This is a genomic window from Rhizomicrobium sp. (genome assembly GCA_037200385.1).
GTDB lineage: Bacteria > Pseudomonadota > Alphaproteobacteria > Micropepsales > Micropepsaceae > Rhizomicrobium.
This window is the reverse complement of the sequence record JBBCGL010000001.1, coordinates 2,155,956-2,209,866: the sequence shown is the minus strand read 5'-3', so window position 1 is coordinate 2,209,866 and position 53,911 is coordinate 2,155,956. Positions and strand designations below refer to the sequence as shown.

General features: G+C 67.1%; 63 protein-coding genes and 1 other RNA gene (2 of these 64 only partly in view). 44 read left to right on the top strand and 20 right to left on the bottom strand.

The genetic code is table 11. From position 1 onward, the window contains the following. Positions 1 to 209 carry the 5' portion of a PqqD family peptide modification chaperone gene (locus tag WDM91_10520; protein ID MEI9995018.1) on the bottom strand. The gene continues 67 nt to the left of window position 1, outside the view, so only the first 209 of its 276 coding nucleotides appear in the window; the start codon lies at positions 207 to 209; its stop codon lies beyond the left edge, outside the window. 119 nt (positions 210 to 328) lie between these two features. On the opposite strand from WDM91_10520, the gene WDM91_10515 reads away from it, so the two are divergent. After that, entirely contained in the window at positions 329 to 901 is a 573-nt protein-coding gene (locus WDM91_10515) for a 2'-5' RNA ligase family protein (GenBank protein ID MEI9995017.1), read from the top strand. Positions 902 to 955: 54 nt separating this feature from the next. On the opposite strand, the gene WDM91_10510 is transcribed toward WDM91_10515, so the two are convergent. Further along, entirely contained in the window at positions 956 to 1,519 is a 564-nt protein-coding gene (locus WDM91_10510) for a dihydrofolate reductase family protein (GenBank protein MEI9995016.1), read from the bottom strand. An 88-nt stretch (positions 1,520 to 1,607) separates the two neighbouring features. Here WDM91_10510 and thpR point away from each other — a divergent pair, with 88 nt between their 5' ends. From thpR to WDM91_10495, 3 genes are all read left to right on the top strand, one after another. Beyond that, complete coding sequence (thpR, locus tag WDM91_10505; protein ID MEI9995015.1) at positions 1,608 to 2,174, top strand: RNA 2',3'-cyclic phosphodiesterase; 567 nt, start codon at positions 1,608 to 1,610, stop codon at positions 2,172 to 2,174. Between the two features lie 7 nt (positions 2,175 to 2,181). Next, positions 2,182 to 2,538 carry an ArsC family reductase gene (locus tag WDM91_10500; protein ID MEI9995014.1) on the top strand — a complete coding sequence of 119 codons (357 nt, stop codon included), beginning with the start codon at positions 2,182 to 2,184 and terminating at the stop codon, positions 2,536 to 2,538. A gap of 139 nt (positions 2,539 to 2,677) precedes the next feature. After that, complete coding sequence (locus WDM91_10495; GenBank protein ID MEI9995013.1) at positions 2,678 to 4,120, top strand: replicative DNA helicase; 1,443 nt, start codon at positions 2,678 to 2,680, stop codon at positions 4,118 to 4,120. A 164-nt stretch (positions 4,121 to 4,284) separates the two neighbouring features. On the opposite strand, the gene WDM91_10490 is transcribed toward WDM91_10495, so the two are convergent. Both WDM91_10490 and WDM91_10485 read right to left on the bottom strand, forming a co-directional pair. Continuing rightward, positions 4,285 to 4,779 (bottom strand): hypothetical protein, encoded by a 495-nt coding sequence (locus WDM91_10490; protein ID MEI9995012.1) that lies wholly within the window; start codon positions 4,777 to 4,779, stop codon positions 4,285 to 4,287. A 97-nt stretch (positions 4,780 to 4,876) separates the two neighbouring features. Next, complete coding sequence (locus tag WDM91_10485; protein MEI9995011.1) at positions 4,877 to 5,671, bottom strand: glycosyltransferase family 25 protein; 795 nt, start codon at positions 5,669 to 5,671, stop codon at positions 4,877 to 4,879. Between the two features lie 309 nt (positions 5,672 to 5,980). Here WDM91_10485 and WDM91_10480 point away from each other — a divergent pair, with 309 nt between their 5' ends. The 8 genes from WDM91_10480 (at position 5,981) to WDM91_10445 (ending at position 12,460) form a co-directional block, all read left to right on the top strand. Beyond that, a complete protein-coding gene (locus WDM91_10480) occupies positions 5,981 to 6,949 on the top strand; it encodes a hypothetical protein (GenBank protein MEI9995010.1) in 969 nt (322 codons plus the stop codon). A 28-nt stretch (positions 6,950 to 6,977) separates the two neighbouring features. Beyond that, positions 6,978 to 7,634, top strand: coding sequence for a hypothetical protein (locus WDM91_10475; GenBank protein ID MEI9995009.1), 657 nt, complete (start codon positions 6,978 to 6,980; stop codon positions 7,632 to 7,634). Between the two features lie 44 nt (positions 7,635 to 7,678). After that, a complete protein-coding gene (gene alr, locus WDM91_10470; GenBank protein ID MEI9995008.1) occupies positions 7,679 to 8,785 on the top strand; it encodes an alanine racemase in 1,107 nt (368 codons plus the stop codon). Next, positions 8,782 to 9,552 carry an ABC transporter permease gene (locus tag WDM91_10465; protein ID MEI9995007.1) on the top strand — a complete coding sequence of 257 codons (771 nt, stop codon included), beginning with the start codon at positions 8,782 to 8,784 and terminating at the stop codon, positions 9,550 to 9,552. The genes alr and WDM91_10465 overlap by 4 nt, the downstream gene beginning before the upstream one ends. Before the next feature lie 5 nt (positions 9,553 to 9,557). After that, complete coding sequence (locus WDM91_10460) at positions 9,558 to 10,328, top strand: ATP-binding cassette domain-containing protein (protein ID MEI9995006.1); 771 nt, start codon at positions 9,558 to 9,560, stop codon at positions 10,326 to 10,328. Positions 10,329 to 10,350: 22 nt separating this feature from the next. Beyond that, positions 10,351 to 10,761 (top strand): hypothetical protein, encoded by a 411-nt coding sequence (locus tag WDM91_10455; GenBank protein ID MEI9995005.1) that lies wholly within the window; start codon positions 10,351 to 10,353, stop codon positions 10,759 to 10,761. A 278-nt stretch (positions 10,762 to 11,039) separates the two neighbouring features. Next, positions 11,040 to 12,149: an IS5 family transposase gene (locus tag WDM91_10450; protein MEI9995004.1), complete on the top strand. Its 1,110-nt coding sequence runs from the start codon at positions 11,040 to 11,042 to the stop codon at positions 12,147 to 12,149. Continuing rightward, the gene (locus tag WDM91_10445) at positions 12,146 to 12,460 is read left to right on the top strand and encodes a hypothetical protein (GenBank protein ID MEI9995003.1); all 315 of its coding nucleotides are present in this window, start codon (positions 12,146 to 12,148) and stop codon (positions 12,458 to 12,460) included. The genes WDM91_10450 and WDM91_10445 overlap by 4 nt, the downstream gene beginning before the upstream one ends. Before the next feature lie 62 nt (positions 12,461 to 12,522). Here the strand turns inward: WDM91_10445 and WDM91_10440 are convergent, their stop codons facing one another. Beyond that, positions 12,523 to 13,383, bottom strand: coding sequence for an SMP-30/gluconolactonase/LRE family protein (locus tag WDM91_10440; protein ID MEI9995002.1), 861 nt, complete (start codon positions 13,381 to 13,383; stop codon positions 12,523 to 12,525). Positions 13,384 to 13,479: 96 nt separating this feature from the next. Here WDM91_10440 and ppa point away from each other — a divergent pair, with 96 nt between their 5' ends. Next, entirely contained in the window at positions 13,480 to 14,034 is a 555-nt protein-coding gene (gene ppa / locus WDM91_10435; GenBank protein MEI9995001.1) for an inorganic diphosphatase, read from the top strand. A gap of 154 nt (positions 14,035 to 14,188) precedes the next feature. Further along, the gene (locus WDM91_10430) at positions 14,189 to 14,512 is read left to right on the top strand and encodes an HU family DNA-binding protein (GenBank protein ID MEI9995000.1); all 324 of its coding nucleotides are present in this window, start codon (positions 14,189 to 14,191) and stop codon (positions 14,510 to 14,512) included. A gap of 69 nt (positions 14,513 to 14,581) precedes the next feature. Here the strand turns inward: WDM91_10430 and WDM91_10425 are convergent, their stop codons facing one another. Both WDM91_10425 and WDM91_10420 read right to left on the bottom strand, forming a co-directional pair. Beyond that, on the bottom strand, positions 14,582 to 16,891 hold the full coding sequence (locus WDM91_10425; GenBank protein MEI9994999.1) for a heavy metal translocating P-type ATPase: 2,310 nt from the start codon (positions 16,889 to 16,891) through the stop codon (positions 14,582 to 14,584). Further along, entirely contained in the window at positions 16,881 to 17,180 is a 300-nt protein-coding gene (locus tag WDM91_10420) for a metal-sensitive transcriptional regulator (protein MEI9994998.1), read from the bottom strand. Before WDM91_10420 ends, WDM91_10425 begins: the two co-directional genes overlap by 11 nt. Before the next feature lie 76 nt (positions 17,181 to 17,256). On the opposite strand from WDM91_10420, the gene WDM91_10415 reads away from it, so the two are divergent. The 4 genes from WDM91_10415 (at position 17,257) to WDM91_10400 (ending at position 21,369) form a co-directional block, all read left to right on the top strand. Continuing rightward, a complete protein-coding gene (locus WDM91_10415) occupies positions 17,257 to 18,534 on the top strand; it encodes a hypothetical protein (protein ID MEI9994997.1) in 1,278 nt (425 codons plus the stop codon). Positions 18,535 to 18,544: 10 nt separating this feature from the next. Beyond that, entirely contained in the window at positions 18,545 to 19,705 is a 1,161-nt protein-coding gene (locus WDM91_10410) for an acyltransferase (GenBank protein MEI9994996.1), read from the top strand. A gap of 96 nt (positions 19,706 to 19,801) precedes the next feature. Continuing rightward, a complete protein-coding gene (gene mdh / locus WDM91_10405; GenBank protein MEI9994995.1) occupies positions 19,802 to 20,764 on the top strand; it encodes a malate dehydrogenase in 963 nt (320 codons plus the stop codon). Positions 20,765 to 20,841: 77 nt separating this feature from the next. Continuing rightward, entirely contained in the window at positions 20,842 to 21,369 is a 528-nt protein-coding gene (locus tag WDM91_10400) for a DUF2141 domain-containing protein (protein ID MEI9994994.1), read from the top strand. 59 nt (positions 21,370 to 21,428) lie between these two features. Here the strand turns inward: WDM91_10400 and WDM91_10395 are convergent, their stop codons facing one another. Beyond that, entirely contained in the window at positions 21,429 to 21,707 is a 279-nt protein-coding gene (locus tag WDM91_10395; GenBank protein MEI9994993.1) for a hypothetical protein, read from the bottom strand. Positions 21,708 to 21,886: 179 nt separating this feature from the next. On the opposite strand from WDM91_10395, the gene WDM91_10390 reads away from it, so the two are divergent. The 3 genes from WDM91_10390 to WDM91_10380 all read left to right on the top strand — a co-directional run bounded on the left by WDM91_10390 (position 21,887) and on the right by WDM91_10380 (position 25,027). Continuing rightward, positions 21,887 to 22,426 carry a GNAT family N-acetyltransferase gene (locus WDM91_10390; GenBank protein MEI9994992.1) on the top strand — a complete coding sequence of 180 codons (540 nt, stop codon included), beginning with the start codon at positions 21,887 to 21,889 and terminating at the stop codon, positions 22,424 to 22,426. Positions 22,427 to 22,460: 34 nt separating this feature from the next. Further along, a complete protein-coding gene (locus tag WDM91_10385; GenBank protein ID MEI9994991.1) occupies positions 22,461 to 23,705 on the top strand; it encodes an MFS transporter in 1,245 nt (414 codons plus the stop codon). A 92-nt stretch (positions 23,706 to 23,797) separates the two neighbouring features. Further along, positions 23,798 to 25,027 (top strand): MFS transporter, encoded by a 1,230-nt coding sequence (locus WDM91_10380; protein MEI9994990.1) that lies wholly within the window; start codon positions 23,798 to 23,800, stop codon positions 25,025 to 25,027. Here WDM91_10380 and WDM91_10375 read toward each other — a convergent pair. The 9 genes from WDM91_10375 to tkt form a co-directional block, all read right to left on the bottom strand. Further along, positions 25,024 to 26,019 carry a hypothetical protein gene (locus tag WDM91_10375; protein ID MEI9994989.1) on the bottom strand — a complete coding sequence of 332 codons (996 nt, stop codon included), beginning with the start codon at positions 26,017 to 26,019 and terminating at the stop codon, positions 25,024 to 25,026. The two genes, WDM91_10380 and WDM91_10375, sit on opposite strands and share 4 nt — an antisense overlap. Before the next feature lie 5 nt (positions 26,020 to 26,024). Then, positions 26,025 to 26,834, bottom strand: a complete 810-nt coding sequence (locus WDM91_10370; protein ID MEI9994988.1) for an inositol monophosphatase family protein — start codon at positions 26,832 to 26,834, stop codon at positions 26,025 to 26,027. Further along, complete coding sequence (gene efp / locus WDM91_10365; protein MEI9994987.1) at positions 26,834 to 27,400, bottom strand: elongation factor P; 567 nt, start codon at positions 27,398 to 27,400, stop codon at positions 26,834 to 26,836. The genes WDM91_10370 and efp overlap by 1 nt, the downstream gene beginning before the upstream one ends. A 94-nt stretch (positions 27,401 to 27,494) precedes the next feature. Then, positions 27,495 to 27,833: a hypothetical protein gene (locus tag WDM91_10360; GenBank protein MEI9994986.1), complete on the bottom strand. Its 339-nt coding sequence runs from the start codon at positions 27,831 to 27,833 to the stop codon at positions 27,495 to 27,497. Between the two features lie 25 nt (positions 27,834 to 27,858). Beyond that, positions 27,859 to 28,476, bottom strand: a complete 618-nt coding sequence (thiE, locus tag WDM91_10355; protein MEI9994985.1) for a thiamine phosphate synthase — start codon at positions 28,474 to 28,476, stop codon at positions 27,859 to 27,861. Further along, complete coding sequence (locus tag WDM91_10350) at positions 28,473 to 29,498, bottom strand: class I fructose-bisphosphate aldolase (GenBank protein ID MEI9994984.1); 1,026 nt, start codon at positions 29,496 to 29,498, stop codon at positions 28,473 to 28,475. The genes thiE and WDM91_10350 overlap by 4 nt, the downstream gene beginning before the upstream one ends. A gap of 1 nt (position 29,499) precedes the next feature. After that, positions 29,500 to 30,699 (bottom strand): phosphoglycerate kinase, encoded by a 1,200-nt coding sequence (locus WDM91_10345; GenBank protein ID MEI9994983.1) that lies wholly within the window; start codon positions 30,697 to 30,699, stop codon positions 29,500 to 29,502. Then, positions 30,699 to 31,706, bottom strand: a complete 1,008-nt coding sequence (gap, locus tag WDM91_10340) for a type I glyceraldehyde-3-phosphate dehydrogenase (GenBank protein ID MEI9994982.1) — start codon at positions 31,704 to 31,706, stop codon at positions 30,699 to 30,701. Before gap ends, WDM91_10345 begins: the two co-directional genes overlap by 1 nt. 163 nt (positions 31,707 to 31,869) lie before the next feature. After that, on the bottom strand, positions 31,870 to 33,873 hold the full coding sequence (gene tkt, locus WDM91_10335) for a transketolase (GenBank protein ID MEI9994981.1): 2,004 nt from the start codon (positions 33,871 to 33,873) through the stop codon (positions 31,870 to 31,872). 202 nt (positions 33,874 to 34,075) lie between these two features. Here tkt and WDM91_10330 point away from each other — a divergent pair, with 202 nt between their 5' ends. From WDM91_10330 to WDM91_10305, 6 genes are all read left to right on the top strand, one after another. Then, positions 34,076 to 34,339 (top strand): DUF4164 family protein, encoded by a 264-nt coding sequence (locus WDM91_10330; protein ID MEI9994980.1) that lies wholly within the window; start codon positions 34,076 to 34,078, stop codon positions 34,337 to 34,339. Between the two features lie 9 nt (positions 34,340 to 34,348). Beyond that, positions 34,349 to 34,708: a cell division protein ZapA gene (gene zapA, locus WDM91_10325; GenBank protein ID MEI9994979.1), complete on the top strand. Its 360-nt coding sequence runs from the start codon at positions 34,349 to 34,351 to the stop codon at positions 34,706 to 34,708. 51 nt (positions 34,709 to 34,759) lie between these two features. Then, positions 34,760 to 34,917, top strand: a non-coding RNA gene (ssrS, locus tag WDM91_10320) — 6S RNA. A 182-nt stretch (positions 34,918 to 35,099) separates the two neighbouring features. Further along, on the top strand, positions 35,100 to 35,654 hold the full coding sequence (locus WDM91_10315) for a 5-formyltetrahydrofolate cyclo-ligase (GenBank protein MEI9994978.1): 555 nt from the start codon (positions 35,100 to 35,102) through the stop codon (positions 35,652 to 35,654). A 65-nt stretch (positions 35,655 to 35,719) separates the two neighbouring features. Continuing rightward, the gene (locus WDM91_10310) at positions 35,720 to 36,532 is read left to right on the top strand and encodes a TIGR00282 family metallophosphoesterase (GenBank protein MEI9994977.1); all 813 of its coding nucleotides are present in this window, start codon (positions 35,720 to 35,722) and stop codon (positions 36,530 to 36,532) included. A gap of 81 nt (positions 36,533 to 36,613) precedes the next feature. Further along, entirely contained in the window at positions 36,614 to 37,642 is a 1,029-nt protein-coding gene (locus WDM91_10305) for an aldo/keto reductase (GenBank protein MEI9994976.1), read from the top strand. A gap of 28 nt (positions 37,643 to 37,670) precedes the next feature. On the opposite strand, the gene WDM91_10300 is transcribed toward WDM91_10305, so the two are convergent. From WDM91_10300 to WDM91_10290, 3 genes are all read right to left on the bottom strand, one after another. Next, on the bottom strand, positions 37,671 to 38,222 hold the full coding sequence (locus tag WDM91_10300) for a carboxymuconolactone decarboxylase family protein (protein ID MEI9994975.1): 552 nt from the start codon (positions 38,220 to 38,222) through the stop codon (positions 37,671 to 37,673). A gap of 142 nt (positions 38,223 to 38,364) precedes the next feature. Beyond that, positions 38,365 to 38,904 carry a peroxiredoxin gene (locus WDM91_10295; GenBank protein MEI9994974.1) on the bottom strand — a complete coding sequence of 180 codons (540 nt, stop codon included), beginning with the start codon at positions 38,902 to 38,904 and terminating at the stop codon, positions 38,365 to 38,367. A 296-nt stretch (positions 38,905 to 39,200) separates the two neighbouring features. Further along, positions 39,201 to 39,566, bottom strand: coding sequence for a YciI family protein (locus WDM91_10290; protein MEI9994973.1), 366 nt, complete (start codon positions 39,564 to 39,566; stop codon positions 39,201 to 39,203). A 158-nt stretch (positions 39,567 to 39,724) separates the two neighbouring features. On the opposite strand from WDM91_10290, the gene WDM91_10285 reads away from it, so the two are divergent. The 17 genes from WDM91_10285 to glmM form a co-directional block, all read left to right on the top strand. Beyond that, entirely contained in the window at positions 39,725 to 40,471 is a 747-nt protein-coding gene (locus tag WDM91_10285; protein MEI9994972.1) for a YebC/PmpR family DNA-binding transcriptional regulator, read from the top strand. Between the two features lie 79 nt (positions 40,472 to 40,550). Next, positions 40,551 to 41,066: a crossover junction endodeoxyribonuclease RuvC gene (gene ruvC, locus WDM91_10280; protein ID MEI9994971.1), complete on the top strand. Its 516-nt coding sequence runs from the start codon at positions 40,551 to 40,553 to the stop codon at positions 41,064 to 41,066. Then, positions 41,063 to 41,668: a Holliday junction branch migration protein RuvA gene (ruvA, locus tag WDM91_10275; GenBank protein ID MEI9994970.1), complete on the top strand. Its 606-nt coding sequence runs from the start codon at positions 41,063 to 41,065 to the stop codon at positions 41,666 to 41,668. The genes ruvC and ruvA overlap by 4 nt, the downstream gene beginning before the upstream one ends. Positions 41,669 to 41,706: 38 nt before the next feature. Then, complete coding sequence (locus WDM91_10270; GenBank protein MEI9994969.1) at positions 41,707 to 41,952, top strand: type II toxin-antitoxin system prevent-host-death family antitoxin; 246 nt, start codon at positions 41,707 to 41,709, stop codon at positions 41,950 to 41,952. After that, positions 41,952 to 42,356, top strand: a complete 405-nt coding sequence (locus WDM91_10265) for a type II toxin-antitoxin system VapC family toxin (protein MEI9994968.1) — start codon at positions 41,952 to 41,954, stop codon at positions 42,354 to 42,356. The genes WDM91_10270 and WDM91_10265 overlap by 1 nt, the downstream gene beginning before the upstream one ends. Continuing rightward, positions 42,356 to 43,417, top strand: a complete 1,062-nt coding sequence (gene ruvB, locus WDM91_10260) for a Holliday junction branch migration DNA helicase RuvB (protein MEI9994967.1) — start codon at positions 42,356 to 42,358, stop codon at positions 43,415 to 43,417. The genes WDM91_10265 and ruvB overlap by 1 nt, the downstream gene beginning before the upstream one ends. Further along, positions 43,414 to 43,866, top strand: a complete 453-nt coding sequence (locus WDM91_10255; GenBank protein MEI9994966.1) for a YbgC/FadM family acyl-CoA thioesterase — start codon at positions 43,414 to 43,416, stop codon at positions 43,864 to 43,866. Before ruvB ends, WDM91_10255 begins: the two co-directional genes overlap by 4 nt. Before the next feature lie 111 nt (positions 43,867 to 43,977). Beyond that, positions 43,978 to 44,856: a protein TolQ gene (gene tolQ, locus WDM91_10250; protein ID MEI9994965.1), complete on the top strand. Its 879-nt coding sequence runs from the start codon at positions 43,978 to 43,980 to the stop codon at positions 44,854 to 44,856. Then, positions 44,857 to 45,306: a protein TolR gene (tolR, locus tag WDM91_10245; GenBank protein MEI9994964.1), complete on the top strand. Its 450-nt coding sequence runs from the start codon at positions 44,857 to 44,859 to the stop codon at positions 45,304 to 45,306. Next, the gene (locus WDM91_10240) at positions 45,275 to 46,147 is read left to right on the top strand and encodes a hypothetical protein (protein ID MEI9994963.1); all 873 of its coding nucleotides are present in this window, start codon (positions 45,275 to 45,277) and stop codon (positions 46,145 to 46,147) included. Before tolR ends, WDM91_10240 begins: the two co-directional genes overlap by 32 nt. Positions 46,148 to 46,161: 14 nt before the next feature. Then, a complete protein-coding gene (gene tolB / locus WDM91_10235) occupies positions 46,162 to 47,460 on the top strand; it encodes a Tol-Pal system beta propeller repeat protein TolB (GenBank protein MEI9994962.1) in 1,299 nt (432 codons plus the stop codon). A 140-nt stretch (positions 47,461 to 47,600) separates the two neighbouring features. After that, on the top strand, positions 47,601 to 48,116 hold the full coding sequence (pal, locus tag WDM91_10230) for a peptidoglycan-associated lipoprotein Pal (protein MEI9994961.1): 516 nt from the start codon (positions 47,601 to 47,603) through the stop codon (positions 48,114 to 48,116). 134 nt (positions 48,117 to 48,250) lie between these two features. After that, a complete protein-coding gene (gene ybgF / locus WDM91_10225; GenBank protein ID MEI9994960.1) occupies positions 48,251 to 49,237 on the top strand; it encodes a tol-pal system protein YbgF in 987 nt (328 codons plus the stop codon). A 19-nt stretch (positions 49,238 to 49,256) separates the two neighbouring features. Beyond that, positions 49,257 to 50,291, top strand: coding sequence for a tRNA lysidine(34) synthetase TilS (gene tilS / locus WDM91_10220; protein ID MEI9994959.1), 1,035 nt, complete (start codon positions 49,257 to 49,259; stop codon positions 50,289 to 50,291). A gap of 148 nt (positions 50,292 to 50,439) precedes the next feature. Next, positions 50,440 to 52,356, top strand: a complete 1,917-nt coding sequence (ftsH, locus tag WDM91_10215; GenBank protein ID MEI9994958.1) for an ATP-dependent zinc metalloprotease FtsH — start codon at positions 50,440 to 50,442, stop codon at positions 52,354 to 52,356. A gap of 110 nt (positions 52,357 to 52,466) precedes the next feature. After that, complete coding sequence (folP, locus tag WDM91_10210; protein ID MEI9994957.1) at positions 52,467 to 53,264, top strand: dihydropteroate synthase; 798 nt, start codon at positions 52,467 to 52,469, stop codon at positions 53,262 to 53,264. An 86-nt stretch (positions 53,265 to 53,350) separates the two neighbouring features. After that, positions 53,351 to 53,911 carry the 5' portion of a phosphoglucosamine mutase gene (gene glmM / locus WDM91_10205; GenBank protein ID MEI9994956.1) on the top strand. Its footprint extends 786 nt past the window's final position, so 561 of the gene's 1,347 nt are visible here — the first part of the coding sequence; the start codon lies at positions 53,351 to 53,353; its stop codon lies off the right edge, out of view.

Sequence of the window (53,911 nt, the reverse complement as noted above, 5' to 3'; positions counted from 1 at the left end):
ACCTCGGCACGGCAGATCTCCGGCGGGACATCGTATTCGGCCTGCAGCCGCTGGCAGAGCGCCGCGACATCCATCGGGGTCTCGAGCATCTCCCAGATGCGCGCGCCCACCTCGCTGAGACCGAGATAATTGCCTTTGTTCACGCTCATCATGACCAGCTCCTCGCCGATCTTGGCGGTCATCCAGTCGCCCTGCTTGCTCGCGATCATCGGGTCCCCCTCAGGCCCTTTGTGCCGGGCAAGCGCGCGGCTGCGCAAGGGCGGATTCGGCGTCCCACCGTCGCATTGCAGCGCTGGGCGGCTGCAACCGTTTCGCGCTATGTTCGCCCATGGCCGCCCGCTCGCCACGCAGGAAATTCGGGGCTTCGCAGAAGAGCCGCGTCTTCTTCGCCCTCCTGCCGGATGCCGCCACCGCCGCCCGCATCCACGCCCTGGCAACGGCGCTGAAGCACGCGAACGGCTTCGAGGGCACGCTGATCCTGCCGGAGCATCTGCACGTCACGCTGTTCCATCTCGGCGACTGGCATGCCTTGCCCGAGGAGATCGTCGCCATCGCCGGCAGGGCCGCCGCCGAAATCGTCGCGCCGCCCTTCGACGTCACGCTGGTGCGCGCCGAGAGCTTCCGCAATCGCACCGGCGTCTGCCCTTTCGTCCTGCTGGCGGCGCCGGGCGCGACGCCGCTGCACGCCTTCCATGGGCTGCTGGGCGCCGCGCTCAAGCGCAACGGACTGGGCGGCGCGACCCAGGGCGAGTTCAAGCCGCATGTCACGCTGCTGCGCGACACGAAGCGGGCCAAGCCGTCCGCCATCGAACCGCTCGCCTGGACGGCCCGTGATTTCGTGCTGGTGCACAGCCTGCTGGGCAAGACCACGCACATCCATCTGGGACGCTGGCCGCTTTAGGGACCGGACTCGATTTCGAAGCCACGTCTTGGTTTGTCATGGCCCGCAAGATGTTCAGCCCGCCGGCGAATAGCTCAGGAGCACCTTGCCGTTCGCGAAGGCGCGCGATCCGGTGAGCGTCAGGCCCAGGCGGCGCCCGACGCCCTCGAACATCGTGCGGCCCGCGCCCAGGACGACCGGGTTGACCACCGCCTGGAACGCGTCGATCAGGCCGGCTGCCGCGAGCTGCGCCACGATGCTGCCGCTGCCCAGGATCGCGATGTCGGGCCCGTCTTCGCGTTTCAGCGCGGCCACTTCGCCGGCGAGATCGCCGATCACGGCCGTGTTCGCCCAGGACGCGAGCGTCAGCGAGCGCGAGACGACATATTTCCGCATCGCGTTCATCCGCTCGGCCACCGCTGGGCTGCGCTCCCGCGCCAATGCCGAAGGCCAATAACCGGCCATCATGTCGTAGGTGACGCGCCCGAACAGCAGCGCACCGCTGCCCCGCGCATTGCCGGCGGTGAAGGCCGCGAATTCCGGATCGTCGCCGCCCGCATGCGCCCAGCCCATGTCGCCGCCCGCATCGGTGAAATAGCCGTCGAGCGAAATATTGTTGAACGCCGTCAGCCTGCGCATCGCCGGTCTCCCGCCGCCTAGGCAAAGACTTCGCGGTGGCCGCGTCAACCGGTTGCCAGAGACGTATGTTCATGATATGTTCTCATCCATGCTCGACGCGCAACCCATCACCCGCAGCAAGGCGGACCGGCTGTTCTTCGCGCTGCTGCCCGATGCGGAGACGGCGGCGCGTATCGCCCGGCTGGCCGAGGCGCTCAAGCAGGCGCGCCGCTTCACCGGCCGGCTGATCCGGCCGGAGCATCTGCATGTCTCGCTGTTCTTCCTCGGCGCTTTCGACGGCCTGCCGGAGCGCATCCTGGCGCGCGCCTGCGAGGCCGCGGCGGCTGTCCGGGCGCCGCCTTTCACGATCGCCTTCGACCGTTCCGCGAGCTTCGGCCGCGATGCCGACAAGCATCCCTTCGTGCTGCTGGGCGGCGACGCCGCGCTGCTGGCGCTGCGCGCCGCGCTCGGTGCGGCGCTGATGGCGCGCAAGCTGGGCCATGTGACGCGCGCGCCGTTCACGCCGCACATGACCTTGCTCTACGACGCGCGTTTCGCGGACGAGGCACCACTGTCGCCGGTGGCGTGGACCGCGCGCGAGATCGTACTTGTGCACAGCCATTACGGACAGACGCGGCACGAACATCTTGCGCGTTTCGCGCTCGGCGCACATTAGAGGCGCCATGACGATCACGCTCTACGGCATCAAGGCCTGCGATACGATGAAGAAGGCGCGCGCCTGGCTGGATGCGCATGGCGTCGCCTATCGCTTTCACGACTACAAGGCGGCGGGCATCGATCGTGCGTCGCTGGCGCGCTGGACGAAAGAACTGGGATGGGAAACCGTCCTGAACCGCGCCGGCACGACCTTTCGCAAGCTGCCCGATGCCGAAAGAGAAGGCTTGGACGAAAAGAAGGCGATCGCGCTGATGCTGGCACAGCCGTCGATGATCAAGCGGCCGATCCTCGACAAGGAAGGCCGTCTCGCTGCGGGCTTCAAGCCTGAGCAGTACGAAAACATGTTCGGCCCAAAGCGCTGACGCGCGGTTCGTTCCGTCCATGCACAGGAAACTTAGCTGTTAGCAATACGAAACGCCGCTTGCCGGTCCAGTCCTATCTCGTTTGATTCGAAGTTCTGCGCGCCGGGCGCGCGGGCGTCCGGGGATCAGAAAAAGAAAAATGGAACAGGAAATCTATCGCCACGTCCCCTACGACATCGAGGTCGAGCAGGCGCTGCTCGGCGCGATCCTGGTGGACAACCAGGCGATCGAGCGCGTCACCTCGATCCTCAAGGGGGAGGATTTCTACGATCCGCTGCATCAGCGCCTGTTCGAGGTGATGCAGTCCTCGGCGGAGCGCGGCGGCATGGTGCTCACGCCGCTGACGCTGCATGCCGCGATGAAGGCCGATCCCGGCCTCGTGGAGGTCGGCGGCCACGCCTATCTCGCCGGCCTCGCCCAGGCGGCGCCCGCGATCCCGAACGTCCGCGACCTCGCGCGCATCCTCCACGACCTCGCCGTGCGCCGCACCCTGATCGGCATCGGCGAGGACATCGTGAACACGGCCTATGAAGCGCCCCACGACAAGCCGCCCAAGGCGCAGATCGAAGAAGCCGAAAAGGCGCTCTATCGCATCAGCGAGGATTCCAAATACGGCTCCGGCCCGATCGATTTCGGCGAAAGCCTGCGCCGCACGGTGGAGCTGGCGGAGAAGGCGCAGGCCCGCGGCGGCCGCATCTCCGGCCTGATCACCGGCTTCTCCGACATCGACTCGCTGCTCGGCGGCCTGCAGCCCTCGGACCTTATCATCCTGGCCGGCCGCCCCGGCATGGGAAAGACCTCGCTCGCCACCAACATGGCGTTCCACACCGCCCGCGCCTATGTGCAGGACATGGAAGCCGGCGAAGAGATCCCGCGCGGCGCGCCGGTGCTGTTCTTCTCGCTCGAAATGGCGGCGCAGCAGCTCTCGGGCCGTATCCTGTCGGAGCAGACCGAGATCGAGATGTGGAAGATCCGCAACGGCAAGTTCACGGAAGGCGAGTGGGAGAAATTCGTGCTCGCCATGCAGGATCTCTCCACCCTGCCGCTCTACATCGACGATACCGGCGGCATCTCCATCGCGCAGATCGCGGCCCGGTCGCGCCGCATGCAGCGGGAGAAGAAGATCGGCTGCATCATGATCGACCACATCCAGCTCGTGGCGCCCGCCGGCCGCACCGAAAACCGCGTGCAGGAGCTGACGGAAATCTCCAAGAGCCTCAAGGTCCTCGCCAAGGACCTCAACGTGCCGGTGATCGCGCTGTCGCAGCTCTCGCGCGCGGTCGACAGCCGCGACGACAAGCGCCCCGTGCTGTCCGACCTGCGCGAATCCGGCTCGATCGAGCAGGATGCCGACGTCGTGATGTTCGTCTATCGCGAAGAATACTACCTCAAGACCCGCGAGCCCGATCCGGGCTCGCCCGAGCACGTCAAGTGGACGGAGAAGCTCGACCGCGCGACCGGCAAGGCCGAAGTGCTGGTGGAGAAGCACCGTCACGGCGCGACCAACAAGATCGACCTGCAATTCGACGCCCGCTACACCCGCTTCTCGAATCTCGTGCTGGACGAGCAGCGCTACGGCTAGAGAAAATTGCGACCGGTCTTACGCAAAATGTCATCCCGGCCGAGCGGAGCGAGAGCCGGGACCCATCGAGACGTTTGCGCAATGGGGCCCGGCTTGGCGCGACGCATCGCTTGGCCGCGATGACGGTCGCAATTCAAACGGATCACAACGGAGTCTAGGCCCAATCAGTGCCCTCCGTGGCGATCCTGGTCGGGGCAATCGGCGTCGTAGCCGTGCCAGGGATGCAGCCTCTCACGCTCGTCGGCCGCGCGCCGGTCATGCACCGGCGCGCCGTCTTCGTCTCCGCGATCGTGGTCGCCGCGATGCGCGCCGCCGGCATAACCATCCGTCGCGCCATAGGCGCCGCCGCGCTCGCCGCCCTGGTAATAGGAATGGCTGTCGCTGTGATAGTCGTAAGTCTGCACCGAGACCTCGGCGTATTCCCGATGCCAGCGATAGGCGTAGCCGTGGCCCGGCGCGGCGCGCCAGTCGCGGTGATGATGCACGCGCGCCTGCGGACGAGGCGCTTCGCCGCTGCGCGCCCCGGCGGGCGGTACCGCAGGTGCCGGGGTGGCGCAGTTGCACGTGACCTTCTCGGTCCGCGGCGTGCCGGTGTTGATGTCGCAGCCCGAGACCGTGAGCACGGCCAGTGCTGCCGCCGCTGCCAGAATGACCCGCATCTTGCGTATCCTTAACGGCGCGCCCGCGCCAAAACCTCTCCGCGCACGGATTATCGCGCGAAGCGCGGCTCTTGGGGCGGGATTTTGCGCGGTTCGGTTAACGCCCGACGGTGGCGCCGACGCGGACGAGATCCGCCTTGCGCCGGACCAGGCTTGCGACCTGGCTCGGCAGCAGCCTGGTCTCGTAATAGGCGCGGACGAATTCGCGTTTGACGAAGCGCCAGCTCAGCTCGCGCGCCGACTCGCGCCATTCGTCGATATCGGTGCGCCCGCCGATGTCCTCGGTCTGCCGCGCCAGCGCCGGCGTGAGCTGATAGGGCTGCAGCATTTCGGCCAGCGGCGAGTTGTTGGGATTGAACAGCATGTGGTCGACCGGCAGCGTCCAGCGCTCGGGCCAAGTCAGCAGCGTCTCGGCGGTCTCGCGCGAAAGGATATAGGCGCCAGCGCCGGTGTGGCGGGAGCGCAGCCGTCCGATCTGACGGCCATTGCCCGCGTCGATCAATTCATCCAGCAGGACGCGCTGGCTGTCGGGACCGTAGTGCTCGATCTTCAAAAGGCCGATCGCCGGCGGAATCCACGACACATCCTGCAACAGCGGCCCCGCGGTCGGGTCGAGCGCGACATCGTCCTCCAGGATCAGGCCGTGCGCGTCGCCGGTGGAGAGGAACATGCTCCAGGCCCGCATATGGCTCATGGTGCAGCACTTGTCGCCTTTGGGGATTGGGCCCAGCGGGCCGTCGCTCTCGAAACGCTGGTCGGTGACCGTGTCCGGCATGTTCCGGGCGTCGATCGCGGCAACGAGTTGAAGCGGCAGCCCAAGCTCGGATAATTGTTCGGTCATCTTCTGCAGGCGGTCGGGTCGCCGCGCGAGATTTATGAGGAAAGCCTGCATACTGATGTCGTGCCCTTCGCGCTGTGTCTGCGGTTCCCTGTCCGCCAACGCGACTTGAACATTTCCGTTTCCTCTTTCCTTCGTATGGATTGCGACATTGTTTGTTTCCAGTCAGGTCGACGACAAAAAAAGACAGAAAAATGGCCCGATCCGTACGCTTGCCGTGACATGCTTCTATGTTGACGGCGCCACGCCTGTAATCCTTCGGACAGGAATTCGCCGCGGCTCGAAGCGCAAGATGAGGACTCCGGGTTGCCGCAACGTTGTCGTGCCCATTCCCGCGCCATGAACGGCGCGATGGCGGCGGATGTGCGTCGCATACGTCATGTCGATCGCATCAGCATCGCATCGCCTGCCGACTTCGTGATCGGCCCCGCCGGCGCGCTCGACCTGGCCGGCGCATCGCAAAAGCCTTGGTTGCCCTATTGCATCGATCTGCCGCGGCGCCGGGCCGTCTATGTCGCGGGCGCCGACGTCGCGGGCGCCCAGGACGCGCCCTTCTATTATCTCTACCTGCGCCGCCACGCACAGCGCATCGCCTTCGTCCCCTGGGCGGCCGGCGGTTTGCGGAAGACGGCGGGTCGTGCGCCGATCTTCCTGTTCTCGCCCGGCCGCTGCGGCTCGACCCTGGTCAGCCGCATGCTCTCGGCGGCGGCGGTCGCGAACGTTTCGGAACCGGACTTCTATACCCAGGCGACCTCGGTGATGCTGTCCACCCGATTCAATCCTTGGCGCGAGCGGATCCGGTCGGTGATCGCGGCGATGGGCGGCGACCTTGCCGCCGCGCTCGACCCCGCGCAGTCGCCGGTGGTGAAATTGCGCGCGGAGTCGTGCCGCGCCCCGGACCTGCTGGTCGATCCACGCGAGCGCCGCACGCTTTTCCTCACCCGCGGCTTCGAGGCGTGGACCCGCTCGAACGAGCGCGCCTTCCGCAACGGGGCGCACAAATCCGTCGGCAAATATCTGCGCGCGCTGCGCTGCTATTCTTGGCTGAAGCACAACAGCATGTGCCACCCGATGCGTTACGAAGACCTTCAGGCCGATCCGCTTGCCGCCGCGGCGGCGCTGTCCGGCTTTCTCGGACGCGACATTTCCGCTGCCGCGGTCCTGTCGACCATGAAGGAAGATTCACAAGACGGCACGCCCCTGCGCCAGGGTGCGCGGCCCGATCGCCCGGGCTGGGAAAGGCGCTTCGACGAGACGATGGCGCTGTGGAATTCTGCTAGGGTAAGAGAGGTGCGCGACCGGCTGGATGTCGAGGATTTGCACACCGGTTGAGCGCGCGCCGCATTGAGCAGGATTGTTTGTGACCGACCGTACGGCCGATTCGGACGACTTCACCGGAATCCTGGCCGCACATCCTTTGATGGTTCCAGAGCCGGAGGATCGCCGCCGCGCGCTCATCCGCACCGCCGCCGGCGTCGCGGTGCTGCTGGTCCACATCCTGGCGCTGGTCGTGATCGCCTACAGCAACAAGGTTCCGGTGGTGAAGCACATCGTCCATGAGACGATCCCCGAAGCGATCCTGTGGTTTGCGCCGACCCGGCCCCCGCATTCGCTCAAGAAGGAGCCGTTGGCGCCTCCCGCCGACGTCTTCATTCCCGACAACACGGCGCCCATCACCCTGCCGCCGATCACCCGGCACAAGGAATTGGAGGCACCGCAGAGCGAGGGGCTGGAGGGTGTCGGCCGTTCGCTCGCCTGCGGCGCGTCGAGCTACGAGAATCTGACCGTGGCGCAGCGCGAGCACTGCCTGCGCCACCCTTGGGCTTTCGTGAAGCGCCCCGACGGCACGATCGTGCTGCAGGCGCCGCCCAAGCCGGTCGAAGCCGCCCCCACCATCCCGGACATCATGCGGCACGAGCAGCAGACCGCACCGCCCTGTCCCGTCCTGCAGAACGTCCCGTGCCTGGGCAGGGTCATGCATGGCGATCCGCTGGGCGGCGGTCCGCAGCCCTTCTGAGACTGGCTTTGACGCGGCGGAGGGCGCCCGGCATTGTCCGCCCCATGAGCGATCCGGATTTCGAGGCAGCGCGCCTGACCGTGCGGTTGGACGCGATCGCGGCCAATTACCGCCTGTGCCAGCGGCTGGTCGGCCCGGCCGCCGTCGCCGGCGTGGTCAAGGCGGACGGCTATGGCTGCGGTGCGGCGCCGGTGTCCCAGGCGCTCGCCGCCGCCGGCTGTGACACCTTCTTCGTGGCGCGGCTGGAAGAGGGCATCCGCCTGCGCCCCGCCGTGCCGGAGGCGCGCATCTATGTGCTGGACGGCGGCGCGCCGGACACGGTGCCGGCGCTCCTGAGCCACCGCCTCACGCCCGTGCTCAATTCCCTGGCGGAGATCGCGGGCTGGCAGGCGGCCGCCCGCGAGACCCGGAGCGAACTCGAAGCCGCGATCCATATCGACACCGGCATGAGCCGGCTGGGCCTTCCCGGCGACGGCCTGTCGCAGCTCGCGGCCGAGGCGAAGAAGCGGCTGGACGGCATCCGCGTCGTCCTCTGGATGAGCCATCTGGCCTGCGCCGACGATCCGGCCGCCAAGATGAACGCGGTGCAGCTCGACCGCTTCCGCACCGCGCTTGCCATGCTGCCGCCCGCGCCGGCCAGCTTCGCGTCGTCGGGCGGCGTGCTGCTGGGCAAGGACTACGCCTTCGATCTCGTGCGTCCGGGGATCGGGCTCTATGGCGGCAATGTCCAGAACGCGGCGCAGAATCCCTTTGCCGTCGCCGCCGTGCTGACCGCCCGCGTGCTCCAGCTGCGCCGAATTGACAGGGGGGACAGCGTTGGATACGGAGCCACCTTCAGGGCGAAGCGGCCCACGGTGATCGCCACCGTGGCCTTGGGCTATGCGGACGGTGTGATGCGTGCCATCGGCAATCGTGGGACGGCCGCGCTCGCCGGCAAGCGCGTGCCTGTGGTCGGGCGGGTGTCGATGGACTTGATGACGCTCGACGTCACCGACGCGCTGCCGAGCGTGCCGCAAGCCCTCGAAGCCGAATTCTTCGGCGACACGGTCAGCCTCGAAGAGGTCGCGAAGGCGTCGGACACCGTGGCGTATGAAATCCTCACCTCGCTGACGCCGCGCGTGCCGCGGCACTACCAGGGCGCCGCCGCATGAACATCTTCGCGCCCATCGGCCGCGCCGTCCTCGCCCTGCTGGCGGAAATCGGCCGGCTGACGCTGTTCCTGTTCACCTCCGTGATGAGCTGCTTCCGGCCGATCTACGGCTACCAGCTGGTCCACCAGTTCCTGCGCATCGGTTATTTCTCGCTGCCGGTCGTCGGCCTCACCGCCTTCTTCACCGGCGGCGCGCTGGCGCTGCAGATCTACCTGGGCGGCAACCGCTACGGCGCCGAGGCGATCGTGCCGCAGATCGTGGTGCTCGGCATCACCCGCGAGCTGGGGCCGGTGATCGCCGGCCTGATGGTCGCGGGCCGCGTCGCCGCCGCCATCGCGGCCGAGATCGGCACGATGCGCGTGACCGAGCAGATCGATGCGCTGACCACGCTGGCGACCAATCCGATCCGCTATCTCGTCGTGCCGCGGCTGATCGCGGCGGTGGTCTCCATGCCGATCCTGGTGGCGGTCGGCGACTCCATCGGCGTGTTCGGCGGCTATGTCGTGGCGACGCAGAGCCTGGGCTTCTCGAGCGGCATCTATCTCAAGAACACCGTCGACTTCATGACCCACCAGGACGTGGTGTCGGGCCTCTACAAGGCGGCGGCCTTCGGCTTCATCATCGCGCTGATGGGCTGCTACAACGGCTTCCACTCCAAGGGCGGCGCGCAGGGCGTGGGCGCCGCGACCACCAATGCGGTAGTGTCGTCCTCGATCCTGATCCTGGCGGCGAACTATCTCCTCACCTCCATCCTGTTCGCGAAGTGACGGCGATGACGACACCCAAGATCGAGCTGCGCGGCGTCAAGAAGAGGTTCGGCTCCAAGGTCGTGCTCGACGGCATCGATCTCGTGGTCGATCCGGGCGAGTCGCTGGTGATCATCGGCGGCTCGGGCACCGGCAAGTCCGTCACGATCAAGAGCGTGCTCGGCATCCTGCATCCCGACGCCGGACAGATCTTCGTCGACGGCCAGGAGATCACCCATATGCGCGGCCGGGCGCGCGACAAGGTGCTGCTCAAGTTCGGCATGCTGTTCCAGGGCGCGGCGCTGTTCGACTCGCTGACGGTCTGGGAGAACGTGGCGTTCGGCCTGATCCAGGGCCGCGGCATGGGCCGCGCCAAGGCTAAGGACATCGCGATCGCCAAGCTCGCCAAGGTGGGTCTCGGCGCCGAGGTCGCGGCGCTCTCGCCGTCGGAGCTGTCCGGCGGCATGCAGAAGCGCGTCGGCCTCGCCCGCGCCATCGCGGCGGATCCGGAGATCATCTTCTTCGACGAGCCGACCACCGGCCTCGACCCGATCATGGCCGACGTGATCAACGAGCTGATCGTCGACACGGTGCGCGACGTCGGCGCCACGACGCTGTCGATCACCCACGACATGGTCAGCGCCCGCAAGATCGCCGACCGCATCGCGATGCTCTACAAGGGCAAGATCATCTGGCACGGCCCGGTGAAGGACATCGACAACAGCGGCAATCCCTATGTCGACCAGTTCATCCACGGCCGGGCGGAAGGCCCGATCAAGATGGAAGTGAAGGCATAGGCGCCATCGTGCTGAGACGTCGATGAAAATTTTGTGGGAGATAAGGTTCAAGTCGGATGCGTTTCTTCCAACGCTGCCTGAGGACAGCCAGGTCAATCCTGGAGTCTACGGCTTTGAGCTCGCGTTTTGGCTATCTCAGCGCCTCGCAGATGCTGGATTTTCGACCTGCTATCCGCAAGAAGAGGACTGGGGTTGGTTCGTCGACTCGTCACTGAACAATGCGGAAGTCATGGTCGGATGCAGAAGCACGTGCGGTGCAGGTGAAGGATTTTCTGGACAAGCGATTGGTTGGAGTATCTTCGTCAAACCCTATCGGACTTTCGCACAGTGGTTCCGACGCGAATCTCGCGAGACCGAAGTTCAGCGCTGTGCGGCCGCCATCATGGCTTCGCTTGCCGATAGGGGGATTCGTGTCGGGATCGGTTCCGCCTGACCGTGCCGCGTTGATTCCCCGCGAGAGCGGCCTCTGGATGCCACCATCCGACTATTTCATGCGGTCCCTTATCGTGGCATCGAAGTGCCATTCGAACAGGACGGGTGCGTGCCGTCCTCAACGCAGCCGCCTCGCAACTTGGCGGTGTTCGGCCAGCCACTCGAGAACGCAATACACTTTGCCGCGGACGCGTAAGCCCTAACAGGCTGTTGAAGAAGTCTCTGGCGGCGCGTTTGGGATCGTGATTCCCTTTGGGCGGGTCGGCCGAGGGATGGACGATGCGTGGAAGCGACGAGCGGTCCGGGGCGCTGTTCAGTTACGTGGATTTGGAGTCCCGGGTTCGCCATGACCATCCTCTGCGGGTGATCCGGGAAATTGCGAACGCGGCGTTGATGGATCTGTCGAAGGACTTCGACGAGCTCTACACGGACTTTGGCCGTCCCTCGATCGCGCCGGAGAAGCTGTTGCGGGCGACGCTGTTGCAGGCGTTCTACGGTGTGCGCTCGGAGCGGCTGCTGATGGAACGGATAGAGTTTGACCTTCTGTTCCGCTGGTTCGTCGGGCTTGGGGTGGATGATCCGGCATGGGACCACTCGGTGTTCTCGAAGAACCGGGATCGGCTGCTTCAAGGTGACATCGCGGCCAAGTTCCTGAACGCGATCCTGGCTCAGCCTCGAGTGAAGCGGCTTCTGTCGAGCGAGCACTTCTCGGTGGATGGGACGCTGATCGAGGCGTGGGCTTCGCTCAAGAGCTTCCGCAGGAAGGACGGCGCCGACAACGACCAGGATGGTCCGGGCCGCAACGCCGAGCGCAGCTTCCACAAGGAGAAACGCTCCAACGAGACCCATGAGAGCACGACCGATCCTGAGGCCAAGCTCTACAAGAAGGGCGATGGCCAGCCGGCCAAGCTCTGCTACATGGGGCATGCGCTGATGGAGAACCGCCACGGCCTGGCGGTCTTAGGCCAGGCGAGCCAAGCCAACGGCATGGCCGAACGGGACCAAGCGCTGACGCTGGTGGATCGCCATCGTCCCCGGCGACGACGGCGGATCACGCTAGGCGCCGACAAGGCCTATGACGTGGAGGCCTTCGTCGAGGCGCTTAGGGCGCGCGCGATCACGCCGCACGTCGCCATCGATGGGCATTTGAGCAAGACCGGCAAGCCGCGCAAGACGGCCATCGACAACCGGACGCTGCGCCATTGCGGTTATGCCGTGAGCCAAGTCTGCCGCAAGCGCATCGAAGAGGTGTTCGGTTGGATCAAGGCATCGGCCGGCTTGGCCAAGGTCAAGGTCCGTGGGCTGGCGCGTGTCAATGCCACCTTCGTCATGGCCTTGTCCGCCTACAACCTCATCCGCCTGCCCAAACTCCTGGCGGTGCCGGCATGACGCTGAAGGGCAAATGGCGCGTCGTCGAGACGCCGGGATATGACATGGCCGGGCCGGGCTCCTACATCCTGTTCGATAAGGATGGGGGCGAGTTCGCCCTGGATTGCCTCACCGGTTCCTTCCAGGGCGCCTGCGCAAGCGATGCCATCGAGTTCGAATGGTCAGGAAACGACGAAATGGACGAAGCTTCCGGCGAGGGATGGGCCGAGATCAAAACCGACGACTCCCTCGAAGGCGAAATCTCCCTCCAAAACGGCGACGACATCCCCTTCATCGCCCGTCGGCAAAAGACTTCTTCAACAGCCTGCTAGGCGTCCCTTGTCATCCCCTTTCTCTCGCAATGCTCGCGCGGGGATGACAGTGGCGCCCGCGGCTAAGCAGCGATGCTCACCCGCGCGATCTCCAGCATGCCGCTCACATTCCCCGCGCCGTGCGACTGCGACGTCGCGATGACGAGGCTGCGGCCGTCCACGCCACCCAGCGTGCAGGCGAACGCGTTCATCGAGGTCTCGACCCGTTCGAGGATCTCGCCCCCCTTGCCGACCCGCACGCATTCCGGCGCCAGCGCATTGGCGCACCAGATCGCGCCTTCGCTGTCGGCGCAGATCCCATCCGGCGCGAAAGGCGGCACCAGCGAAGCCCAGACCCGCCGGTTCGACAGCGTGCCATCTTCCGCCAGGTCGAACGCGGTGAGCCCCGGCAGAAAGGTCTCCGCCGCGATCAGCGTCTTGCCGCCGTCGACGATCGCCATGCCGTTGGGGAATTTCTGGTCGGGCGAGGCGATGGTGGCCTTGCCGTCCGGCGTCACGCGCAGGATCGGCGCGGTCGGGGGGCCGGGCGGCGTCCACAGCGCCGCCGGTCCATGCTCCGCGGCGAACGCGTCGAGATCGAACCCGAAGCAGCCGACGAGCGCATTGCCGCGAACATCCACCACCATGTCGTTGGCGTGGAACTTGGCGAACCCCTTGAGATCGGCGTGCTCCACGATCCTGCCGTCGGCTTCGCGCCGCATCACGCGCTGGCTGGTCATGGCGACGAACAGCAGCCGGCCGTCCGGCAGCCAGCCGAGCCCCGAGGGCTGGTCGTCGAATTCCACCTCCGCCCGCACCGTGCCATCCGGCGCGGCGCTCGATATGCGGTGGTTGAAGAAGTCGGAATACCAGAAGCGCCCCTGATGCCAACGCAGGCCTTCGCCGAATTTCAGCCCGGAAACGAACGGTTCCGCCCTGGTCATGTCTGCCTCCCGTTTTTCGGGACGCTGACCCGCGCGGGGGCCCGAGTCAACGTGCGCGGATTGTGTTACGACGCGCCGGCAAATACGGGGCTTCCCATGGACCTCAGCAAGATTCCCGCCGGCCGCAACCCCCCGCGCGACATCAATGTCCTGATCGAGATCCCGGCCGGCGGCGCGCCGGTGAAATACGAGATCGACAAGGCCTCGGGCGCGCTGTTCGTCGACCGCTTCCTGCACACCGCGATGTTCTATCCGGGCAATTACGGCTTCGTGCCGCAGACCCTGTCGGAGGACGGCGATCCGCTCGACGTGCTGGTGATCACGGCGGTGCCGGTGGCGTCGGGCGCGGTGATCCGCTGCCGCCCGGTCGGCGCGCTGATCATGACCGACCAGGCCGGTCCCGATGAGAAGATCATCGCCGTGCCGACCGACGACCTGCACCCCTTCCATACCGGCGTGCGGTCCTACAGGGACTTGCCGGAGATTCTGCTCAAGCAGATCGTGCACTTCTTCCAGCACTACAAGGACCTCGAGCCCGACAAATGGACCCGCATCGGCAATTGGGTCGGCCGCAAGGCGGCCGAAAAGCTGATCGCCGACGGTATCGCGCGCGCAAAGGCCAAGCCGGCGGCGCGCAAGAAACGCCCGTAAACCGGGCCTTTACCGCAACCTCCGAATCCGCCGGACGGCAAATCGCCGAAAAGGCCCGATTTATCGCTCTTTTCCATAGACACTGCGTGCGTTGCGTCTCGAAAGTGCAGTAAAATCGGGCATTCGTTTGATTCGCAACAAGGAGCAAAAACAAATGGCAGTAGCTGGATCTGGCGCCCCGAAGGCCGCCAAGGCCAAGGTCGACACGGTGAGCACCCGCCAGCTTGGCGCCGCGCTGGCCGAGAAGCATGAGCTGACCAACAAGGCCGCGCACGCGATCCTCGAGGACACGATCGGTCTGATCACCAAGCACCTGAAGAAGGGCGCCCGCATCCGTCTCAACGGTCTGGGCATCCTCGTGGTGCGCAAGCGCGCCGCCCGCATGGGCCGCAACCCGGCGACGGGCGAGGCGATCAAGATCAAGGCGTCCAAGAAGGTCGCCTTCCGCGCCGCCAAGGAGCTGAAGGAAGCGATCTAATCCGCTTTCTGCGTCTTGAAGTCGAAGCCGGGCCGGTGCCAAAGCATCCGCCCGGCTTTTTCTTTGTCCTCAAAGCGTCTGCCAGCGCAGGCGCAGCGCATTGCCGATCACCGAGACCGAACTCAGGCTCATCGCCGCCGCCGCGATCACCGGGCTGAGCAGCAGCCCGAACACCGGATACAGGGCGCCCGCCGCGATCGGAATCCCGATCACATTATAGATGAACGCCAGGACCAGGTTCTGCCGGATGTTGCGCATCGTCGCGCGGCTCAGCTTGCGGGCCCGCGCGATGCCCGCGAGGTCGCCCTTCACCAGCGTGACGCCGGCGCTTTCCATCGCCACATCGGTACCGGTGCCCATCGCGACGCCGATATCGGCCGCCGCCAAAGCCGGCGCATCGTTTACCCCGTCGCCGGCCATCGCCACCACACGGCCTTCGGCCCGCAACCGCCGCACCACGGCATTCTTGCCGTCCGGCAATATGCCGGCCTCCACCTCCGCGATGCCGAGTTTCGCCGCCACCGCCTGCGCCGTCGTCGGATTGTCGCCGGTGAGCATCACGATGCGGATGCCGTCCGCGCGAAGCTGCGCCAGCGCCGCCGGCGTCGTCGCCTTGATCGGATCGGCGATGGCGAGCACCGCCGCGGCCTTGCCGTCGACACCCACGAACATCGCGGTCGCGCCGTCCTGCCGAAGAGCCTCCGCGCGTGCCGCGAGCGGCCCGCTGTCGACGCCCGCATCCGTCAAGAGCTGTGCCGTCCCGACCAGCACGCGGCGTCCGCCGACGACTCCGCCGATCCCCTTGCCGGCGACCGATTGGAAATCCTCCGCATCGAACCGCGCCGCGCCGCGCGCGTCCGCCGCCGCCACGATCGCGGTGCCCAGCGGATGCTCGCTCGATCGCTCCAGCGCCGCGGCCAGCGCCAGCACCTCGCCGTCGTCGAAGCCTTCCGCCGCCACGACGGCGATGACGCGCGGCCGTCCTTCGGTCAGCGTCCCGGTCTTGTCGACCACCAGCGTGTCGACCTTCTCGAAACGCTCCAGCGCCTGCGCGTCCTTGATCAGCACGCCGGCGCCCGCGCCCTTGCCGACGCCGACCATGATCGACATCGGCGTCGCGAGGCCCAGCGCGCAGGGGCAGGCGATGATGACCACCGACACCGCGGCCACGATGGCGTTCGACAGCGCGGGCGCGGGGCCTGCGAAAAACCAGGCCGAGAACGCGACGACCGCCACGGCGATCACCGCCGGCACGAACCACGCCGAGACCTGGTCCGCGAGGCGCTGGATCGGCGCGCGGCTGCGTTGCGCCTCCGAGACCATCGCCACGATGCGTGCCAGCACCGTGTCGGCGCCGATCTTCTCGGCCCGCATCACGAGGGCTCCACCGCCATTGACCGTGCCGCCGATCAACTTGGCCCCGGCGGTCTTCTCCACCGGCAGGGACTCGCCGGTCACCATGGACTCATCGACCGCGCTGGCGCCTTCCAGCACCGCGCCGTCCACCGGCACGCGCTCGCCCGGCCGCACGCGCAACCGGTCGCCGACCTGTACCTCTTCGAGCGCAACATCCTGCTCGCTGCCATCCGCCGCGAGACGCCGGGCACGCGGCGGTGCGAGGTGGAGCAGGGCGCGGATCGCACCGCTGGTCCCTGCGCGGGCTCGCAGCTCCAGCACCTGGCCGAGCAGCACCAGCACGGTGATGACCGCAGCCGCCTCGAAATAGGCCGGCACCATGCCGTCCATCTTGAGCGCGGGCGGGAAGATCTGCGGTGCCAGCGTCGCGACCACGCTATAGCCGTATGCCGCCCCGATCCCCAGCGCGATCAGGGTGAACATGTTGAGCGAACGGTTCGCCAACGATTGCCAGCCGCGCAGGAAGAACGGCCATCCCGCCCACAACACCACGGGCGTGCTCAGCGCGAACTGGATCCAGGTGGAGAGGCGCGCGGCCCGGGCATCGGGCATGCCGAACAGATGACCGCCCATTTCGAGCAGGAACACCGGCAACGCCAATGCCAGCGCGATCCAGAAACGCCGCGTCATGTCGCGCAACTCGGGATCGGGTCCGCTTTGCGCCGTCACGACCAGCGGCTCCAGCGCCATGCCGCAGATCGGGCAATGCCCCGGTCCCTTGTGGCGGATCTGCGGATGCATCGGGCAGGTATAGATCGCCTCCGACGCGGCGGGCGAAGATGCGTGCGCCGCCGCCGGCGTCTTACGGACATAGACGTCGGGCGCCGCCTCGAACTTGGCGCGACAGGCGGCGCTGCAGAAGTAGTGGGTCTCGCCGTTCCATACGACGCTATGCTTGGCGGTCGCCGGATCGACGGTCATGCCGCAGACCGGGTCGCGCACGACCGGGGTGTCATCTTCCATAGCGGCTGAACAGCTCCACCAATTCGTTGAATTTCTCGGTCTGGTCCTCGGCGTCGCCGCTGGCGATCGCCGCCGCGACGCAATGCGACGCATGGTTTTTCAGGATCTCCTCCTCGACCCGCTTCAGCGCGGCCTTGATCGCCTGCATCTGCGTGAGGATATCGATGCAATAGCGGTCCTCTTCCACCATGCGCGCGATTCCGCGCACCTGTCCTTCGATCCGGGCGAGGCGCGCGGCCAGCTGCGGCGCCAAGTGCGGATCGTGTTTCGCCGTCTTCTTCTTCGTCATCTTGCATACCCCATAGGGGTATATTATAGGTGCGCCCGTTCCGGCGCAAGCCGGCTAAAGCGTGAAGGAGCGTTCGATGCGTCGCGTTGTCCTCGGCCTGATGTTCACCCTGATACCGGCTGCGGCGATTGCGCAGGATCAATCGGGCATGGGCGACATGCCGGGCATGAGCGGGATGCCGGGCATGGACATGCCGGCGATGGCGACCACGGGCCTGCTGGGCCCCTATCCGATGTCGCGCGACGCCTCCGGCACGAGCTGGCAGCCCGATGCCGCGCCGCATGGCGGCATCCATGTCATGGACGGCAACTGGATGTTCATGCTGCATGCCAGCCTTGCCGCCGTCTATGACAGCCAGAGCGGCCCGCGGGGCGACGACAAGACCTTCTTCGCCGGCATGGTGATGGGCATGGCGCGGCGCGATTTTGCCAATGGCGACACGCTCGACCTGCGCGCCATGCTGAGCCCGGATCCGCTGATGGGGCGCAGCGGCTATCCGCTCCTGCTCGCCAGCGGCGAGACCGCCGACGGTACGACGCCGCTGGTCGACCGCCAGCATCCGCACGATCTGCTGATGGAGCTCTCGGCCTCCTATAGCCACCGGCTCGCCGACGACAGCAGCGCCTTCCTCTATGTCGGCTATCCGGGCGAGCCGGCGCTGGGCCCGACCGCCTTCATGCATCGCGCGTCGGGCGAAGACATCCCGCTGGCGCCGATCGCGCATCATTGGCTTGACTCCACCCACATCACCTTCGGCGTCGTGACTGCCGGTTTGGTGCGCGATGCCTGGAAGCTCGAAGTGTCGCAATTCACCGGCCGCGAGCCGGACCAGTTCCGCTTCGACTTCGATTCCGCCCGGTTCGACAGCACCTCGGTGCGGCTCAGCTGGAATCCCGATCCCAACTGGTCGCTGCAAGCGTCCTGGGGCTTCCTGAAGAGTCCCGAACAGCTCGAACCCACCGTCAACGAGACCCGCTATACCGCCAGCGCCTCCTATTTCCTGCCGCTGGGCGGGGACGGCTCGGTCGCCGCCACATTGGCGTTCGGCCGCAAGCAGCTCACGGGCGGTATCGGCGAGAACGGTTTCCTCGCCGAAGCCGAATACAAGCCGGCGGACGCCTGGACGGTCTTCGCCCGCGCCGAATCGATCGACAGCGAGGAACTGTTCGCCAGCCCTGGCCTGAAGACCGCGGGCGAGGTGACGCTGGGGGCGATCCATGATTGGCGGATCGCCGAGCATTGGAAGCTGGGTCTCGGCGGCCTCTACAGTTTCGACATCGTGCCGTCGGACCTTCCCAGCTATGGCGGAGCGCCGCATGGTGCCGCGGTTTTCGTGCGGGTGATTGTGGAGTAGCGTTGCCGCCATGTCGGGGGCAGCACATGCGACGGCGCGGTTCCGCGCCTTGGACGGTTGGCGCGGGATCTGCGCTCTTGTCGTCGCGCTGCATCATCTGGAATTGTGGTGCTTTCTGTTCTGGCAGCCGCTGGTTCGCGAAGCATGGCTGTTCGTCGACTTCTTCTTCGTGCTCTCGGGCTTCGTGCTGGCCCATACTTATGGCGACAAGCTCCGCGACGCTGCCGGCATAAGATCGTTCGTGCTTCGCCGCTTCGGGCGCCTGTGGCCGCTGCACGCCGCCGTGCTGCTGGCCCTGATCGGGCTCGAATGCGTGCGTTTGGCGATGATGCACCATCTCCACGGCGTCGCGGCGCGGCCGGCCTTCACCGGCCCCAATTCGGTGTTCGCGATCTTCACCAACCTCGCGCTGGTGCAGGCGCTGGGTCTGCACGACGCCCTGACCTGGAACGGCCCGTCCTGGTCGATCAGCACCGAATTCTACACCTATCTGGTGTTCGCCTTGATCTGCGCCGTCGCGCCGTCGCGCGGCCTGCGCGTCGTCCTGGCCGCCGCGGCGGCGCTCCTGGGCGCGGGCGTGCTGGCGCGCTATTCGCCGCTCGGCATGGAAGAGACGGTGCGCTGGGGCGAGTGGCGCTGCCTGTTCGGCTTCTTCACTGGCGTGCTCGCCTATGAAGTGTGGCGGCGCGGCTGGCTTGGCCGTCTTCGCGGCAGTCTGGCGGAATTCGCGGTCGTCGCCCTCGTGGTCGCCTTCATCACCTTCGAGGGCCGCAACGGCGCCGTCGTCTACCTCGCCCCGCCGCTCTTCGCGCTGGCCGTCCTGGTCTTCGCGGCGGAGGGCGGCGTGCTGTCGGCCGCGCTGACCACTCGGCCGGCCGCCGCGCTGGGCCGCTGGTCCTATTCGATCTACATGGTCCACACACTGGTGCTGGCGCTGCTGTTCTCCGGCCTCAGCGTTTTGGACGCGCGCCTGCACCGGGATTGGGTCGTGCATCACGGCGGCGGGCTCGTCATCGACATGGGCAGCGAAGCGGCGAACAATCTGGCGATGCTCGCCTATCTGGCGGCGGTGGTGGCGCTCGCGGCCTTCACCTGGCGCGTGATCGAACGTCCCGGCCAGGCGCTGTTCAAGGGCTGGGGTGGCGCGAAAAGGCCCGAAATACCCGCTTAAATTCCGTGATGGCGCGCGCCGTTTTGCTTCCTTGCCCCCGCTCCCGCCGCGCGCTACTTACCGGCCCGGCAAATCCCCCGGAAAGGACGCTTCATCATGGCCCGCAAGAAAATCGCGCTCATCGGCGGCGGACAAATCGGCGGCACGCTCGCCCATCTCGTGGGCCTGAAGGAGCTCGGCGACGTCGTCCTGTTCGACATCATGGAAGGTCTGCCGCAGGGCAAGGCGCTCGACCTCGCGCAGTCCGGTCCGGTCGAAGGTTTCGATGCCCGGCTCAAGGGCACCAATGATTATGCCGACATCAAGGGCGCCGACGTGGTGATCGTCACCGCGGGCGTGCCGCGCAAGCCGGGCATGAGCCGCGACGACCTGCTCGGGATCAACCTCAAGGTCATGGCCGCGGTCGGCGAAGGCATCAAGACCAACGCACCGAACGCCTTCGTGGTCTGCATCACCAATCCGCTCGACGCCATGGTCTGGGCGTTGCGCCAGTTCTCCGGCCTGCCGCACACCATGGTCGTCGGCATGGCCGGCGTGCTCGACAGCGCCCGCTTCCGCCACTTCCTCGCCGAGGAGATGAATGTCTCGGTCGAGGACGTCTCGGCCTTCGTGCTGGGCGGCCATGGCGACACGATGGTGCCGATGCCGCGCTTCTCGACCGTCGCGGGCATTTCGCTGCCCGAGCTCGTGAAGATGGGCTGGATCAGCCAGGAGCGTCTCGACGCCATCACCCAGCGCACCCGCGACGGCGGCGCCGAGATCGTCGGCCTGCTCAAGACCGGCTCGGCCTATTACGCGCCCGCCACCTCGGCGATCGCGATGGCGGAGAGCTATCTGAAGGACAAGAAGCGCGTCCTGCCCTGCGCCGCCTATGTCAACGGCCCCTATGGCATCAAGGACCTCTATGTCGGCGTCCCGGCCGTGATCGGCGAGAAGGGGATCGAGCGCCTGGTGGAGCTGGAACTGACCGGCCCCGAAAAGGACCAGCTCGCCAAGTCGGCCGAATCCGTGAAGGGGCTGATCGACGCCTGCAAGAAACTGGACCCCCGGCTCGCCTGACGCGTTAAGCATCGTGGCGATCGGTCTACGCCTGGGCCGATCCGTGCCGTATCCTCATGGCCGGCCGCAAGCCGGCCATGACGTTTTGTGTCCTCTTCGAAGTGGCAAAGCGGATGTTTCCGTCGGACAAGGTCAGCTGGACTCGCCGCACGCTTTGCGCCGGCCTGTTCGCGCTCATCCTGCTGCCCCATCCCGGCTCCGCTGCCGGCGGCAACGCGACCGGGCCGAAGAGCGTATCGCCGCTCGCCATGTTGACGATCCATGTCCTCAAGGTCTCGCCGCGCGGCGGCGATGTCCGTGTGGCGCTCTACAACAGCCAGACCTATGCGCTCGACAATGCCGACCCCGTCGCCGATGCCGTCGTCCCGGCCCATCCTGGCGAGACCGTCGTGACGCTCGCCGGCGTCAAGCCGGGGATCTATGCCGTGAAGCTGTTCCAGGATTTCAACCGCAACGGCCAGTTCGACATGAGCTGGATCGGCCTGCCGCTCGAGAAATACGGCTTCTCCAACGACGCGCGTCCGACCTTCAGCGAGCCGCCGTTCGAGGCCACCAGGTTCGAATTGCGCCCCGGTACGAACGCGATCGCCATCCATCTGCAATAGCGGCAAAGAAAAACTCCGCGGTGTCGCCACCGCGGAGTTCTTGTTGAACGGCGTGCGCTTCAGAAGCGGATCCAGATGCCCGGCGCCCAGTCCCAGTGGTCGTGGTTCCACTTCCACGAGCCGGTGCGCCACTTGTAATGGCCATGCGGCTGGGGCGGCCGGCGTTCGCTGCGCTGCGGCGGGCGGCGATTGTGGTCGTGGAAGGCATCCTGATGTCCCCCCATCATCATGCCGCCGCCATGCGGTGCGGCCGCTGCCGGCACGGGCAGCGCCAGCGGCGCCGCGAGGGTGAGCGCCGCGAACAGCGCGCCCGCCAATTTCGTCGATCTGATCGTCATGGTCGTCTCCTTGAAATCAGAGCCCAGTCCAGGCCCAAACGAGATATCGGGGCTGTCCCGCGGTTTTCTCAAGCATGAAACGCTGGCAACATCGTTTCGTTTTCGCGATCTTTGTCCCGAACTGTCGCAGTCCCCTGCGCCCGCGAAGAATGCGACTGCGATGAATGGAGGATGAACCGATGATCCCTTGCCTCGAGACCGGACGGCTGATCCTGCGCGAATGGCGTCGGGACGATTTCGAGGCGCTGGCGCGGTTCCACGCCGATCCGGAAACGATGAAATTCCTCGGCGGCGCGATGGAACGCGGCGATGCCTGGCGCAGCCTCGCCGGCGCCATCGGGCATTGGCACCTGCGCGGCTATGGCAGCTGGGCGGTGACGCGCAAGGCGGACGGCGTGCTGGTCGGCCGGGTTGGCCTGATCAATCCCGAAGGCTGGCCGGGTCTCGAAGTCGGCTGGACGCTCGGGCGGCCCTATTGGGGGCAGGGCTATGCCAGCGAGGCGGCGGCCGCGGCGCTCTCCTATGCATTCCTGACCCAGCCGGTCGCGCGCATGATCTCCTGCATTGATCCCGACAATGTCGCATCCCAGGCCGTCGCCCGCCGCATCGGCGAGAGCAAGGGGGAATTCCGGCAGCTGCGCATCTCCGGCAAGGACCATCCGGTCGACATCTGGAGCATCACGCGCGACGAATGGCAGCGGCGGGCTGCCGGCGCTTGACGCGCTGCGGCCAATCGCGCTCCTTGAGACACTCATGACGGACGCCGCCCCGCCGCCGGTCTATCGCGACCGCGATTTCTACGCCTTCGCCTCCTCCCGCTTCGTCGCGACCGTCGCGATGCAGGTGCAGTCGGTGGCGATCGGCTGGCAGATCTACAGCATCACCAAATCGACCTTCGCGCTGGGCCTCGTCGGACTCTGCCAGTTCGCGCCGATGTTTCTGCTCACCCTGCCGGCAGGCGACATCTCCGACCGCCTCGACCAGCGCCGCATCCTGAGCATCACCCAGGCCGTCCAGGCGCTGTGCAGCGGCCTCTTTCTTCTGCTCTCCTTCCTCGCGCCGCATACGGCGTGGCCCTATTACGGCGTCCTCGTGCTGTTCGGCGCGGCGCGGGGCTTCTACGGGCCTTCGTCGCAGTCGCTGCTGCCCTTCCTCGTGCCGCCCGACAAGCTGCCGCGATCCATCGCGCTCAGCTCCTCCGTATTCACCACGGCGGTGATCGCCGGTCCGGCCTTGGGCGGGTTTCTCTATGCGCTCGGGCCGCACGTGACCTATGGCCTGTGCGTCGCGCTGATGTTCTGCGCCTCGGCGCTCACCGCGTCGCTCGGCGGCCGACGGCGGCCCGCGCATGTCGACACCGGCGCGTCGCGCCTGGAGCGTGTCGCCGAGGGGGTGCGCTTCGTGCGGCATCGCCCGGTCGTGCTCGGCGCCATCTCGCTGGATCTTTTCGCCGTGCTGCTCGGCGGGGCGACGGCGCTCCTGCCGGTCTTCGCGAGCGACATCCTGCGGACCGGGCCCATCGGGCTCGGCGTGCTGCGCAGCGGTCCGGCGGTCGGCGCGGCGGCGATGGCGTTCAGCCTCGCGCGCTGGCCGATCCAGCGGCGCACCGGCATCATCATGTTCGGTGCGGTGGCGGTGTTCGGCCTCGCCACCATCGTGTTCGGCTTGTCGCACAGCTTCTATGTTTCGCTGGCCGCGCTGTTCGTCCTCGGCGCCTCCGACATGATCAGCGTCTTCATCCGCTCGGCGCTCGTCCAGTATGCGACGCCGGACGAGATGCGCGGCCGGGTCAGTGCGGTGAACATGCTGTTCATCGGCGCCTCCAACGAGCTTGGCGAGTTCGAATCCGGCATCACCGCCGGCTGGTTCGGCACCGTTCCCGCGGTGGTGATCGGCGGCCTGGGCACGCTGGCTGTCGTCGCCGCCTGGATGGGTTTCTTCCCGCCCCTGCGGAAGATCGACCGCCTCGCCGATGCGGCCGGCGCGCCGACGAACTGACGGGTTGCGGCGCGCCCCGCGGTTGGCGACACTGTGCCTCAAGCCATCCGATCCCGTGCACGTCGCGCCTCGGCAACGACCAGGAAACACCCATGCTATCCGGTGCATTCAAAGGCTGGACCTCGACGCAGAAGCACGTCGTGGCGGCGAGCTATCTGGGCTGGACGCTGGATGCCTTCGACTTCTTCCTGATGGTCTTCGTCATCAAGGACGTGGCGCATGAGTTCGGCGCCGGCAAGGAAGACATCGCCTGGGCGACGGCGCTCACCCTGGCGCTGCGGCCGCTGGGCGCCTTCCTGTTCGGCCGGCTCGCCGACCGCTTCGGCCGGCGCCCCGTGCTGATGGCCGACGTCGCGATCTACTCGGTGCTGGGATTCGCGACCGCGTTCTCGCCGAACCTGGTCGTCTTCCTCGTCATCCGCGCCCTGTTCGGCATCGCGATGGGCGGCGAATGGGGCACCGGCGCCTCGCTCACCATGGAGACGGTCAATCCGCAGGCCCGCGGCTTCGTCTCGGGCCTGCTGCAGTCGGGCTATCCCACCGGCTATCTGCTGGCCGCCATCGTCTACCGCAATTTCTACGACGTCCTGCATTGGCGCGGCATGTTCATGGTCGGGATCGTCCCGGCGCTGCTGATCCTCTACATCCGCCGCAACGTGCCCGAATCGCCCGGCTGGTCGCGTGAGCAGGCGCGGACCGGCACGGTCCTCGGCGTCCTCAAGACCCATTGGCAGCTGGCGCTCTACGCCATCGTGCTGATGACGGCGTTCAACTTCTTCAGCCACGGCACCCAGGACGCCTATCCGACCTTCCTGCAGGTGCAGCACAAATTCGACACCCACACGACCGGCAATATCGCGATCCTCTACAATATCGGCGCGATCCTCGGCGGCTGGACCTTCGGCATCTGGAGTCAGTCCTTCGGGCGCCGCGGCACCATCGTGGTCGCGGCTCTGCTCGCCATTCCGGTCGCCTGGCTCTGGGCTTACGCGCAGACCGCGGCGATGCTGGCCTTCGGCGCCTTCCTGATGCAGTTCTTCGTGCAGGGCGCCTGGGGCGTGATCCCGGCGCATCTCAACGAATTGTCGCCCGCCGCGGCCCGCGGCACCTTCCCCGGCACGGTCTATCAGCTCGGCAATTTCATCGCTTCGTACAATCTGGTGCTGCAGACCAAGATCGCGACCGCGCGGGGCGAGAATTACTCGCTGGCGCTGTTCGGCGTCGCGGTCTGTGCAGCGGTGGTGATCGCGGCGCTGACCGCCTTCGGTCCCGAGGCGCGCGAGGTGCAGATGACGCCGGAGGCGAACCCGCCGGCGCCTTAGGCCCGGACGAACACGTCGACGCGGTCGGCCGGTCCACCGTCGTCGGCGCCGGCCATGGCACGCACGTCGATCTTCTCCGACGGCACGCCGTCCTCGATCAGCAATTCGCGGATCACCAGCGCCCGCTTGATCGAGAGGCGGCGCGAATCGGGCGACTTGTCGCCCCGCGGCCCGGCATAGGCTTCGAGCTGCACCTTCGAGGCGCCGCCCGCCAGTGCCTGGTTCAGCGTCGTCGCAAGCGCGTGGATCGCGTTCACGTCCGCCATCGCCGGGCTGCTGGCGCCGGCCGCGAAGGGGATGACGCTCTGCCTGCGCAGGCCCGCCTGGACGCCCGCCGGCGGCGAGGTGTTGGCCGGCGCCGGCGCCGCGCTGGCGATGCGCCGGGGCGTGGGAGCCGGCGGCGGCGCGCTGGCGCGGCGGATGGGCGCCGGCTTCGGCGCGGTGACCGTCGGATCGTTGGGCGAGAACAGCCGGGCGGCGCTGTCTTCCGGCAGCGCTTCGGGACCCGCCGTCGGCGCGGGCGTCGCCGCCGGTTCGGGGGCAGGCGGCGCGGCGCGCCTGGCGGGCTTGGGAGGCGCCGTAGCGGCAACCCGCCTGGGAGGCGGCGCCGTCGGCGTCGCGGGCGTCATGTCCGGCGACATTTCGAGCGTGTCCGGCGTTGCAGGGGCCGTTGTCGCGGCGATCGCCGCCGGCGCCTTCACGCGCCGCGCGACCCGGCGATGCTTCACCGGCAGGTGCAGGTGGATGACGCCGCCCGCGCGCTCGCCGGGTTGCAGCAGATGCGGCACATGCCGGCCATACTTGCCGCCGGGATAGAGCAGGTAGCCGCTGCCGCCGATCGCGCCGGGGTTCACGGTCACCTCTTCGCCCGGATACACCTGCGCCAGCGCCGGCGTGGCGCCGAGCAGCAGGAGGAACGTCGCCGCCGCGCAAATCTGCTTCATGTGCCGCTTCAGCCCGATCATGCGGGCGACCATACTGGGCCAGCCCATGCGTCTCAACTCTTGGCCGCCTTGCCCGCGTCTTTCAAAAGCTTCAGGACCGGCTGATGCAGGTGCTCGTTGGTCGCCAGGATGGTGCCGCCATGCAGCGCGTCCGCGCCGCCGCCAAGGTCGGTGACCACGCCGCCGGCCTCGCGCACCAGCAGGATCCCCGCCGCCACGTCCCAGGAATTCAGCCCGCGCTCCCAATAGCCGTCGAATCGACCGGCCGCGACATAGGCGAGGTCCAGGCTCGCCGCGCCGAAGCGCCGCACGCCGGCCACCGCGCCCATCGCCGCGCCCAGCTCGGCGCTGAACAGCTCGTGTCCCGGACGCCCGAGGAACGGGATGCCGGTCGCCAGCACCACCTCGTTGAGCTTCTTGCGCGCCGCAACGCGCAAGCGCTTGTCGTTGAGATAGGCGCCGCCGCCCTTCTCCGCGACATACATCTCGTCGGTCACCGGGTTGTAGATCACCCCCGACACCAATTGCCCGTCGCGCTCCAATCCGATGGAGATCGCGAAATGCGGGATGCCGTGCAGGAAGTTCGTCGTGCCGTCGATCGGATCGATGATGAAGCGATGGCTCTTGTCCGGCCCGTCGATCGCGCCCGCCTCCTCGGTGAGGAAGCAATAGCCCTGCCGCGCTTTCTGCAATTCCTCGACGAGCTGGTTCTCGGTCCGTTTGTCGGCGGTCGAGACGAAATCCGCCGGGCCCTTCATCGAGACCTGGAGGTTCTCGATCTCGCCGAAATCGCGGATCAGCCGCCGTCCCGCCTTGCGGGCCGCGGCGATCATCACATTCAGGGCCGGGGAGAGATAGGGCATTACTCCGCCCGCCGGACGTAGGAGCCGTCTTCGGTCGAGACCACGATCTTCGTGCCCGCCTCGACGAAGGGCGGCACCTGGATCGCCATCCCGTTCTCGAGCTTGGCGCCCTTGTAGGACGGTGCCGCCGTGCCGCCGCGCAGCACCGGATCGGCCTCGACGACTTCGAGCGTCACCTGCTGCGGCAGCTTGATGGAGATCGGCTTGCCCTCGTAGAGCTGCAGCATCACCTTCATCCCGTCCGCGAGGAATTGCGCCTGGTCGCCGACCCAGTCGGCCTGCAGCTCGATCTGGTCGTAGGTCTCGATGTCCATGAAGGTCAGCATGTCGCCGGTGGCGTAGAGGAAGTTGAAGTCCTTCTTGTCGAGATAGATCTCGTCGACCGTCTCGTCGGAGCGGAAGCGCTGGTTGAGCTTGGTGCCCTGGATGATGTGCTTCAGCTCGACCTGGTTGTAGGCGCCGCCCTTGCCGGGCTTGACCTTCTGCGTCTTGACCGCGACCCACAGCCCGCCGTCGAACTCGATCAGCGTGCCGGGAGAGATTTCGTTGCCGGTGATCTTGGCCATGAGCGCGGAACGCCTCCTTAGGCGCGGTTTGTCGGTTCGAACTGAGAAAGAGCGCGCGGGTGATAGCAGAGCGGCGGCGCCACTTCCACCCTCCTCACGAGGCGGCGCCGTCCTCCGCCTCGACCTGGTAGGCGAACACCCGGCCGCGCGACACCGGGTCCCAGCCCGCCGCCATGGCCTGGCGGATGCCGGCCTCGACGATCTGCGGCGAAATCCGCTCCTTTTCCTGGTGCGCGAAACGGTACTTGCGCTTGGGAAAGGGAAACTCCAGCACCAGCTCGCGGAACACCTTGCGGCCCTCGGCCCGCACCGAGAACGCCATGCCCTTGTAGCCGTCGCTCGAGGTGTATTGCGCCTCGCGCAGCAGCGTCCAGCACAGCAGGTGCCCGTCGATCTCCACCGTCGCCCCGGCGGAGCGCTTGCGCGCCTTCATGAAGCCTCTTCCAAGATCGCGGCGCCTAGAACAGCGCGTTGAACGCCGCGACCGCCGCGGCCGGGCCGTCCGGGTAATCCCACACGCCGGAGGACACGGCAAGGAAATCCGCCCCCGCCGCGACCAGCGGCGGCGCGTTCTGCACGGTGATCCCGCCGATCGCGACCTGCGGCACCACCATCAAATCCGCCCACCAGCGCAGTGTTTCGATCTCAGCCCGCGCCTTGGGTTCCTTGGTCGTAGTCGGGAAGAAGGCGCCGAACGCGACATAGTCCGCCCCGGCCTCGGCCGCTTCCATCGCGAGATGCCGCGAGTCGTGGCAGGTGACGCCGACGACGGCATCCTTGCCGACGATCAGCCGCGCCTCGCCATAGGACGCATCCTCCTGCCCTACATGCACCCCGTCGCAGCGCATCTCGCGCGCGAGGTCGGGCCGGTCGTTGAGGATGAACGCGACGTCGGCGCGCTGCACGATCGGCATCAGGATCTCGACGGCGCGCCGGATCGCGTCGTCGGAAACGTCTTTCAGCCGCAGCTGCAGCGACGCGACATCGCCGGCACCGAGCGTCCGCCTGAGCGTCTCCGCAAAGCGCGTCGCCTCAAGCGCGGGCGGCGTGATCAGATAGAGGCGGCAGTCGCTCACGCCGCCTTCTTCTCTGCGTCCTTGCTCCACTTGCCGAGCGCGGCGAGGGAGTTCATGTGCGCGCGGTGCAGGAAGGCCGCCTGGGCCGCGGCGACATTCTCCGTCTTGCCGCTCCAGGCCTTCTGCGGCGCCGCCTGCAGGGCGCGGCCGTAGGAGAAGGTCAGCGACCAGGGCAGGTCGTGGCGCGCGTTCATCGCCGACAGATGCGCGGTGGCATCCTCGTCGGACTGGCCGCCCGAGAGGAACGCGACGCCCGGCACCGCGGTCGGCACGCAGCGCTTGAGGACCTGCACCGTGCGGTCCGCGACTTCCTCGACGCTGACCTGCTTGGGCGATTTCATGCCCGGCACGACCATGTTCGGCTTCAGCACGATGCCTTCGAGCGCGACGTTGGCGTAGTAGAGCTGCTGGAACACGTCCTTCAGCACCCACTCCGTCACCGCGGCGCAGGTGTCGATGTCGTTGTCGTAGTCCATCAGCACTTCGGGCTCGACGATCGGCACGATGCCGTTCTCCTGCGCCAGCGCCGCATAGCGGGCCAGCGCCTGGGCGTTCGCGTTGATGCTGTTGTAGGAGACCTTGGTCGGGTCGTAGGTCGCGCGCCATTTGGCGAAGCGGGCACCGAGCTTGTGATACTCCACGAACCGCTCGCGCAGGCCGTCCAGCCCTTCGGTCACCGTCTGGCCGGGATCGAGCGCCATCGGCTTGGCGCCGGCATCGACCTTGATGCCCGGCACCGCGCCCGACGCCGCGATCAGAGACACTAGCGAGGTGCCGTCGGCCGCCTTCTGCCGGATCGTCTCGTCGAACAGGATCACGCCGCCGATATAGTTCTTCATCGCCGCGTCGGTGCGGAACAGAAGTTCGCGATAGTCGCGGCGGTTCGTCTCGACGTTCTCGACGCCGATTTTGTCGAAGCGCTTCTTGATCGTGGATGTGCTCTCATCCGCCGCCAGGATGCCCTTGCCGTTGCCGGTCATCTTGTGCGCGATGGCGTTCAATTCTGCGATATCGATTGTCATGTCACTCCCCACGAGCCGTCAGCGCCGCGACGCCCGGCAATTCCTGTCCCTCGAGCCACTCCAGGAACGCGCCCCCCGCCGTCGAGACATAAGTGAACGCGTCCGCCACGCCCGCATGATTGAGCGCCGCCACCGTGTCGCCGCCGCCCGCCACCGAGAGCAGCCGCCCCGCCTGCGTCGCCGCGGCGACCAGCTTCGCCGCCGCCACGGTTCCCGCGTCGAACGGCTCGGTCTCGAAGGCGCCGAACGGTCCGTTCCACACCAGCGTCCGGGTATTTAGCAGCCGCCGCCCGAACGCCTCAATGCTCTTGGCGCCGACGTCGAGGATCATCTCGTCCGCCCCGACGGCACCGACATCGACCGTGCGGTGCGCCGCATGGCTCTTGAACTCTTTCGCCACCACGGCGTCGACGGGCAGCAGGATCGCCGCGCCGCTCTCCGTCGCCAGATGCACGACCCGGCGGGCGGTCTCCAGATGGTCGCGCTCGACCAGCGACTTGCCGACCTCGATGCCCTCGGCGGCGAGGAAGGTGTTCGCCATGGCGCCGCCGATCACCAAAGTCTCGACCCGCTTCACCAGGTTCTCCAGCAGCGCGATCTTGGTCGAGACCTTGGCGCCGCCGATCACCGCCATCACCGGCCGCTCGGGATCGCCCAGCGCCTTGTCGAGATGCCTGAGCTCCGCTTCCATCGAGCGTCCCGCCGCATTGGGCAGCAGATGCGCGAGGCCTTCCGTCGTGGCATGCGCGCGATGCGCCGCCGAAAACGCGTCGTTGACGTAGATCTCGCCCAGCGCCGCGACCTGTCTGGCGAAGGCGGGATCGTTGGCCTCCTCGCCCGCATGGAAGCGCGTGTTCTCGAGCAGCAGGACGTCGCCGTCCGCGAGCTTTTCCACGGCGGCCTGCGCCACGGTGCCGACGCAGTCGTCCGAGAAGGCGACCGGCTTGCCCAAGGCCTTCGCCAGCGCCGCCGCGACGGGACGCAGCGACATCGACGGTACGACCTTGCCCTTGGGCCGGTCGAAATGCGACAGCACGACCACGCGCGCGCCCTTGGACGCCAGCTCGCGGATCGTCGGCGCCTGGCGCGCGATGCGGACTGCATCGGTGACGGCGCCATCCTTCATCGGCACGTTGAGATCGGCGCGCACCAGCACGCGCTTGCCGCGAACCGCGAGATCGTCGAGCGTCCGAAAGGCCATTAAATCAGCTTGCCCATCGCGACGGCCGTGTCCGCCATGCGGTTGGAGAAGCCCCATTCGTTGTCGTACCAGCTCATCACGCTGACGAAGTCGCCGTCCATCACCTTGGTCTGGTCCAGCGCGAAGGACGACGAGGCCGGGTTGTGGTTGAAGTCGCTCGAGACCAGCGGCGCCTCGACGATGTCGAGGATGCCCTTGAGCGGCCCGGCCGCGGCGGCCTTGATCGCGCTGTTGATCTCCTCGACCGTGGTCGCGCGCTTGGCGATGAATTTCAGGTCGACCAGCGAGACGTTCGGCGTGGGCACGCGCACCGACACGCCGTCGAGCCGTCCCTTGAGCTCCGGCAGCACCAGTCCGACGGCCTTCGCCGCGCCGGTGGAGGTCGGGATCATCGACAGCGCCGCGGCGCGGCCGCGATAGAGGTCCTTGTGCATCGTGTCGAGCGTCGGCTGGTCGCCGGTGTAGGAATGCACCGTCGTCATCATGCCTTTCTCGATGCCGACCGCGTCATGCAGCACCTTGGCCACCGGCACCAGGCAGTTCGTCGTGCACGATGCGTTGGAGACGATCAGGTGTTCCTTGGTCAGCTTGTCGTGGTTCACGCCATAGACCACCGTGAGATCCACGCCGTCGCCCGGGGCGGAGATCAGCACGCGCTTGGCGCCGGCCTCCAGATGCGCCGCTGCCTTGTCCCTGGCGGTGAACAGGCCGGTGCATTCCAGCGCGATGTCGACATCCAGCGCCTTGTGCGGCAGCTCGGCCGGGCTGCGGATCGCGGTCACCTTGATCTTGTGGCCCGCGGCGATGATGTGATCGCCGTCGACCGTCACGCTCGCCGGGAAGCGGCCGTGCACCGAGTCGTAGCGCAGCAGATGCGCATTGGTCTCGACCGGCCCCAGATCGTTGACCGCCACGACTTCGATGTCGCGCCGCCCGCTCTCCACGATGGCGCGCAGCACCAGCCGCCCGATGCGGCCGAAACCGTTGATTGCGACGCGAACTGCCATTTGCATTACCTCCAAGAATTCACCTCCCCCACCGGGGGAGGTCGAAAAAGCTTCGCGCGCGAGCGCGAAGGTTTTTCGGGTGGGGCAGCCATGCGCGACGGCCCCACCCGAAACGCCTTCGGCGTTTCGACCTCCCCGCGCGGCGGGGAGGTGAAACCTGAAATCAACCCTTCGCCTTCAACGCCTCTTTGGCCGCATCCGCGGCGGCCTCGGGCGTGATGCCGAAATGCTTGTACACATCTTTATAGGGTCCGCTGGCGCCGAAGCCATGCATTCCGACAAAACGGCCATGCACCCCGGTAAAGCGGCCCCAGCCCTGGCGGACGCCGGCCTCGATCGCGACCTGCACCGTGCCCGGCCCCAGCACCTGCGTACGGTACGCCGCAGGCTGTTCGTCGAACAGGCTCCAGCACGGCATCGAGACGACGCGTGCCGCGATGCCCTCCGCCTTCAGCAATTCGCGCGCCTGCATGGCGAGGCTCACCTCCGAGCCCGTCGCGATGAAGGTCACCTTCGCGTCGGCCGCACCGGCGATCTCATACGCGCCCTTGGCGGTCATGTTGGTCTCGATGTGTTCGGTGCGCAGCGTCGGCACGTCCTGGCGCGAGAAGGCGAGCAGGGTCGGTCCGTTCGGCCGCGCCAGCGCCAGCTCCCAGGCCTCCACCGTCTCGACCGCGTCGGCGGGGCGGATGACGTTGAGATGCGGGATGGCGCGCAACGCCGCCAGGTGCTCGACCGGCTGGTGCGTCGGGCCGTCTTCGCCGACGCCGATGGAATCGTGGGTCATCACGAACACCACACGGATGCCCATCAGCGACGCCAGTCGGATCGACGGACGGCAGTAATCGGAGAACACAAGGAACGTTCCGCCATAGGGGATGATCCCGCCATGCAGCGCCATGCCGTTCATCGCCGCCGCCATGCCGTGCTCGCGGATGCCGTAATGGACATAGCGCCCGTCGAAATGATCCGGCTTGATCTCGGTGATGTTCTTGGTCTTGGTGTTGTTGGACGGCGTCAGATCCGCCGAGCCGCCGACCGTCGTCGGCAGGATACCGTTGACGACTTCCAGCACCTTCTCCGAGGTGCGCCGCGTGCCGGCGTTCGGCTTTTCCTCCGACAGCGTCTGCTTCAGTTGCTGCAGCGCCGCCGGCAGCGACACCGGGATCGCGCCGGACATCGCGGCGTGGAAATCTTCCTTCTTCGCATTCGCTTCGGCCCGCTTGAGCCAGGCCGCGCGTGCTTCGGCGCCCTGGCCGCCAAGCTTGCGCCAGTCGTCGAGCACGCCGTCTTCCAGCGCGAAGGCTTCGCCCGGCAGGCCGAGCGCCTTCTTCGCGCCCGCGATCTCTTCGGCGCCCGGCGCGTCGCTGTGCGCCTTCTGGGTGCCGGCGCGCGTCGGGAAGCCGAAGCCGATGACCGTCTTGCAGGCGATCAGCACCGGCTTCTCGGATTCCTGCGCGTCGTGCAGCGCGCGGTAGACCTCCTGCGCGGAATGGCCGTCGCACACCGTGGTCTGCCAGCCGGCGGCCTCGAAGCGCTCGATCATGTTGCCCGTCTCCGACAGGGACAGCGCGCCGTCGATCGTGATGTTGTTGTTGTCCCACAGCACGACGAGGTTCTTGAGCTTCAGATGCCCCGCAAGATGGATCGCCTCATGGCTGATGCCCTCCATCAGGTCGCCGTCCGAGGCGATGACATAGGTCTTGTGGTTGACCATGTCGTCGCCGAACCGCGCGTTCAGGATGCGCTCCGCCAGCGCCATGCCCACCGAATTCGCGATGCCCTGGCCGAGCGGGCCCGTGGTCGTCTCGATGCCGGGGATGTGGCCGTATTCCGGATGTCCGGCGCAGGGACTGTCGATCTGGCGGAAGCGCTTGATGTTGTCGAGCGTGATCCCCGGATAGCCCGTCAGCCAGAGCAGCGAGTAGAGCAGCATCGAGCCGTGTCCGGCCGACAGCACGAAGCGGTCGCGATCCGGCCAGTGCGGATCGGCCGGATCGAATTTGAGGAAATGCCCGAAGAGAACGGTGGCCACGTCGGCCATGCCCATCGGCAGGCCGGGATGGCCCGACTTCGCCTGCTCGACCGCGTCCATCGCAAGTCCGCGGATCGCGTTGGCGAGGCGGCGGATCTCGGCTTGCTCCGGCGGAGCGATCTTGGAATCCATCGATGTTATCTCCGCGCGGGGAACTGCCCTTAGCGACCGGGCGCGCACCCCGTCAAGGGCGCGCGATGACGCCGTCCGGCCGCATCCGAGGGGATAATTTTCCACGGTCCAAACAGCTCCCGCGGAACTTCCGTCTTTTCCGCGTTGCCCGCACCAGCTAAGGGGCCTAGGGTCCGACGGAATCGCGAGAAATGAGGCGCGCATGAGCAGGCTGGATATCGCCGTACAGCGCTTCGATGCCGTGCTCACGGCGCTCGAAACCCAGGCGGCCGCGCTTCCCGGCCTGCGGGCCGCCGCCGCCGATGCCCGTGCCAAGGTCGCCGAGCTGACGGAGGAGCGCGAGCGCCTGCTGGCGCGCATCGCCGAGCTGGAGGAAGAGAACCGCGCCCTGGCCGGCGCGACAGAGGAAGTCGAAGGCCGTCTCGACGGCGCGATCTCCGAGATCCGCTCCGCCCTCGGCCGCTAGGAGGCACGCATGCCGCTCGTCAACGTCATGGTCAACAGCCGTGCCTACACCATCGCCTGCGACGATGGCGAGGAAGCGCATCTGCGCGACCTCGCGGCGCATGTCGACCACAAGGTGAAGGAGCTGCTGGGTTCGGTCGGCCAGGTCGGCGACCAGCGCCTGCTGCTGATGGCGGCGCTTCTGATCGCCGACGAGCATCATGAAGTCGCGGCTCAACTCCACCTGCGCGAGAAGGAACTCGGCGCGCTGAGCGGCACGCATGAGGATGTGAGCGGCAAGCTGGCGCAATCCGAAGGCGCCGCCGCCGACGCCTTCGAGGCCGCGACGGCACGGCTGGAAGAGCTCTCGGCGCAGATCGGCCACGCCTGATCCGCTCCCGCCATTTCAATCGGCCCTCCCACGTCCTATATTAAGGGCGGACGGATACTGCCCCGCGCGTCAGGTTAGCGATGCCCAGGGGCCTTAATGGTACTCACCGGGAGCTGTCCCTGGCCAGGATCGTGGTCCTGATCATATGGCGCCCACCTGCACATGCAGGCCCGTGAGGATCCAAACACCAACGGCGATGGCGGTTCCGTCCGCTTGTTTGCGTGGTGCATGAAACGATAACGATGTCATGGCCCGCGAATGCGGGCCACCCAGTTGGATCTGCACTGAGAATAAAGGTTCGCGAGATCGTATCGCGCCTTGGAGATGCCGGCGCCCTGCGATCACCTGGGTGGCCGCATTCGCGGGCCATGACCCTTTGAGCGGGCAGTCGATGTCGAACAAGGCCGATCTCCGCGCCCGGGCCCGGGCGCATCGCGCCACGCTTACTCGCGCCGGCTATGCCGACGCCGTCGCGCGCTATGCCGGCGATCTGGCGCTGGCGCCCGGTGCGATCGTCGCCGGCTATTTCCCGTTCCGGGACGAGGCCGATCCGCGGGGCTTGATGGCGGCGCTCTCGGCCCGGGGCCACGCCTTGGCGCTCCCGTCGGTCGAGCCCGGACGGCCGCTGAGCTTCCGCGCCTGGAAGATGGGCGATGCGATGCACGCCAATGCGAACGCCTACGGCATTCCCGAGCCGGCTGCCGCGGCGCCGGCCGTCACGCCTGCTGTCGTGCTGGTGCCGCTGCTCGCCTTCGACGCGACCGGTCATCGCCTCGGCTATGGCGGCGGCTATTACGACCGTACCTTTGCGGTGCTGAAGGACGTCCGCGCCATTGGCGTCGCCTATGCCGGCCAGGAAGTGCCGGCCCTGCCGCGCGAGGCGCACGATCACCCGCTCGATGCGGTGATCACCGAGACGGGCGTGCGGGTCTTCGCGCACGGGTAGAAATACCTTGGGTTCCGCCGTCTCAAACGGCGATGATGCCTTATCGTTCTGTGCTATGACGGGCCATGCGCATTCTCTTCCTCGGCGACATCATCGGCAAGCCGGGCCGCGACGTGGTCGCCGCCGAACTGCCGCGCCTCAAAGATTCGCTCGCGGTCGATCTCGTGATCGCCAACGGCGAGAACGCGGCCGGCGGTTTCGGTCTCACCCAGGCCATTGCACGCGAGTTCTTCGCCATCGGCGTCGATGTGATCACCACCGGCAACCACTGGGCCGACCAGAAGGAGATCCTCGGCTTCATCGGCGACGAGGACCGGGTGCTGCGCCCGGTGAACTACCCCAAGGGCACGCCGGGCCGCGGTGCCAATCTCTACCAGACGCGCAAGGGCGAACGCGTGCTGGTGATCAACGCGATGGGCCGGGTCTTCATGGACGCGCTCGACGATCCCTTCGCGGCGGTGAATGCCGAACTCGATGCCTGCCCGCTGGGCGAGGCGGCCGATGCGATCGTCGTCGACATGCACGCCGAAGCCACCTCGGAGAAGATGGCGATGGGCCATTTCTGCGACGGCCGCGCCAGCTTCGTCGTCGGCACCCATCAGCACATCCCGAGCGCCGACGCGCAGATCTTTCCCGGCGGCACGGCCTATCAGACCGACGCCGGCGCCTGCGCCGATTACGACAGCGTGATCGGGATGGAGAAATTCCAGCCCGTACAGCGCTTCGTGACCAAGATGGCGAGCGGCCGCTTCACGCCCGCGACGGGTCCGGCGACGCTGTGCGGCGTGTTCGTGGAGACCGGCGCGCGCGGCCTCGCGACGCGGATCGAGCCGGTCCGGGTCGGCGGCCGGCTGAAGCAGGCCGTGCCGTCGCTTTAGGCATTATCCGCGTCGCCGTCGCGGTTGAATGGCGGGCGCTTCCGCAGCACGCTCGCGCCACCGCCATCACAGGAGCACGTCATGGAATATCGCCAGCTCGGCCGTTCGGGCTTCAACGTCCCCGTCCTCAGTTTCGGCACCGGCACCTTCGGCGGCAAGGGCGGCCTCGCCGGCTGGGGCGCCACCGATGCGGCGGAGGCCACGCGCCTGGTCGATGTCTGCCTTGAGCATGGCCTGACCCTGTTCGACAGCGCCGATATCTATTCGGGCGGCGCTGCGGAGGAGGTGCTGGGCGCCGCGATCAAGGGGCGCCGCGACAAGCTGCTGATCTCGACCAAGGCCACCTTCCGCTCCGGCCAGGGCCCGAACGAGGTCGGCAGTTCGCGCTTCCATCTGACCCGCGCGGTCGAGGCGGCGCTGAAGCGGCTCGGCACCGACCACATCGATCTGTTCCAGCTTCACGGCTTCGATGCCAAGACGCCGCCGGAAGAGGTGCTGTCGACGCTCGACACGCTGATCCGCGCCGGCAAGATCGGCTATATCGGCGTTTCCAATTTCTCCGGCTGGCACCTGATGAAGGCGCTGGCGGTGGCCGACCGCTACGGCCTGCCGCGCTTCGTCGCCAACCAGACTTATTACTCGCTGATCGGCCGCGACTATGAGTGGGAGCTGATGCCGCTGGGCCTCGACCAGGGCGTCGGCGCGGTGGTGTGGTCGCCGCTCGGCTGGGGCCGTCTCACCGGCAAGATCCGCCGCGGCGCGCCGCTGCCCGAGGTCAGCCGCCTGCACACCACCGCCGATTTCGGTCCGCCGGTTCCGGACGAGCACGTCTACACCGTGGTCGACGCACTCGACGAGGTCGCGAAGGAAGTGGACAAGACGGTGCCGCAGGTGGCGCTCAACTGGCTGCTGCAGCGCCCGACCGTGGCCACCGTGGTGATCGGCGCGCGCGACGAGAAACAGCTCGTCGACAATCTCGGCGCGGTCGGCTGGAATCTCACGCCGGAGCAGGTGAAGGTGTTGGACAAGGCGAGCGCCGTGACGCCGCCTTATCCGTATTGGCACCAGAAGCAGTTCAAGGAACGCAACCCGTTCCCGACGCGGGTGTGACGGCGCCGGGTGTGCTTCACCCTGAGCCTTAGGCCGCCGTGGCGAGTGCCGCGGCCTCTGCGTCCACGCCGTCCAGCGTCGCCGCGACCGCGTGCACCACGCTCGCGATGCGCACCGCGGCCTGGATCTGCTCGACCGTGATGCCGGCGCCGCGCAGCACCTTCTCATGGCTGTCGATGCACATGCCGCAGCCATTGATCGCCGAGACCGCGAGCGACCACAGCTCGAAATCCGCCTTGTCGACGCCGGGCTTGCCGATGACGTTCATCCGCAGCTTGGCCGGCAGCGTCCGGTAGTCGGGCGCGGATGCCAGATGCGTGAAGCGGTAATAGATGTTGTTCATCGCCATGATGGACGCCGCGGCGCGTGCCGCGTCGAGCGCCTCGGGCGTGAGCTGCGGCCCGAACTCGGCGAGGACCGCGCCCGTGACCTCCGCGTTGCGCGACGCCAGGGCGGTCGCGACGAACGTGCCGGCGCGCTGCTGCCCGGAGAGCACCGGCTCGGCGGCCAGCGACGACAGGTTGAGCTTCAAATCCTTCGCATAGTCGGGAAGGCGCGATTTCAGATGTTCGAGAGACATGGGTTTTTCCTTCTTCTGCTCTGCTTGTCATCCCGGCCAAGCGATGCGTCAGCATCGCGTCGAGCCGGGACCCATGGAGCAAGTGTCGCGATGGGTCCCGGATCGGACGCGACGCGTCCGTCCGGGATGACATCGGGTTCAATCAGGCCGCCTTGAGGACCTCGTCGCCCTTCTGCCAATTGCAGGGGCAGAGCTCGTCGGTCTGCAGCGCGTCGAGCACGCGCAGCACTTCCTGCGGATTGCGCCCGACATCGAGGTCGGTGACGTAGACGAAGCGGATCACGCCCTCGGGATCGACGATGTAAGTCGCGCGCTGCGCCACACCCGCCTTGGGGTCGATGATGCCGAGCGCGCCGGTCAGCTCGCGCTTGATGTCGGCCAGCATGGGGAAGGGCAGGGTCTTGAGGTCGGCATGGTTCTGCCGCCAGGCCAGGTGGACGAATTCGCTGTCGATGGAAATGCCATAGACGACGGCATCGCGATCGTTGAAATCGCCGTTGAGCTTGCCGAAGGCGGCGATCTCCGTCGGGCAGACGAAGGTGAAGTCCTTGGGCCAGAAGAACACGATCTTCCACTTGCCGGCGTCGCTCGCCTGGGTGAAGTCCTGGAAGGCCGTCTTGGGGTCGGTGGAGACGACGCCGGTGAGGGCGAAGTCGGGGAATTTGTCGCCGATACGGAGCATGAAGGGGTCCTCGCGTTGGGGAATTGATGCGAGTGATACTTAGAACTATTATAAACTAAGTCAAGCGGCGTGCGGTGGCTTGGCCGGCGACAGCCCGTCGCAGGACCTCAATGCGGTGTCTATCGCTGCCGGCCGCCGATCCAGGCGAAAAGCGGTGGCCGCGAGCAGGGCTGGATATCGGATCCCCGAAGCGCCACCTGCGACCAGGCCCGCGACGTTCACAGCCAAGCCGATCCAGCCCGGGATCAACGCCATCGCGCTGCGTATCCCGAACAACACTCTCCATCGGCCGAAATCTACGACGAAAAATCCTCCGGGCCGAAGATCCGACGCACCTCGATCACATCACCCTGCGCGGCCGGGCATTGGACCGCCCAGCGTACCGCCACATCCTGGCTCTCGACCTCGATGATCCAGTAGCCTCCAAGCACTTCCTTGGTCTCGGCGAACGGGCCGTCGGTCACCAGCGGCGTGCCGCCCTGGAACGAGACGCGCGTGGCGAAGATCGGTGGAGTCAGCCCTTCGGCCGTCCGCAGGATGCCGGCCTGCTCCATCGCCGCGTTGAACTTGCCCATTTCCGCGACCGCATCGGCTGGCGGCACGAAATCTTCGGGCACCGGCCGCTTATAGACGTCCGGAATCATCAGCATCATGAAGCGCATGGCTCCCTCCTGGTCGCACCCGGTCCAAGGACGCGTGGTGCCGTGCGGACCCGACAACGCGATAAAGCGATTTTTGCCGGAAAAAAACCTACACTTGAAAACCCGGCGCCCGCCCGGCTATCTCACGCCGCTCCGCGCAGTCTTTCCAAGGATGTCCCATGGCCGGCCATAGTCAGTTCAAGAACATCATGTTTCGCAAGGGCAAGCAGGACAAGGAGCGCTCCAAGCTCTTCTCCAAGCTCGGGCGCGAGATCACGGTCGCCTCGAAATCCGGCCTGCCGGACCCGGCCCACAATCCGCGCCTGCGCACCGCGATCATCGCCGCCAAGGCGGTGTCGATGTCCAAGGACACGATCGACCGCGCCATCAAGAAGGGCCAGGGCGGCGACGCGGAGAGCTATGACGAGGTCCGCTACGAGGGCCGCGGCCCGGGCGGCGTCGCGCTGATCGTCGAGGCGCTGACCGACAACCGCAACCGCACCAGCGCCGACGTGCGCTCGACCTTCGCGAAATTCGGCGGCGAGATGGGCGCATCCAATTCCGTCGCCTTCATGTTCAGTCATGTCGGCCAGGTGGTCTATTCGAAGGACAAGGGCAGCGACGACGCGATGCTGGAGCTCGCGCTGGACGTCGGTGCCGACGAAGTCGTCTCGACCGACGAGGCGCATGAATTCCTCACCGGCCTCGACGGCTTCATCGCGGTGCGCGATGCGCTGGAGGCCAAGCTGGGCGCTCCATCGTCGTCGGGCTTCGTCTGGCGGCCGCAGAACACGGTGGCCGTGCCCGACGCCGCGGGCGAGCAGCTGGTCAAGCTGATCGAAACCCTCGACGATCACGACGATGTGCAGAACGTCTACGGCAATTACGAGCTCAGCGACGCGCTGATGGCCAAGCTGGGGGGCTGACGACGCAAGTCGATCCCGGCCGTCCCGCCGCGCGTGCCGTCCGCATTGAACCGCGCGAACGAACAGGGCACAAAGCCCTATGGCCATCGGCACGATTCGCATCCTGGGTCTGGATCCCGGCCTTGCTCGGATGGGCTGGGGCGTGATCGCGGTCAGCGGCTCGCACCTGACCCATATCGCCCATGGAGTAATCGTGACCCGCGCCGCCGAAGGGCTGGGCTTGCGTCTCCTCGCGCTCCACAGCGCGCTGGCGGTCGTGATCGCTGCGCAGCGGCCATCCGCGATCTCGGTCGAACAGGCCTTCGTCGCCAAGGATCCCTCGGCCGCGCTGAAGATCGGCCACGCCCGCGCCGTCGCGCTGCTCGCGGCCGCGCAGGCCGGGCTCGAGATCGCCGAATATGCCCCGAACCACATCAAGAAATCCGTCGTCGGCGTCGGCCATGCCCAGAAGGAGCAGGTCCAGGCGATGGTGCGGCGCCTGCTGCCGACTTGCGGCGTCACCCAGGCGGACGCCGCCGACGCGCTGGCCTGCGCCATCGCCCATGCCCATCTCGCGGGCACCCGCGCCCGCATGCTGCAGGCCCTGGCCTCATGATCGGCAAGCTGACCGGCATCGTGGACAGCGTCGCCGAGGACCATGCCATCCTCGACGTCGGCGGCGTCGGCTATCTGGTGCAATGCCCGTCCTCGACGCTGTCGAAGCTTGCTGCGGGGGCGCCGGCCTCGCTGATGATCGAGACCAAGGTCTCCGACGATGCGATCCGGCTCTACGGCTTTCATTCCGCGGAGGAGCGCGAGTGGTTCCGTCTGCTGCAGACCGTGCAGAATGTCGGCGCCCGCGTCGCGCTGAACGTGCTCTCGGCGCTCTCGTCGCGCGAGCTCGAGCGTGCGCTGGCGCTCTCCGACAAGGCGGTGATCGGCCGCGCCCAGGGTGTCGGCCCCAAGCTCGCGCTGCGGATCGTCACCGAGCTCAAGGACAAGGCGCCCGCGATGATGCTGCGCGGTCACGACGAGGCGGGCGTCGCCGTCGCCGTGGCGCCGCGCGGCCCCGAAGCCGATGCCGTCGCGGCGCTGGTCAAGCTCGGCTACAGCCAGGGCATCGCGGCGGAATCGGTCGCGCGCGCCGCCAACGACCTCGGTCCCGCGGCGGCGGTGGACATGCTGATCCGGGAGAGTTTGCGGGGCATGGGACGGTGATCTACAATCTGACTAGTCAGACTAGTCAGGAGAACGCGGTGGAAAAGAGTTGGGCCCTGCAGGACGCCAAGGCGCGGTTCTCGGAATTCCTGCGCGAGGCCGAGATCGAGCCGCAGATCATCACCTATCGCGGCAAGCCGAAATTCGAGGTGCGGTTGATCAGGGAAAAGCGCTCCGGCAAGCCGAAGCCCAAGACGCTTGTCGACTGGATTCTTTCCGCGCCCAAGGTGCCGGACTTCAAGTTGCCGCCGCGCCGGCGCGAAAAAATGCGCAAAGTGCTCTGATGATCCTGCTCGACACCTGTGTCGTCTCGGAAAGCATCCGGCCGAAGCCTGATCCGGCCTATCTGGCCTGGCTCAAGTACCAGGATCCGATGTCGCTTTTCATCAGCGTCGTCACGCTCGGGGAGCTCCACTACGGCGCCGCGAAATCGAAAGTGGCCGCGAAACAGCGCGAGCTGAACTTGTGGATCACCGAAGTAGGCCAGCTCTTCGCCAGCAGGATCGTGATTTTGGATGATATCGTGGCCCGCCAATGGGGTTATCTGCGGGCGCGCTATCCACACGCCCGAACTGCCGATGCGCAGCTGGGCGCCACGGCGTTGGCCCACGACTTCACGTTTGCGACGCGTAACGTCAAGGACTTCCGGTTTGAAGGGTTGGATGTCGTAAATCCGTGGGAGTCGTGATGGCACCCAAACCCAAATCCGCGCCCGAACGCCTCGTCACGCCCGAGCGCACCGAGGACGACAGCCTCGAAGCCTCGATGCGCCCCAAGCGGCTCGCCGATTTCGTCGGGCAGCAGCAGGCGCGCGAGAACCTCTCCATCTTCATCCAGGCCGCCAAGGCGCGCGGCGAGGCGCTGGACCACGTGCTGTTCTCCGGGCCGCCCGGTCTGGGCAAGACCACGCTGGCGCAGATCGTGGCGCGCGAGCTGGGGGTGAATTTCCGCTCGACCTCCGGCCCGGTGCTCGCCAAGGCGGGCGACCTCGCCGCCATCCTCACCAATCTCGAGCCGCGCGACGTCCTCTTCATCGACGAGATCCACCGCCTCAACCCCGTGGTCGAGGAGATCCTCTATCCCGCGATGGAGGATTACGAGCTCGACCTGGTGATCGGCGAGGGACCGTCGGCGCGCTCGGTCAAGATCACGCTCAATCCCTTCACGCTGGTGGGCGCCACGACGCGCTCGGGCCTCATCACCACGCCGCTGCGCGACCGTTTCGGCATTCCGGTGCGGCTGAACTTCTACACGCCGGAGGAGCTGCTCGCGATCGTCGAGCGCGGCGCCCGCGTCCTGGGTCTCGCTCTCACCGCCGACGGCGCGCGAGAGATCGCCGGCCGCGCCCGCGGCACGCCGCGCATCGCCGGCCGGCTGCTCAAGCGCGTGCGCGACGTCGCCGCCGTCGCGGGCCATGCGACGGTCGACGCGAAGATCGCCGATGCGGCGCTCACCCGGCTGGAGGTCGACGGCCGCGGCCTCGACGCCTTCGACCGCCGCTATCTGAAGCTGCTCGCCGAAGGCTTCGGCGGCGGCCCCGTCGGCATCGACACGCTGGCGGCGGCGCTCGGCGAGTCGCGCGACGCGCTGGAGGATGTGGTCGAGCCTTTCCTGCTGCAGCAGGGTTTCGTGCAGCGCACCCCGCGCGGGCGCCTGCTGACCGCCGCGGCCTATGGTCATCTGGGCCTCGCCGCCCCGCCGCGCGATCCTCAGCAGATGGGACTGTTCAACGCAGGCGAATCCGAATGACCGAACCCACCGGTCTCGGCCGCTTCGAGGGCAAGACCCATATCCTGCCGCTCCGCGTCTACTACGAGGACACCGATCTTTCCGGCGTCGTCTATCACGCCAATTACCTGCGTTTCATGGAGCGCGGCCGCACCGAGTTCTTCCGCCTCGTCGGCGTCACCAAGATGGCCTCGCTCGAGGATCCGGAACCCACGGCCTGGACGCTGCGCCATGCCACGCTCGAATTCTTCCGTCCCGCGCGGCTGGAGGACCAGATCGAGGTCCGCACCACCTGTCCGCATCTTTCCGGCGCGCGCATGCGGGCGGACCAGAAGATTTACAGCGGCGACACGCTGCTGGTGCATGGCAAGGTCGAGGCCTGCATGATGACGCTCACCGGCAAGCCGCGCCGCATTCCCCAGGCGGTGCGCGATCTTCTGCTGCCTTTTCTTTTGGAAACAGGGGCTTAACCTTTGACGCCCAAATTCGGCCAACATTAAATGACTTTTGTCGGCGTGCGGACATGGTCGCGCGTTAAGGTTCCGGCGCGCAGCGTCGCGCGCCTCAAGAAGAGGTCTTGGATGAGTTTCGTGCGCCTGACCGCCGCCCTGTTCGCGGCCCTTCTCCTGACATTCGCCGCGCCCGCCTGGGCGCAGCATGTTCCCTCGGCGGCGCCGACCGGCGCGCCGGCGGAAACGCACGATCTCGACGCCCCCGCCGCCGCGCCCTCCGGTGCGGTGGACGTCACGACCACCGGCGGATCCGCGACGCCGCCGGCCCTCGGCCTTTCCGTGGTGTCGGTGTTCTGGCGCGCCGATCCGATCGTGAAGGCGGTGATGGTGCTGCTGCTGATCGCCTCGCTGTGGTCGTGGACGATCATCTTCAACAAGTGGATCGCCTTCGGCACGCTCAAGCGCCGCGCCACCAAATTCGAGAAGATCTTCTGGTCCGGCCAGTCGCTCGACGAGCTGTTCCAGCAATTCGCCGCCAAGGCCGATCATCCCCTGGCCGCGACCTTCGTCGCCGCCTTGCGCGAATGGCGCCGCGCCTTCGAAGGCGGCCCGCCGCGCGAGGCGCTGGTCCCCGGCATCAAGGACCGCATCGAGAAGGCGATGAGCGTCACCATCCTGCGCGAGACCGACGGGCTGGAGCGCCAGCTCGGCTTCCTCGCCACGGTCGGCTCCGTCGCGCCCTTCATCGGCCTGTTCGGCACGGTATGGGGCATCATGAATTCCTTCACCGCCATCGCCGCGCAGCACAACACGACGCTCGCGGTCGTCGCGCCGGGCATCGCCGAGGCGCTGTTCGCCACCGCCATGGGCCTGTTCGCCGCGATCCCCGCGGTCATCTTCTACAACCGCTTCGTCAACGAGATCGGCCGCTATTCGACCCGGCTCGACGCCTTCGCCGACGAGTTCTCCGCCATCCTGTCGCGCCAGCTCGACGAGAAGGCGCGCTGAATGGCGGCCACGCTGCAAGGCCGGGTCAAGGGCGGGCGACGTGCCCGCCGCCGTCCCATGGCGGAGATCAACGTCACGCCCTTCGTGGACGTGATGCTGGTGCTGCTCATCGTCTTCATGGTCACCGCGCCGCTGCTGACCGTCGGCGTGCCGGTCGACCTGCCCAAGACCAAGGCGCAGACGCTGGGCCAGGACCGCGAGCCGCTCTCCATCACGGTCAAGCGCGACGGCGCGATCTTCCTGCAGAACACGCCGATCGCCGAGGATGCCCTGGTGGAGAAGCTCGGCGCGATCTCCGCCAACGGCTACGAGCAGCGGATCTTCGTGCGCGGCGACAAGGCCGTGGATTACGGCCGCGTGATGGAAGTGATGGGGCTGCTGTCCGCCGCCGGCTTCACGCATATTGGCCTCGTGACCGATGTCGCAAAGCCTAAGCCCGACGAGCGCTAGGCGCCGCCCCACCACCGCACGCGGCTCCGTCGCCGGCGGCGCCGTGGTGGCCGTGCTGCTGCACGCCGCGATCATCGCCGCGACGCTGTTCACCTTCCAGCACAAGCTGGAGATCGTCGACGAGACGCCGCCCAGCGTCCCGGTCGATCTCGTCACGCCCATCGCCGACAAGACCAACATCATGCCGACCGTGGCGCGGGAGCCCAAGCCGGCCGAGGACGTCAAGCCGCCCGAACCCAAACCGCAGCCGGTGCCCACGCCCACACCGCCCCAGCCGCAGGCGGATGAAGAGCCCACGCCGGTCGCGTCCGAGCCCGTGGTCCCCAAACCCGCGCCGCCGCCGCCGCGGCCGCTTGCCAAGCCGATGCCGGCGACACCGGCACCGGTGCCCGCGCCGGCGCCGAAGAAAAAGAGCGACGACATCGACGCGCTGCTCAACAAGCTCACCGCCCCCGCCGCGACGCCGCGCAATGCACGCCCGGCCGCACGCACCCAGCAAGGCGCCGGCGCGATGAACGCCGCCACCGCAGACCTGCGCGATGCGTTGCGCAGCCAGATCAAGCCGTGCTGGAGCCCGCCGGTCGGCGCGCCGCGTCCCGAGGAACTCGTGGTCGATTTCGACCTGCTGCTGAATGCGGACGGCTCCGTCGCACGCCCGCCACAATTGACTGCAGACTCCGCCGCAAGGGCCGCGAGCGATCCGTTCACCCGCGCCGCGGCGGAATCGGCAAGGCGTGCGATCTATTCCTGTGCGCCCTACAAATTGCCGAAGGACAAATACGATCAGTGGAGCGAGATTGATCCGTTCCACTTCGATCCGCGTCAGATGATGGGGCAGTGAGCTTGGAGACCCGCATGAAGAACTTCGTTTTGGCGCTGCTTGCGCTCTGCGCCCTTGTCATGCCCGCGCACGCCGCGCTGCGCGTCGATGTCGACCAGGGCAATCTGCAGCCCATGCCGATCGCGATCCCCGATTTCGCGTCGCCCAACGCCGCCGACGCCGTGGTGGCGCAGAACATCGCCAAGGTGATCCGCGCCGATCTCGACCGTTCGGGGCTGTTCCACCCGCTCGATCCCAAATCCTTCATCGAGAAGATCCTGAGCGTCTCGGCTGCGCCGCAATTCGCCAATTGGCGTGCGATCAACGCCCAGGGCCTCGTCGTCGGCCAGGTCCAGGGCCAGCCGGATGGAAGGCTGCGTGTCGATTTCCGCCTGTGGGACGTCTATGGCGAAAGCCAGATGATCGGCCAGCAATATTTCACCACGCCCGACAATTGGCGCCGCATCGCCCATATCATCGCCGACGCGATCTATGAGCGCATCACCGGCGAGAAGGGCTATTTCGACACCCGCATCGTCTTCATCTCGGAATCGGGGCCGGCGCTGGCGCGCAAGAAGCGCCTCGCGGTGATGGACCAGGATGGCGCCAATCCCATCTTCCTGACCCGCGGCGATTATCTGGTGCTCACGCCGCGCTTCAACCCGACCGCGCAGATGATCGCCTACATGTCGTATATCGGGAACAAGCCGCGCGTATATCTCTTCGACCTCGAAAGCGGCCGCCAGGAAGTGCTGGGCAATTTCCCCAACATGACCTTCTCGCCGCGCTTCTCGCCCGACGGCAACAAGGTCGCGCTGTCGCTGGAATCCGGCGGCAATTCCGACATCTATGTGATGGACCTGCGGACCCGCAGCATGACGCGGTTGACCTCGGACCCGGGGATCGACACCGCGCCGTCCTTCTCGCCCGACGGCACCCAGATCGCCTTCGAATCCGATCGTGGCGGCAGCCAGCAGATCTATGTGATGGGCGCCGACGGCTCGAACCAGCACCGCATCTCCTTCGCCGCCGGCCGCAACGGCACGCCGGTGTGGTCGCCGCGCGGCGACCTGATCGCGTTTACCAACCAGAGCGGCGGATTCCATGTTGGCGTCATGCACACCGACGGCGGCGGCGCCCGCATCATCACCAATGGCTGGGAGGACGAAGGCCCGACCTGGGCGCCCAATGGCCGCGTCATCATGTTCGGCCGCACCGTCCAGGGCGGTCGCGGCTCCCAGATCTGGTCGATCGACGTCACCGGCCGCAACGAACGGCGCGTCTCGACGCCCGGCGACGCCTCGGATCCGGCCTGGTCGCCCTTGATCCAGTAGGAGTTCCGTCTCTAAACTTCCTGTAATCCCATTTTTGGCTCTTTTTGGCCACGAATGCGTTAGATCGTAAGTTCCATGGCCGAACGCGCGTGTCCCTGTTGGACACACGGTCGCGCCGACATTTGGAGGAGCCTCATTCTATGACGAAGCTTTCTGTTGGCGTGGCTGCGGTGTCCGTCGCGCTCCTACTCGCGGGTTGCAGCTCGACGCCCAAGCCCGTGAATGACGCGCCGCCTCCGGTGGCCAGCGAACCGACGACGTCGGCGCCGACTTCGACCATCGTGCCCGGCAGCGCCGAAGACCTCCGCGTCAATGTCGGAGACACCGTGCATTTCGCCTACAATGCCTACAATATCGAGGACAACGACAAGACCACGCTGCAGCGCCAGGCGACCTGGCTGCAGAAATATCCCTCGGTCCGCGTCACGGTCGAAGGCGATTGCGACGAGCGCGGTACGCGCGAATACAACATCGCGCTCGGCGCCCGCCGCGCCAATGCCGTGAAGGAATATCTCGTCAGCCTCGGCGTGTCCGCCGGGCGGGTCGAAACCGTGTCCTACGGCAAGGAACACCCGGTGTGCTCGGAATCGACCGAGGATTGCTGGGCCCAGAACCGCCGCGGCGTCACCAGCGTGAGCGGCGGCGCGAACTCGTAAGGGTTCTGCACGATCTTGGGAAAAGGGCGCCCGCCAAAGGCGCCCTTTTTCGCCTTCCCGGAAAGAGCAAGGGAACCGAGCCTCATTTTCGGCGAAGTCTTGGCTGTGAATGGGCTTTTCGACAGGAGGCGCGGATGACCAAGACCGGACTGAGGCTTCTCGCTCTGAGCTCCGCCGCGCTGATCGGGCTTGCCGTCACCGCGGCTGCAACACCGCCCGCGCCGCCGGCGCCTCACTATGTCCAGCCGCAGGACCGCAGCTTCGTCCGCGTCGCCGGCCTGTTCGGCGAGAGCGACGAGGAAAAGGCCGCGCGCCTTGCGCGTGAGCAGCATGAGGCCGACCAGGACGCCCAGCTCAAGGCGCTGAACGACAAGATCCGCGATCTCGAAGATTCGGTGCGCAATCTGACGGGCCAGAACGAAGAGCTCGGTCACCGCGTGAGCGAACTGAACGCGAAGATCGACCGTCAGCAGAAGGATTTCGAATATCGCCTCTGCGCCCTGGCGGCGCAGCAGCTCGGCGCCTCGACCGGCGGCGATGCCAACGCCGTGCCGTGCCCGGGCAGTGTCGCGCCGTCGGCCGGTGCGCCGATGGCTGCCGCTCCGCCGCAGCCGCAGAACGACGGTCGCAGTGCCGACACCGCGCCGCGGACGCTGGCTCCGCCGCCCGGCGTGCTCGGTACGCTGCCGGCCGGCGCGGGTCCCTCGGGCGGTCCGGCGGCTGCGGCGCCGGATGCCGGCCGGGCACAATTCAGCGGCGCGATGAACCTGCTCGCCAAGGCGCGCTATGACGAGGCGCGCGCCGCCTTCCGCGGCTTCGCCGATGCCAATCCGGACAGCGATCTGGCGCCGCAGGCGGTCTATTGGGTGGGTGACATCGCCTATGTCCAAAAGGACTATGACGGCGCGACGCGCGCCTTTGCCGAGGTGATCAAGAAATATCCCACCTCGGTTCGGGCGCCGGACAGTATGCTCAAGCTCGGCCAGGCGCTGATCGCATCCGGCCAGAAGAAGGAAGGCTGCACCGCCCTTGCCGCGCTCCCGGCCAAATATCCCAAGGCCGCCAAAGCGGTCCTCGAACAAGGCGCCGACGCGCGCAAAACCTGCCGCGGAACCTCTTGAGGCGCGCTTCGCCGCCGCCATGGATGCGCTGCTGGCAGGCGGCGCGCCTTGGCCGGCTGCCGTTGCGGTCTCCGGCGGCGGCGATTCCATCGCATTGATGCACCTGCTCGCGGGCTGGGCCAAGGCGGCGCGCCAGGCGCCGCCTGCGGTCGTCACGGTCGATCACGGTCTGCAGCAAGGCTCGGCCGCCACCGCGCGTGCCGTTGCGCGCTGGGCGAAGCAGGCTGGTCTCGAGTCGAAAGTGCTGCGCTGGCGCGGCCCGCCTCCCGCATCGGGGATCGAGGCTGCCGCCCGCGAGGCGCGCTATCGCCTGATGGGCGAATGGCTCCGCGGCAGGAAGCTTTCCGCGCTCTATGTGGGCCACACCGGCGACGACCAGGCCGAGACCTTCCTGCTTCGCCTGATGCGCGGCAGCGGCCTCGACGGGCTGTCCGCCATGCGTCCCGTTGCCGCTTGGCCGGTGCCCGGCTTCGCCGAGCTCGCTGTGGTGCGTCCGCTGCTTGGGCTCGAACGCGGCGCCGTGCGCGACCATCTGGCCGTCCGGAAGCACGCCTGGATCGAAGATCCGATGAATGGCGAGGATCGCTTCGCCCGCGTCCGCGTCCGCAAGCTGCTGCCCGCGCTCGAAGACGCCGGCCTCAGCCGCGCCCGCATCGCCGCCGCCGCGGGCCATCTGGCGCGCGCCCGCGAGGCGCTGGAATCCGTGACCGCCGCCGTCCTCAGCCGCGCGGTGCGTCTCCGCGACGCGGCGCTGCATGTCGATATCGCCGCCCTGACCGCCGCTCCCCGCGAAGTCGGCCTGCGCGCCCTGGCCCAGCTCCTGATGCTGGTTTCGGGTCAGGCCTACCGCCCGCGTTTCGAGCGGCTGGAGCGTCTGTTCGACCGCCTCAAGGATGGAAAATTGGGCGGAGGTGCCACGCTGCATGGCTGCCGGCTCTTCATGGCGCCGGCCGGAAGAGGAGCTTTTGGCGCCGGAACCCTGGCGATTGTGCGGGAATCGGGCCGAAGCGACCCATCGCCCGCGCCCCATGGAGCGCAAAAGCGGCGCAATTAGACTGTGTTAATCGGCTTTCGGCATTGTCATTGCGACGGCAGCGCAAATTTCTTAACGTTTCCGAGGCTGGCAATGCCGTAGAAGGTACCTATCTAGGAAGGTGGGTAACCTTGTGAACCGCCTTGGCCCCTGCTGAAAGGACGGCCCCTTGAACAATCTTCGCAATCTGGCGCTCTGGATCGTCGTCGCGCTGCTCCTCGTGTTCCTTTTCAACCTGTTCCAGAACAAGGCGCGGGACGCGGCCGTTCAGAACATCACCTATTCCAAGTTTCTCGACGACGTGGGCGACAACCAGGTCAAGGCCGTCACGATGACGGGCGAGGGCATCAAGGGCGAGCTCAGCAACGGCACGCAGTTCACGACCATCGCGCCGTCCAACGACCCGGCGCTCGTGCCCTCGATGAAGGCGCACAACGTCAACATCTCGGTGACGCAGCCCGACGACGGCTTCAACCTGGTCTCGATCCTGCTGAACGCGCTGCCGATGCTGCTGCTGATCGCGGTGTGGATCTTCTTCATGCGCCAGCTCCAGGCCGGCGGCGGCAAGGCGATGGGCTTCGGCAAGTCCAGGGCCAAGATGCTGACCGAGCGGACCGGCCGCGTGACCTTCGAGGACGTCGCCGGCGTCGACGAGGCGAAGGACGATCTCAAGGAGATCGTCGACTTCCTCAAGGATCCGCAGAAATTCCAGCGCCTGGGCGGCCGCATCCCCAAGGGCGTGCTGCTGGTCGGCCCGCCGGGCACCGGCAAGACCTTGCTCGCCCGCGCCATCGCCGGCGAGGCCAACGTGCCGTTCTTCACGATCTCGGGCTCGGACTTCGTCGAGATGTTCGTCGGCGTCGGCGCCAGCCGCGTCCGTGACATGTTCGAGCAGGCCAAGAAGAACGCGCCCTGCATCGTCTTCATCGACGAGATCGACGCGGTCGGCCGCCATCGCGGCGCCGGCCTCGGCGGCGGCAATGACGAGCGCGAGCAGACCCTCAACCAGCTGCTGGTGGAGATGGACGGCTTCGAGGCCAATGAGAGCGTGATCCTGATCGCGGCGACCAACCGTCCCGACGTGCTCGATCCCGCCCTGCTGCGTCCGGGCCGCTTCGACCGTCACGTGGTCGTGCCCAATCCCGACCTCGCGGGCCGCGAGAAGATCCTGCGCGTCCATATGCGGAAAGTGCCGCTCTCGCCGGACGTCGAGCCGCGCACCATCGCGCGCGGCACGCCGGGCTTCTCCGGCGCCGATCTCGCCAACCTCGTCAACGAGGCGGCGCTGCTCGCGGCGCGGCGCGGCAAGCGCGTCGTCAGCAAGGCGGAGATGGAAGACGCCAAGGACAAGGTCATGATGGGCGCGGAACGCCGCTCCATGGCGATGACCGAGGACGAGAAGAAGCTCACCGCCTATCACGAGGCCGGTCATGCCCTCGTCGGCATGTGCGTCCCGCAGCACGACCCGCTCCACAAGGTCACCATCATCCCGCGCGGCCGCGCGCTGGGCGTGACGATGAACCTGCCCGAGCAGGACCGTCTGAGCTATTCGCGCCAATACTGCGTCTCGAAGCTCGCTTCGGTGTTCGGCGGGCGCGAGGCGGAGGTGCTGATCTTCGGCCCCGACAACGTCACCAACGGCGCGACCAGCGACATCCAGCAGGCCACCCGTCTGGCGCGCTCGATGGTCATGGAATGGGGCATGTCCGACAAGCTCGGCCGCGTGCGCTACCGCTCCAACGAGCAGGAAGTGTTCCTCGGCCATTCCGTCGCGCAGTCCAACAACATGTCGGAAGAGACGGCGCGCCTGATCGACGCCGAGGTCCGCCAGCTGGTCGAGGACGGCGAGGCGACGGCGCGCCGCATCCTGACCGAGCGGCGTGAGGACCTGGAGACCATCGCCAAGGGCCTGCTCGAATACGAGACGCTCTCGGGCGACGAGGTCACGGGCCTGATGAAGGGCATCAAGCCGGTTCGCACGCCCTATGAGGAGCCGACTCCCGATCGTGGTCCGGGCTCCAGCGTGCCCACCGCCGGCCGTCCGCGCGGCGGCACGCTCGTGCCCGAGCCGCAGCCCGGCCGCTAAGCCTTCACCCATAAAGTGCTATCCTTCCTCCGCAATTCTGCGGGGGAAGGAATGCGCTTTTCCGGGACGGATGGCGCTTTGCTTCACGACTTCGCCGGCAACGGGCGCGCATGACCACGATTCTCGGCATTCTCAACATCACCGAAGATTCGTTCTCCGATGGCGGCCGCTATCTGGATTCCGCTGCAGCGGTCGCGCAGGGCAGGGCGCTCGCCGCCGACGGCGCCGATCTGCTCGACATCGGTGCCGCGTCGTCCAATCCCGACGCCAAGTCGGTCCCGCCGCAGACCGAGATCGCGCGCCTGGAATCGGTGCTGCCCGCGCTCGCCGGCATTCCGCTCTCCATCGACAGCCACGCGCCCGAGGTTCAGCGCTGGGCCCTCGCACAAGGCGTCGCCTATTTGAACGACATCCAGGGTTTCCCAGACGCCTCGCTCTATCCTGCGCTCGCCGCTTCGGCGGCGAAGCTGATCGTGATGCATTCGGTCCAAACAAATGGCGGTGCCACGCGGATCGACATTGCCCCGGCGCAGATCATGGATCAGCTCTTTGCGTTCTTCGACGCCCGTCTCGCCGCGCTCGAAGCCGCCGGCATCGCGCGCGCCCGGCTCATCCTCGACCCCGGCATGGGATTCTTCCTCGGCACCGATCCACAGACCTCGCTGACCGTGCTGCGCCGCCTGCCGGAGCTCAAGACGCGCTACGGCCTGCCGGTCCTGGTCTCGGTCTCGCGCAAATCCTTCCTGCGCCGTCTGGCCGGCCGCGAGGCGGCGGACGCCGGCCCCATCAGCCTCGCCGCGGAACTTTACGCTGTCCGCCAGGGTGCCGATTACATCCGCACGCACGCCCCAGGCCCGCTGAAAGACGCGCTTTTGCTGGCAAAAGCCCTGGCCGAGGGCGGCTCTTAACCCCTTGTCGCATCTGTTAATAATTGTTGCGCTCCGGGCTGCCAGAATGCTGGTAAAACCATCCTGACCCATGGGGAGCTTTGAGCATGAGCCGGAAATATTTCGGCACGGACGGCATTCGCGGGCGCGCCAATTCCGGTGCGATGACCGCAGCCGTCGCCATGCGCGCCGGCATGGCCGCGGGCCGCATCTTCACCCGCGGCGACCACCGCCATCGCGTGGTGATCGGCAAGGACACGCGGCTCTCCGGCTACATGATCGAATCCGCGCTGGTCGCGGGCTTCACCTCGGTGGGCATGGACGTCTTCCAGTTCGGTCCGCTGCCGACGCCGGCCGTCGCGATGCTGACGCGCAGCCTGCGCGCCGACATGGGGGTGATGATCACCGCCTCGCACAATCAGTACCAGGACAACGGCATCAAGTTCTTCGGTCCCGACGGCCGCAAGCTCTCCGACGAGCATGAGGCCGCGATCGAGGCGCTGATGGACAACGGTTTCGACACCGGCCTTGCCACCTCGCCCAAGCTCGGCCGCGCCAAGCGCATCGACGACGCCCAGGCGCGCTACATCGAATTCGCCAAGCGCACCTTCCCCTCCGACCTCACGCTCGAGGGGCTGCGCATCGTGATCGACTGCGCCAACGGCGCC

Coding starts and splice junctions, on each gene's coding strand:
- WDM91_10385 (MEI9994991.1), top strand. CDS start 22,461: ATGACGGACGCCGCCCCGCCGCCGGTCTATCGCGACCGCGATTTCTAC.
- WDM91_10450 (MEI9995004.1), top strand. CDS start 11,040: ATGCGTGGAAGCGACGAGCGGTCCGGGGCGCTGTTCAGTTACGTGGAT.
- WDM91_10485 (MEI9995011.1), bottom strand. CDS start 5,671: ATGCAGGCTTTCCTCATAAATCTCGCGCGGCGACCCGACCGCCTGCAG.
- WDM91_10430 (MEI9995000.1), top strand. CDS start 14,189: ATGGCAGTAGCTGGATCTGGCGCCCCGAAGGCCGCCAAGGCCAAGGTC.
- WDM91_10300 (MEI9994975.1), bottom strand. CDS start 38,222: ATGTCTCTCGAACATCTGAAATCGCGCCTTCCCGACTATGCGAAGGAT.
- WDM91_10375 (MEI9994989.1), bottom strand. CDS start 26,019: ATGGGCTGGCCCAGTATGGTCGCCCGCATGATCGGGCTGAAGCGGCAC.
- WDM91_10410 (MEI9994996.1), top strand. CDS start 18,545: ATGTCGGGGGCAGCACATGCGACGGCGCGGTTCCGCGCCTTGGACGGT.
- WDM91_10440 (MEI9995002.1), bottom strand. CDS start 13,383: ATGACCAGGGCGGAACCGTTCGTTTCCGGGCTGAAATTCGGCGAAGGC.
- WDM91_10310 (MEI9994977.1), top strand. CDS start 35,720: ATGCGCATTCTCTTCCTCGGCGACATCATCGGCAAGCCGGGCCGCGAC.
- WDM91_10420 (MEI9994998.1), bottom strand. CDS start 17,180: ATGACGAAGAAGAAGACGGCGAAACACGATCCGCACTTGGCGCCGCAG.
- zapA (MEI9994979.1), top strand. CDS start 34,349: ATGCCGCTCGTCAACGTCATGGTCAACAGCCGTGCCTACACCATCGCC.
- WDM91_10290 (MEI9994973.1), bottom strand. CDS start 39,566: ATGCGCTTCATGATGCTGATGATTCCGGACGTCTATAAGCGGCCGGTG.
- WDM91_10285 (MEI9994972.1), top strand. CDS start 39,725: ATGGCCGGCCATAGTCAGTTCAAGAACATCATGTTTCGCAAGGGCAAG.
- ybgF (MEI9994960.1), top strand. CDS start 48,251: ATGACCAAGACCGGACTGAGGCTTCTCGCTCTGAGCTCCGCCGCGCTG.
- WDM91_10400 (MEI9994994.1), top strand. CDS start 20,842: ATGACGTTTTGTGTCCTCTTCGAAGTGGCAAAGCGGATGTTTCCGTCG.
- pal (MEI9994961.1), top strand. CDS start 47,601: ATGACGAAGCTTTCTGTTGGCGTGGCTGCGGTGTCCGTCGCGCTCCTA.
- WDM91_10415 (MEI9994997.1), top strand. CDS start 17,257: ATGCGTCGCGTTGTCCTCGGCCTGATGTTCACCCTGATACCGGCTGCG.
- tilS (MEI9994959.1), top strand. CDS start 49,257: ATGGATGCGCTGCTGGCAGGCGGCGCGCCTTGGCCGGCTGCCGTTGCG.
- folP (MEI9994957.1), top strand. CDS start 52,467: ATGACCACGATTCTCGGCATTCTCAACATCACCGAAGATTCGTTCTCC.
- tolB (MEI9994962.1), top strand. CDS start 46,162: ATGAAGAACTTCGTTTTGGCGCTGCTTGCGCTCTGCGCCCTTGTCATG.
- WDM91_10425 (MEI9994999.1), bottom strand. CDS start 16,891: ATGGAAGATGACACCCCGGTCGTGCGCGACCCGGTCTGCGGCATGACC.
- ppa (MEI9995001.1), top strand. CDS start 13,480: ATGGACCTCAGCAAGATTCCCGCCGGCCGCAACCCCCCGCGCGACATC.
- WDM91_10445 (MEI9995003.1), top strand. CDS start 12,146: ATGACGCTGAAGGGCAAATGGCGCGTCGTCGAGACGCCGGGATATGAC.
- WDM91_10510 (MEI9995016.1), bottom strand. CDS start 1,519: ATGCGCAGGCTGACGGCGTTCAACAATATTTCGCTCGACGGCTATTTC.
- efp (MEI9994987.1), bottom strand. CDS start 27,400: ATGGCCAAGATCACCGGCAACGAAATCTCTCCCGGCACGCTGATCGAG.
- thpR (MEI9995015.1), top strand. CDS start 1,608: ATGCTCGACGCGCAACCCATCACCCGCAGCAAGGCGGACCGGCTGTTC.
- WDM91_10500 (MEI9995014.1), top strand. CDS start 2,182: ATGACGATCACGCTCTACGGCATCAAGGCCTGCGATACGATGAAGAAG.
- WDM91_10350 (MEI9994984.1), bottom strand. CDS start 29,498: ATGACAATCGATATCGCAGAATTGAACGCCATCGCGCACAAGATGACC.
- WDM91_10240 (MEI9994963.1), top strand. CDS start 45,275: ATGTCGCAAAGCCTAAGCCCGACGAGCGCTAGGCGCCGCCCCACCACC.
- WDM91_10265 (MEI9994968.1), top strand. CDS start 41,952: ATGATCCTGCTCGACACCTGTGTCGTCTCGGAAAGCATCCGGCCGAAG.
- WDM91_10390 (MEI9994992.1), top strand. CDS start 21,887: ATGATCCCTTGCCTCGAGACCGGACGGCTGATCCTGCGCGAATGGCGT.
- WDM91_10455 (MEI9995005.1), top strand. CDS start 10,351: ATGAAAATTTTGTGGGAGATAAGGTTCAAGTCGGATGCGTTTCTTCCA.
- WDM91_10465 (MEI9995007.1), top strand. CDS start 8,782: ATGAACATCTTCGCGCCCATCGGCCGCGCCGTCCTCGCCCTGCTGGCG.
- WDM91_10395 (MEI9994993.1), bottom strand. CDS start 21,707: ATGACGATCAGATCGACGAAATTGGCGGGCGCGCTGTTCGCGGCGCTC.
- WDM91_10305 (MEI9994976.1), top strand. CDS start 36,614: ATGGAATATCGCCAGCTCGGCCGTTCGGGCTTCAACGTCCCCGTCCTC.
- WDM91_10360 (MEI9994986.1), bottom strand. CDS start 27,833: ATGAAGGCGCGCAAGCGCTCCGCCGGGGCGACGGTGGAGATCGACGGG.
- WDM91_10295 (MEI9994974.1), bottom strand. CDS start 38,904: ATGCTCCGTATCGGCGACAAATTCCCCGACTTCGCCCTCACCGGCGTC.
- WDM91_10515 (MEI9995017.1), top strand. CDS start 329: ATGGCCGCCCGCTCGCCACGCAGGAAATTCGGGGCTTCGCAGAAGAGC.
- WDM91_10315 (MEI9994978.1), top strand. CDS start 35,100: ATGTCGAACAAGGCCGATCTCCGCGCCCGGGCCCGGGCGCATCGCGCC.
- alr (MEI9995008.1), top strand. CDS start 7,679: ATGAGCGATCCGGATTTCGAGGCAGCGCGCCTGACCGTGCGGTTGGAC.
- ruvC (MEI9994971.1), top strand. CDS start 40,551: ATGGCCATCGGCACGATTCGCATCCTGGGTCTGGATCCCGGCCTTGCT.
- WDM91_10330 (MEI9994980.1), top strand. CDS start 34,076: ATGAGCAGGCTGGATATCGCCGTACAGCGCTTCGATGCCGTGCTCACG.
- WDM91_10370 (MEI9994988.1), bottom strand. CDS start 26,834: ATGCCCTATCTCTCCCCGGCCCTGAATGTGATGATCGCCGCGGCCCGC.
- WDM91_10255 (MEI9994966.1), top strand. CDS start 43,414: ATGACCGAACCCACCGGTCTCGGCCGCTTCGAGGGCAAGACCCATATC.
- tolQ (MEI9994965.1), top strand. CDS start 43,978: ATGAGTTTCGTGCGCCTGACCGCCGCCCTGTTCGCGGCCCTTCTCCTG.
- gap (MEI9994982.1), bottom strand. CDS start 31,706: ATGGCAGTTCGCGTCGCAATCAACGGTTTCGGCCGCATCGGGCGGCTG.
- WDM91_10490 (MEI9995012.1), bottom strand. CDS start 4,779: ATGCGGGTCATTCTGGCAGCGGCGGCAGCACTGGCCGTGCTCACGGTC.
- tolR (MEI9994964.1), top strand. CDS start 44,857: ATGGCGGCCACGCTGCAAGGCCGGGTCAAGGGCGGGCGACGTGCCCGC.
- mdh (MEI9994995.1), top strand. CDS start 19,802: ATGGCCCGCAAGAAAATCGCGCTCATCGGCGGCGGACAAATCGGCGGC.
- ruvB (MEI9994967.1), top strand. CDS start 42,356: ATGGCACCCAAACCCAAATCCGCGCCCGAACGCCTCGTCACGCCCGAG.
- ruvA (MEI9994970.1), top strand. CDS start 41,063: ATGATCGGCAAGCTGACCGGCATCGTGGACAGCGTCGCCGAGGACCAT.
- WDM91_10460 (MEI9995006.1), top strand. CDS start 9,558: ATGACGACACCCAAGATCGAGCTGCGCGGCGTCAAGAAGAGGTTCGGC.
- WDM91_10345 (MEI9994983.1), bottom strand. CDS start 30,699: ATGGCCTTTCGGACGCTCGACGATCTCGCGGTTCGCGGCAAGCGCGTG.
- WDM91_10380 (MEI9994990.1), top strand. CDS start 23,798: ATGCTATCCGGTGCATTCAAAGGCTGGACCTCGACGCAGAAGCACGTC.
- WDM91_10495 (MEI9995013.1), top strand. CDS start 2,678: ATGGAACAGGAAATCTATCGCCACGTCCCCTACGACATCGAGGTCGAG.
- tkt (MEI9994981.1), bottom strand. CDS start 33,873: ATGGATTCCAAGATCGCTCCGCCGGAGCAAGCCGAGATCCGCCGCCTC.